General features: G+C 61.1%; 52 protein-coding genes. 19 read left to right on the forward strand and 33 right to left on the reverse strand.

Annotated elements, in window-relative coordinates:
* A partial coding sequence (locus tag NFR19_RS00005; RefSeq protein WP_251211722.1) for a hypothetical protein occupies positions 1 to 642 on the forward strand: 642 nt, incomplete at its 5' end.
* Between the two features lie 113 nt (positions 643 to 755).
* Here NFR19_RS00005 and NFR19_RS00010 read toward each other — a convergent pair.
* Positions 756 to 2,135 (reverse strand): DUF6273 domain-containing protein, encoded by a 1,380-nt coding sequence (locus NFR19_RS00010; RefSeq protein WP_251211723.1) that lies wholly within the window; start codon positions 2,133 to 2,135, stop codon positions 756 to 758.
* Between the two features lie 827 nt (positions 2,136 to 2,962).
* On the opposite strand from NFR19_RS00010, the gene NFR19_RS00015 reads away from it, so the two are divergent.
* The 4 genes from NFR19_RS00015 to NFR19_RS00030 all read left to right on the forward strand — a co-directional run bounded on the left by NFR19_RS00015 (position 2,963) and on the right by NFR19_RS00030 (position 6,776).
* The gene (locus tag NFR19_RS00015) at positions 2,963 to 4,585 is read left to right on the forward strand and encodes a helix-turn-helix domain-containing protein (protein WP_251211724.1); all 1,623 of its coding nucleotides are present in this window, start codon (positions 2,963 to 2,965) and stop codon (positions 4,583 to 4,585) included.
* Between the two features lie 149 nt (positions 4,586 to 4,734).
* The gene (locus tag NFR19_RS00020) at positions 4,735 to 5,817 is read left to right on the forward strand and encodes an alpha/beta hydrolase (protein WP_251211725.1); all 1,083 of its coding nucleotides are present in this window, start codon (positions 4,735 to 4,737) and stop codon (positions 5,815 to 5,817) included.
* 310 nt (positions 5,818 to 6,127) lie between these two features.
* Positions 6,128 to 6,364: a ribbon-helix-helix domain-containing protein gene (locus tag NFR19_RS00025; RefSeq protein ID WP_251211726.1), complete on the forward strand. Its 237-nt coding sequence runs from the start codon at positions 6,128 to 6,130 to the stop codon at positions 6,362 to 6,364.
* Positions 6,365 to 6,368: 4 nt separating this feature from the next.
* Positions 6,369 to 6,776, forward strand: coding sequence for a type II toxin-antitoxin system VapC family toxin (locus NFR19_RS00030; protein WP_251211727.1), 408 nt, complete (start codon positions 6,369 to 6,371; stop codon positions 6,774 to 6,776).
* Between the two features lie 149 nt (positions 6,777 to 6,925).
* Here NFR19_RS00030 and NFR19_RS00035 read toward each other — a convergent pair whose 3' ends face one another.
* The 5 genes from NFR19_RS00035 to NFR19_RS00055 all read right to left on the reverse strand — a co-directional run bounded on the left by NFR19_RS00035 (position 6,926) and on the right by NFR19_RS00055 (position 14,913).
* Complete coding sequence (locus tag NFR19_RS00035; protein ID WP_251211728.1) at positions 6,926 to 8,746, reverse strand: YgiQ family radical SAM protein; 1,821 nt, start codon at positions 8,744 to 8,746, stop codon at positions 6,926 to 6,928.
* A complete protein-coding gene (tig, locus tag NFR19_RS00040) occupies positions 8,727 to 10,118 on the reverse strand; it encodes a trigger factor (protein ID WP_251211729.1) in 1,392 nt (463 codons plus the stop codon). The genes NFR19_RS00035 and tig overlap by 20 nt, the downstream gene beginning before the upstream one ends.
* A 99-nt stretch (positions 10,119 to 10,217) precedes the next feature.
* Positions 10,218 to 10,919 (reverse strand): ABC transporter ATP-binding protein, encoded by a 702-nt coding sequence (locus tag NFR19_RS00045; RefSeq protein WP_251211730.1) that lies wholly within the window; start codon positions 10,917 to 10,919, stop codon positions 10,218 to 10,220.
* Positions 10,920 to 11,066: 147 nt separating this feature from the next.
* Positions 11,067 to 14,423: an FtsX-like permease family protein gene (locus NFR19_RS00050; protein WP_251211731.1), complete on the reverse strand. Its 3,357-nt coding sequence runs from the start codon at positions 14,421 to 14,423 to the stop codon at positions 11,067 to 11,069.
* 7 nt (positions 14,424 to 14,430) lie between these two features.
* Positions 14,431 to 14,913: a hypothetical protein gene (locus NFR19_RS00055; RefSeq protein WP_251211732.1), complete on the reverse strand. Its 483-nt coding sequence runs from the start codon at positions 14,911 to 14,913 to the stop codon at positions 14,431 to 14,433.
* Between the two features lie 145 nt (positions 14,914 to 15,058).
* Here NFR19_RS00055 and NFR19_RS08950 point away from each other — a divergent pair, with 145 nt between their 5' ends.
* On the forward strand, positions 15,059 to 15,505 hold the full coding sequence (locus tag NFR19_RS08950; protein WP_432762709.1) for a helix-turn-helix domain-containing protein: 447 nt from the start codon (positions 15,059 to 15,061) through the stop codon (positions 15,503 to 15,505).
* 274 nt (positions 15,506 to 15,779) lie between these two features.
* Here the strand turns inward: NFR19_RS08950 and rplW are convergent, their stop codons facing one another.
* The 8 genes from rplW to NFR19_RS00095 form a co-directional block, all read right to left on the reverse strand.
* On the reverse strand, positions 15,780 to 16,067 hold the full coding sequence (gene rplW, locus NFR19_RS00060) for a 50S ribosomal protein L23 (RefSeq protein ID WP_251211733.1): 288 nt from the start codon (positions 16,065 to 16,067) through the stop codon (positions 15,780 to 15,782).
* Positions 16,067 to 16,699 carry a 50S ribosomal protein L4 gene (gene rplD / locus NFR19_RS00065; RefSeq protein ID WP_432762706.1) on the reverse strand — a complete coding sequence of 211 codons (633 nt, stop codon included), beginning with the start codon at positions 16,697 to 16,699 and terminating at the stop codon, positions 16,067 to 16,069. The genes rplW and rplD overlap by 1 nt, the downstream gene beginning before the upstream one ends.
* Before the next feature lie 6 nt (positions 16,700 to 16,705).
* Positions 16,706 to 17,344: a 50S ribosomal protein L3 gene (gene rplC / locus NFR19_RS00070; protein ID WP_349665491.1), complete on the reverse strand. Its 639-nt coding sequence runs from the start codon at positions 17,342 to 17,344 to the stop codon at positions 16,706 to 16,708.
* 10 nt (positions 17,345 to 17,354) lie between these two features.
* Positions 17,355 to 17,663: a 30S ribosomal protein S10 gene (gene rpsJ / locus NFR19_RS00075; RefSeq protein WP_251211734.1), complete on the reverse strand. Its 309-nt coding sequence runs from the start codon at positions 17,661 to 17,663 to the stop codon at positions 17,355 to 17,357.
* 23 nt (positions 17,664 to 17,686) lie between these two features.
* Complete coding sequence (gene fusA / locus NFR19_RS00080) at positions 17,687 to 19,804, reverse strand: elongation factor G (protein WP_251211735.1); 2,118 nt, start codon at positions 19,802 to 19,804, stop codon at positions 17,687 to 17,689.
* Between the two features lie 11 nt (positions 19,805 to 19,815).
* Positions 19,816 to 20,286, reverse strand: a complete 471-nt coding sequence (gene rpsG, locus NFR19_RS00085) for a 30S ribosomal protein S7 (protein ID WP_251211736.1) — start codon at positions 20,284 to 20,286, stop codon at positions 19,816 to 19,818.
* An 87-nt stretch (positions 20,287 to 20,373) separates the two neighbouring features.
* Positions 20,374 to 20,745 (reverse strand): 30S ribosomal protein S12, encoded by a 372-nt coding sequence (gene rpsL, locus NFR19_RS00090; RefSeq protein WP_251211737.1) that lies wholly within the window; start codon positions 20,743 to 20,745, stop codon positions 20,374 to 20,376.
* Between the two features lie 451 nt (positions 20,746 to 21,196).
* Positions 21,197 to 22,558 (reverse strand): putative manganese-dependent inorganic diphosphatase, encoded by a 1,362-nt coding sequence (locus NFR19_RS00095; protein ID WP_251211738.1) that lies wholly within the window; start codon positions 22,556 to 22,558, stop codon positions 21,197 to 21,199.
* Positions 22,559 to 23,611: 1,053 nt separating this feature from the next.
* On the opposite strand from NFR19_RS00095, the gene NFR19_RS00100 reads away from it, so the two are divergent.
* Complete coding sequence (locus NFR19_RS00100; RefSeq protein ID WP_251211739.1) at positions 23,612 to 23,848, forward strand: glutathione S-transferase N-terminal domain-containing protein; 237 nt, start codon at positions 23,612 to 23,614, stop codon at positions 23,846 to 23,848.
* Complete coding sequence (locus NFR19_RS00105) at positions 23,845 to 24,744, forward strand: TrmH family RNA methyltransferase (RefSeq protein WP_251211740.1); 900 nt, start codon at positions 23,845 to 23,847, stop codon at positions 24,742 to 24,744. Before NFR19_RS00100 ends, NFR19_RS00105 begins: the two co-directional genes overlap by 4 nt.
* Positions 24,745 to 24,753: 9 nt before the next feature.
* Here the strand turns inward: NFR19_RS00105 and NFR19_RS00110 are convergent, their stop codons facing one another.
* The 9 genes from NFR19_RS00110 to NFR19_RS00150 all read right to left on the reverse strand — a co-directional run bounded on the left by NFR19_RS00110 (position 24,754) and on the right by NFR19_RS00150 (position 37,908).
* Positions 24,754 to 27,246: an ATP-dependent helicase gene (locus NFR19_RS00110; protein WP_251211741.1), complete on the reverse strand. Its 2,493-nt coding sequence runs from the start codon at positions 27,244 to 27,246 to the stop codon at positions 24,754 to 24,756.
* Between the two features lie 46 nt (positions 27,247 to 27,292).
* A complete protein-coding gene (locus NFR19_RS00115) occupies positions 27,293 to 28,165 on the reverse strand; it encodes an NgoMIV family type II restriction endonuclease (protein ID WP_251211742.1) in 873 nt (290 codons plus the stop codon).
* The gene (locus NFR19_RS00120; RefSeq protein WP_251211743.1) at positions 28,158 to 29,111 is read right to left on the reverse strand and encodes a DNA cytosine methyltransferase; all 954 of its coding nucleotides are present in this window, start codon (positions 29,109 to 29,111) and stop codon (positions 28,158 to 28,160) included. The genes NFR19_RS00115 and NFR19_RS00120 overlap by 8 nt, the downstream gene beginning before the upstream one ends.
* A gap of 242 nt (positions 29,112 to 29,353) precedes the next feature.
* Positions 29,354 to 31,636 (reverse strand): DUF3641 domain-containing protein, encoded by a 2,283-nt coding sequence (locus tag NFR19_RS00125; RefSeq protein ID WP_251211744.1) that lies wholly within the window; start codon positions 31,634 to 31,636, stop codon positions 29,354 to 29,356.
* Positions 31,637 to 31,889: 253 nt separating this feature from the next.
* Entirely contained in the window at positions 31,890 to 32,978 is a 1,089-nt protein-coding gene (locus NFR19_RS00130) for a GTP-binding protein (RefSeq protein WP_251211745.1), read from the reverse strand.
* A gap of 76 nt (positions 32,979 to 33,054) precedes the next feature.
* Positions 33,055 to 34,146, reverse strand: coding sequence for a methyltransferase domain-containing protein (locus NFR19_RS00135; RefSeq protein WP_251211746.1), 1,092 nt, complete (start codon positions 34,144 to 34,146; stop codon positions 33,055 to 33,057).
* Positions 34,147 to 34,701: 555 nt separating this feature from the next.
* Positions 34,702 to 35,502 (reverse strand): 3-deoxy-7-phosphoheptulonate synthase, encoded by an 801-nt coding sequence (aroF, locus tag NFR19_RS00140; RefSeq protein WP_251211747.1) that lies wholly within the window; start codon positions 35,500 to 35,502, stop codon positions 34,702 to 34,704.
* Entirely contained in the window at positions 35,499 to 35,780 is a 282-nt protein-coding gene (locus tag NFR19_RS00145) for a chorismate mutase (RefSeq protein WP_251211748.1), read from the reverse strand. Before NFR19_RS00145 ends, aroF begins: the two co-directional genes overlap by 4 nt.
* 1,054 nt (positions 35,781 to 36,834) lie before the next feature.
* Positions 36,835 to 37,908 carry an undecaprenyl-diphosphate phosphatase gene (locus tag NFR19_RS00150; RefSeq protein ID WP_251211818.1) on the reverse strand — a complete coding sequence of 358 codons (1,074 nt, stop codon included), beginning with the start codon at positions 37,906 to 37,908 and terminating at the stop codon, positions 36,835 to 36,837.
* Between the two features lie 198 nt (positions 37,909 to 38,106).
* On the opposite strand from NFR19_RS00150, the gene NFR19_RS00155 reads away from it, so the two are divergent.
* Positions 38,107 to 38,871 carry a TatD family hydrolase gene (locus tag NFR19_RS00155; RefSeq protein ID WP_251211749.1) on the forward strand — a complete coding sequence of 255 codons (765 nt, stop codon included), beginning with the start codon at positions 38,107 to 38,109 and terminating at the stop codon, positions 38,869 to 38,871.
* A gap of 64 nt (positions 38,872 to 38,935) precedes the next feature.
* Here the strand turns inward: NFR19_RS00155 and NFR19_RS00160 are convergent, their stop codons facing one another.
* Both NFR19_RS00160 and NFR19_RS00165 read right to left on the reverse strand, forming a co-directional pair.
* On the reverse strand, positions 38,936 to 39,532 hold the full coding sequence (locus NFR19_RS00160; RefSeq protein ID WP_251211750.1) for a hypothetical protein: 597 nt from the start codon (positions 39,530 to 39,532) through the stop codon (positions 38,936 to 38,938).
* Between the two features lie 59 nt (positions 39,533 to 39,591).
* Entirely contained in the window at positions 39,592 to 41,151 is a 1,560-nt protein-coding gene (locus NFR19_RS00165; RefSeq protein ID WP_251211751.1) for a S1C family serine protease, read from the reverse strand.
* A gap of 240 nt (positions 41,152 to 41,391) precedes the next feature.
* On the opposite strand from NFR19_RS00165, the gene NFR19_RS00170 reads away from it, so the two are divergent.
* From NFR19_RS00170 to NFR19_RS00180, 3 genes are all read left to right on the forward strand, one after another.
* Complete coding sequence (locus tag NFR19_RS00170) at positions 41,392 to 42,258, forward strand: transporter substrate-binding domain-containing protein (RefSeq protein WP_251211752.1); 867 nt, start codon at positions 41,392 to 41,394, stop codon at positions 42,256 to 42,258.
* Between the two features lie 119 nt (positions 42,259 to 42,377).
* Positions 42,378 to 43,031 carry an amino acid ABC transporter permease gene (locus tag NFR19_RS00175; protein WP_251211753.1) on the forward strand — a complete coding sequence of 218 codons (654 nt, stop codon included), beginning with the start codon at positions 42,378 to 42,380 and terminating at the stop codon, positions 43,029 to 43,031.
* 80 nt (positions 43,032 to 43,111) lie between these two features.
* Positions 43,112 to 43,876 carry an amino acid ABC transporter ATP-binding protein gene (locus tag NFR19_RS00180; protein WP_251211754.1) on the forward strand — a complete coding sequence of 255 codons (765 nt, stop codon included), beginning with the start codon at positions 43,112 to 43,114 and terminating at the stop codon, positions 43,874 to 43,876.
* 35 nt (positions 43,877 to 43,911) lie between these two features.
* Here NFR19_RS00180 and NFR19_RS00185 read toward each other — a convergent pair whose 3' ends face one another.
* From NFR19_RS00185 to NFR19_RS00200, 4 genes are all read right to left on the reverse strand, one after another.
* Positions 43,912 to 45,432, reverse strand: coding sequence for a chloride channel protein (locus NFR19_RS00185; RefSeq protein ID WP_251211755.1), 1,521 nt, complete (start codon positions 45,430 to 45,432; stop codon positions 43,912 to 43,914).
* 92 nt (positions 45,433 to 45,524) lie between these two features.
* Positions 45,525 to 46,526: an acyl-CoA dehydratase activase gene (locus NFR19_RS00190; RefSeq protein ID WP_251211756.1), complete on the reverse strand. Its 1,002-nt coding sequence runs from the start codon at positions 46,524 to 46,526 to the stop codon at positions 45,525 to 45,527.
* A complete protein-coding gene (locus NFR19_RS00195; RefSeq protein WP_251211757.1) occupies positions 46,523 to 47,806 on the reverse strand; it encodes a hypothetical protein in 1,284 nt (427 codons plus the stop codon). Before NFR19_RS00195 ends, NFR19_RS00190 begins: the two co-directional genes overlap by 4 nt.
* Positions 47,799 to 48,803, reverse strand: coding sequence for an acyl-CoA dehydratase activase-related protein (locus NFR19_RS00200; protein ID WP_251211758.1), 1,005 nt, complete (start codon positions 48,801 to 48,803; stop codon positions 47,799 to 47,801). The genes NFR19_RS00195 and NFR19_RS00200 overlap by 8 nt, the downstream gene beginning before the upstream one ends.
* Before the next feature lie 151 nt (positions 48,804 to 48,954).
* On the opposite strand from NFR19_RS00200, the gene NFR19_RS00205 reads away from it, so the two are divergent.
* From NFR19_RS00205 to nifU, 4 genes are all read left to right on the forward strand, one after another.
* Positions 48,955 to 49,914, forward strand: a complete 960-nt coding sequence (locus NFR19_RS00205; protein ID WP_251211759.1) for a TIGR04282 family arsenosugar biosynthesis glycosyltransferase — start codon at positions 48,955 to 48,957, stop codon at positions 49,912 to 49,914.
* A gap of 185 nt (positions 49,915 to 50,099) precedes the next feature.
* Positions 50,100 to 50,537 carry an MOSC domain-containing protein gene (locus NFR19_RS00210; RefSeq protein ID WP_251211760.1) on the forward strand — a complete coding sequence of 146 codons (438 nt, stop codon included), beginning with the start codon at positions 50,100 to 50,102 and terminating at the stop codon, positions 50,535 to 50,537.
* Between the two features lie 48 nt (positions 50,538 to 50,585).
* Positions 50,586 to 51,815, forward strand: a complete 1,230-nt coding sequence (gene nifS / locus NFR19_RS00215) for a cysteine desulfurase NifS (RefSeq protein ID WP_251211761.1) — start codon at positions 50,586 to 50,588, stop codon at positions 51,813 to 51,815.
* Positions 51,816 to 51,848: 33 nt separating this feature from the next.
* Positions 51,849 to 52,286 (forward strand): Fe-S cluster assembly scaffold protein NifU, encoded by a 438-nt coding sequence (gene nifU / locus NFR19_RS00220; protein ID WP_432762707.1) that lies wholly within the window; start codon positions 51,849 to 51,851, stop codon positions 52,284 to 52,286.
* A 4-nt stretch (positions 52,287 to 52,290) separates the two neighbouring features.
* Here nifU and NFR19_RS00225 read toward each other — a convergent pair whose 3' ends face one another.
* The 4 genes from NFR19_RS00225 to NFR19_RS00240 are packed head-to-tail and all read right to left on the reverse strand — an operon-like array spanning position 52,291 to position 54,907.
* Complete coding sequence (locus tag NFR19_RS00225) at positions 52,291 to 52,713, reverse strand: peptide deformylase (RefSeq protein ID WP_251211762.1); 423 nt, start codon at positions 52,711 to 52,713, stop codon at positions 52,291 to 52,293.
* A gap of 24 nt (positions 52,714 to 52,737) precedes the next feature.
* Complete coding sequence (locus tag NFR19_RS00230) at positions 52,738 to 53,658, reverse strand: ACP S-malonyltransferase (RefSeq protein ID WP_251211763.1); 921 nt, start codon at positions 53,656 to 53,658, stop codon at positions 52,738 to 52,740.
* Complete coding sequence (locus NFR19_RS00235; RefSeq protein WP_251211820.1) at positions 53,655 to 54,638, reverse strand: nitronate monooxygenase; 984 nt, start codon at positions 54,636 to 54,638, stop codon at positions 53,655 to 53,657. The genes NFR19_RS00230 and NFR19_RS00235 overlap by 4 nt, the downstream gene beginning before the upstream one ends.
* Before the next feature lie 50 nt (positions 54,639 to 54,688).
* Positions 54,689 to 54,907: an acyl carrier protein gene (locus tag NFR19_RS00240; protein WP_251211764.1), complete on the reverse strand. Its 219-nt coding sequence runs from the start codon at positions 54,905 to 54,907 to the stop codon at positions 54,689 to 54,691.
* A gap of 156 nt (positions 54,908 to 55,063) precedes the next feature.
* On the opposite strand from NFR19_RS00240, the gene fabG reads away from it, so the two are divergent.
* Genes fabG through fabZ form a run of 3 tightly spaced genes read left to right on the forward strand, consistent with a single transcriptional unit; the run spans position 55,064 to position 57,578 of the window.
* Positions 55,064 to 55,816 carry a 3-oxoacyl-[acyl-carrier-protein] reductase gene (gene fabG / locus NFR19_RS00245; protein WP_251211765.1) on the forward strand — a complete coding sequence of 251 codons (753 nt, stop codon included), beginning with the start codon at positions 55,064 to 55,066 and terminating at the stop codon, positions 55,814 to 55,816.
* Between the two features lie 2 nt (positions 55,817 to 55,818).
* On the forward strand, positions 55,819 to 57,126 hold the full coding sequence (locus NFR19_RS00250; RefSeq protein WP_251211821.1) for a beta-ketoacyl-[acyl-carrier-protein] synthase family protein: 1,308 nt from the start codon (positions 55,819 to 55,821) through the stop codon (positions 57,124 to 57,126).
* A gap of 2 nt (positions 57,127 to 57,128) precedes the next feature.
* Positions 57,129 to 57,578, forward strand: a complete 450-nt coding sequence (fabZ, locus tag NFR19_RS00255) for a 3-hydroxyacyl-ACP dehydratase FabZ (RefSeq protein WP_251211766.1) — start codon at positions 57,129 to 57,131, stop codon at positions 57,576 to 57,578.
* Positions 57,579 to 57,671: the final 93 nt, after the last annotated feature.

Here is a 57,671-nt window from a genome sequence, read left to right on the forward strand (position 1 = left end):
CCGAAAACTTTATTATGTTTAAACTTTTCGGAATTTTCTGTATTGATTCATCATACCCTAATCAATGCACTTTATCCACTGCGGATCATCGGCCTGAATCAGGACGAGAAGGCCTCTGGCGGCATGGCTGGGCTGACGTTTCTTTTTACGCAACCGATGAAGACAGATACAGTCACCTACTCAGTGGGAGAGGGCCAGCCGACCACTTCCTGGGAGACGTCGAATGCACGCACGTGGCTGAATTCTGGACAGGGCTGGACAGGGCTTCCGGCAGGCGTCCGTGGTGCCATCAAGCAGGTCAAGAAGATCAGCGTTCGTGGAGACATGGGCTGGGGCGACAGATCAACCTGGCAGATCATCAATACCGTCGACAGCGTGTTCTTCCCCTCGTTCAAAGAGCTATCGACCAGGGCCACTGTCGCCAATGAGCCTATAGGTGTCGGAGCGGATAAGACAGAGTGCTATCTTGTCGTTGCCGCTGGCGCAGTGACCAATCCCGAAGGTGACTTTGGAGGCAAGGGTTGGGAACGTGACTACAATTCACAAAATCACTTTACGTATGCGTTCAACAACTCTGTTGGTGCACCTACTTGGGTCCGTGGGAGCAGCCCTCTTTCCTATCGACCTGCCTTCTGCTTCTAGATACAGAAGGTCTATCGATGCAAGCAACCTGCCCTGGGTCTTCGGGCAGGTTGCTTCTTTGTAGCTGTTGGATGTTTGCCTGTGTCGTCTTTGCCTAACGTAAAGGTATCGCCTTACAGGCAGAATGCGGGTGTGATAGACCTAGGCGCCTTGTCTATTTCAAAGGATCCTATGTTTCCATTGGTGTATACGTAGAAACCATACGTGCCGCTATATGTATCTCTCAAAAAGCTATTTGGGTAAAGCCTCTGCCTAAAACTCAGTTCTCCCATTGCGGTCGCAGCCAAATAGATCTGATCCTTATTTGGACCCAGGCCAAGCCTTGCATCCGCCGTATCCGCGTGGGTTTGGCTGATCTCGCCCCTTGCTAATACGAACAGCGAGTCGGTCGTATCCGTATATTTTCCTGCTCCATATTGTTCGGTTACTACACTTCTCTTCTTTACTGGCACGATTGCATTCTTTACGTTTGCTGCAAGATTGTTGATGCCATCCGCTGCGAGATAGCTGCCTACAACAGTTGTAGGCCACGAGCCACCACCGCTCGTCTGCTTAGTGGTCATCGGTGTTGCAAACAAGAAGGTAAGCCCCGCCATGCCGCCTGAGGCCTTCTCGTCTTGGTTCAGACCGATGATTCGCAGCGGATAAAGTGCATTATTCCAACGTACCTTACACTCGTAGTTCGTACCATCTCCGGTGCAGAAATCGTAGTACATGTCATAGAGCCAATTGCCAGCACTGAGGTTTGGGAGTTCCTCTGCATCCGCCTTGACCTCAGCAAGACTATACGTAACCTCATGAGCGAAGCGCTTGTCCGTTAGATAAAAGTCTGCCGCATTCTTGTCTGCAGCCGTCATGGGCCCGGCACCACGCACTCCCTCGTAGACAAAGGTGCACTTCATGAGCTCCTGGTCGGTTCCGGGACTCTTAGCCGCCTCCTTAGCAGCATCCTTAGCAGTGCTCCCTGTCAGATTCAGCACGAAATCAGCATTGGTGGACGCACTCTTCGGCAAGACATACCCAACAGTTGGATCTGCAGAGATGCCCGTTGTATCCGATTTGTAGACTTCTCCGGTAGCATCTGGTTTCCAGCCTTCGCGCAGTTCCTCATTGTAAAGGCTTGTCAGATGCAAGGACGCTTTCGACTGAGGATCAAGGTCGAAGTAGTCTGCCACCTTAGAAGAATCGCATTGTATCTGGCTGATGCGAACGGGATTTGAAGAATTGTTCTTGAACGTAGCGGTTCCCTTAACCTCTGCAGGATTATCGATATTGATGCCTCGGGGATATTCATTTTGCAGAGTGATGGTCACAGGAGAATCTACATTCGTTTGGGGTGCATATGCTCTTGTCTCAGCCGCTACCGATGGCTCATCTGACTCATCTGCAAAAGCGGAGCCCGCCTGAGCGGCTATCGTGAAGGGACTGAGGCTTGCCGCCATCACAACGGCGAGCGCACACGACGCGAGTCGCTTGGAGAAAGTAGCTTTCATTGTCTGAACCAATCCTTCATCATTCGGCTAGAAGCCGACCGTCGGCGAACCGACGCATGGTCACTACATTCCCCATTCAACTTGTGCGAGTTTCACATATTTCCGCGCACGGTCACAAGAACCAATCGATCGATTGCGGATTTTCTCCACAAACCTGCGGTTGTAGAAACTTCTCGCACTAACCGCGACCCAACCGCAATCCTCACCAGAGTAACCGTAATAGGTTGCGCCCGACCTTGAAGAGGTTTGACAAAAGGCAGAAGCCTCTCGTGCTGAGCACATATCTGAGGCTCTTTTGGCAATTGGGATCGTTTTTGGTGTCTAGGGGTGTTTCTGGTGACTAGAGCAGTTCTGACAATTGGGGGCATTTCTGACAATTGGGGGCGTTTCTGGCAACTATGAGCACTTTCAACAATTGGGATCATGGGCACGTTCGACAATTGGAGTCGTTCCTGGCAAAGATTGCCCTTATTGCCACAGGATCGCCAACGAGCATTCCCCACTCACGGCAGGCACAAGCGTCTGAACAGGCATTACTTTCCGAGGAAGAAGTCTAGCATTTGAGAAAGGGAGTCAAGAAGCGGCCTCAAAGTGCCTTGTCGTGGCAATAAGGTCGATTCTTGCCAGAAATGGGTGCTTGAGGGTTCCGTTTACTGACCACAATGCTGAGGCCGTATTGTCGCGCGGGCGATGTGGCCAGCTGCGGCTACCTGGTGCCTCCACTTTATACCGACCTCACTCGATGCCGAGGCCGTATTGCCGCGCGGCCGATGTAGCCAGCTGCGGCCGCCCGGTGCCGCTACAATAGGGAGCACGGGAAGGGAGTGATGGATCTGGCATCGGATCGCCTAAAAGAGCTGTGGTGCGCGCCGTGCGTTCTGACCATCACGGGGCTGGCGCTGTATTGGCCGATGTTTCGCCGCCCGTTCCTCGGAAGCATCTTCACGCAGGTTGCGCCCGAGCTGTACGGAGCCTTGTTCTTCTTCCAAGTCATTGCAGTGGTGGTCGGATTCATGCTGGCCATGGCTCCCGAAGCGCTTGCGCGGCTGGTTGAGCGACCGACGCCGCTGGCTGTTGCGAGCAGCGCCCTGATGTTCGCCAGCGCGCTCTACATTCAGCTTGCGGGCGACCAGTGCGTGGCGGGGCTGCTTGCGGTGAGCACGCTGTTCTTGGTCGTGGGGTTCGCGGGCGTTGGCTTTTTGTGCGCCACGGTCTGCCATCAGCTTGGAAAGGCCGCCCCCTGTGCGCTGGTGCTGTCGTTTTTGGCAAGTTTTCTCGTGGGAATGGTGGAACTGGTGCCGGAAGGCGCCCGCTGGGCCTCGGCGCTGCTGCCCGTGCTCTGCACCGGATGCTTGCTGCTTGCCCGGCGCGGGCTTCGCGCACGCAACGCGGAATGCGCGGCCGACGCAGGCGCAGCGGACGCAGGCGAAACCGACGCAGGCGCGGCCGACGCAAGCGCAGCGGACGACGATTTTCGCGGACGCTGGGTGCGCGTGCTGGGACCCTACACCATTGCGCTCATTCTGGTCACCATGCTCGCGGGGGTCTTCACGCGCAGCAGCTGGCTCTTCCACGCGGTTGGCTATAACCCGAGCCTGCGCGGGCTGCTCACCTACCTGTGCTCGGTGGCGATCGCCACCATCATGGCCGCGCTGTTCCTGCGTGCACGCAATACGCGAACCGCTTTTCTCACCTGTTTGGCGCTGCTGTTGTGCGCCGTTCTCACCGGCGTCATCGCGTGCGCCGTCACCGAGGGGCGCGTCGGCGGGCGCCTGGTCACCTCTGCGTATACTTGCGCGCAGTTCTGCCTGTGGATGTTCTTGGTGCTGCGAGCAGGCTCGGCCACCGAGATGGTTTCGTCGGTAGGGTTTTTCCTGTGCATCGATCAAACGTGCTCGCTGCTGATGAACTATTGCATCCCCGGCATGTTGGGGATCGATACCGAATCGGCCACGGGATATCTGATGCCTCTGGGGCTTGCGGGCACCTCGGCTATCTCTGTTGCCGCCCTGGTGATCGCTGCGGTGGCCTTCGTGCGCCTGTCGAGCACGGGGCGCCTTGTGCAACCCGATATCGCAGAGCGACTGGGAAGCCCGCATGCTGCAGACGCCATGCGAGCAGTGGCGGCAACAGCGGCCGAGGCTGACGGCAACGCACCCCTTGATGGCATGCTGCGTCAAGCCACCTCCACGCACACCTCAACACCTCCGCTCACCTCGTCACCTTTAGCAGCCACGACCAACCCCGATCACCTGGCCGCCCGTTTCGGGCTGACCGCGCGCGAAGCCGAAGTTGCCCTCTGTTTGGCCCGAGGCAACAGCGTGAAGCGCACTGCCGAGAAGCTCTACATTGCACCGAGCACCGTACAAAGCTTCTCGAAATCCATCTATCGAAAGATGGATATTCACTCCAAACAGGAGCTCATTGACGCATTCGCTGAATCCGAATAGCGCACTGCGCGCGAGGTGCGCGAAATGCTGCGCCAAGTATTACCTGTTCAGACGCCTTCTTTCTCGATTCCCCATGTTTCATGGGATGCGCGTGCGCGCTCGGTTGCGTAGCATCCTTCGCATCCTGAGAGAGGACGAAAGGAGAGCAAATGGCTGGAACGATTCTCGATGGAGGCGCCCTGTCGCGCCGCGACATGCTCAAGTTCGCCGGTGCAGCGACGGCGGTAGCGGCAGGTGCCACGTTGCTCGGGTGCTCGCAAGCTGGTGCCGAGCCCGCGAAGGACACGTCTTTAGCTGCGGGTGGCGTAGCTACCACCACGCTGGCCGAGGCAACGAGCCAGAACGTGATGAAAGTGGACACCAGCGTGCCTTCCATCAACCTGACCGAAGGGCTGGTGTACAAGCAGGTTCTGCCCGGTGGCACGCAGCTGCACGTGGATATGCTGGTCCCCGGCGGCAAGAAAGATGAGACCTACCCGCTGATCGTCTACATCAACGGCGGCGGATTCACTGGGTCGCTGCCGTCGCGCAGCATCACGCAGCGCATGGCCTTTGCGCAGGCGGGGTACGTGGTGGCGTCCATCCAGCACCGCGTGGTGCCCACGGCGCGCTTCCCAGAGCCGGTGGAGGACGTGAAGGCAGCCGTGCGGTGGCTGCGCGCGCACGCGGCTGAGTTCAGCATCGACCCGAACCGCGTGGGCACCGTGGGAAGCTCGGCGGGCGGCTACTTCGCCACCATGCTGGGCGTGACCGGAGACGTGAAGGAGTTCGACGTTGGCGAGAACACCAACGAAAGCTCGGCGGTGAGCGCGGTCATCGACCTGTACGGCGTGTCCGACCTGACCATCATCGGTGCCGACCTGCCCGACGGTCTGGAAGAGGGCCACAACTCGCCCGCCACCACCGAGGCCATGCTCGTCAACGGCACGGCGTTCGGCGACAACAAGGGCGCATCGGTGTTCGACACGCCCGAAGCCGCGGCCGAGGCAAGCCCGTTCACCTACATTGACGGCACCGATCCGGCGTTCCTCATCCTGCACGGCGACAAGGACACGCTGGTCTCGCCGGTGGCTTCCATGGAGCTGTACAAGCGGCTGCACGACGCGGGCGTGGAAGTGGAGCGCTACACCATCGAAGGCGCTGGGCACGGCGGCCCCATGTTCGATCAGCCTGCGGTGATCGACCTGATGGTGGAGTTCTTGGACAAGCACGTGAAGAACGCGGGTCAGTAGAGAATCGACAGCGGACCAAGAGCAAGGTCGGTGGCGAACCGCGGCTAGCTGCGCTGTCAGCCGCGACCCGCTCAGACCACCTGCGACCGCGACACCATAGGGAGGACAGGCAGCCCTCGCTCCGGGCGGTCTCTCGAATGAAGCCGATCCTCTCTCTTCTGGGGGCTCGCCCGTGCGGCGGGCCCCTTTTTGACTCTCTAGAGCACCGCCGTGGGCACCTCGCGAACATCACGATCGCGGCTGCGTTCTGCAATTGCCAAACCTCCAGAGTCCATATATACTTGTTCATATACTTGTTAGGAGGAACGGCGTGGCGCAGATCTCTCTGTATATGGATGACACTGCCATGGCCGCACTGCGCGCAGATGCCGAGCAGCGCGGTACCTCAATTTCCTCATACGCGCGCGAAATGCTGGAACGGCGTCATGAGACCGAGCGCAATGGGTGGACCAATGGCTGGCCACCGGGGTATTTCGACCTTTTTGGGAGCATCCCCGATTTCCCCGCGAGCACCGACGCTCCGCCCGAACCGATCGAAGCCTGGTGATCGCATGTACATGCTCGACACCAACATTCTGATCGATTTTCTTCGCGGCACCTCGCGCCTCATCTACGACAAGCTACGCGAAAGCGATGCCCGCCTGTTCGGCGTGTCGAGCATCGTAAAAGCGGAGTTGCTCGTGGGCGCTGAAAAGTGCCAGAATCCTGAGCAGGAGCGCTTGCGGGTGGAAATGCTGCTGCTCCCCTTTGAACTTGTGCCCTTTGATGGAATATGCGCGCAGCACTATGGACGTATCAGAGCTCACCTGGAACAAGCTGGCAAGACCATCGGGGCGAACGACTACTTGATCGCGGCTACCGCCTTAGCACGGGGCGCTGTGCTCATCACGAACAACGCGCGCGAATTCCAGCGCGTTCCCGGGCTTGCCGTGGAAGAATGGGCCGAGATCGCGCTTTAACGTGCGCGAGATGCCGGTATCGAGCATTGTTCGTTGGCATCATTCGGTAGCGCCATTCGATAGTGTCATTCGTCGGCATCATTCGGTAGCGCCATTCGGTAGCGTTACTCGTCCGCCTTTTTCTTCTCACGCTGCGCCGGGACGGTCCTCTACCGCGGCTTTGACGCAGCCGTTTTCTGCGACGCCGGGGCAAGAGAAGCGATGAGATCCTGGCGGCCAACGCGGCGCAGGGCCTCGCGCACCAGCTTGCGGTTCTTCGGATTGCGGTACTGAATGAGCGCGCGCTGCATGGCCTTCTCGTGCGGGTCCTTCGGCACGTAGACGGGCTGCATGGTGCGCGGATCCACGCCGGTGTAATACATGGCCGTAGCCATGCTGCCGGGCGTGGGATAGAAATCCTGCACCTGCTCGGGGTTGTAGCCCATATCGCGGCAGAATTCGGCCAGCTCCACCGCATCGGCCAGCGTGCACCCCGGATGTGACGACATCAAATACGGCACCACGTACTGCTCTTTGCCCGCCCGTGCGCATTCCGCCTGGAACGCCTCCACGAAGCGCATATACACCTGATGCGGCGGCTTGCCCATGCACGCGAGCACCGTATCCGACACGTGCTCCGGCGCCACGCGCAGCTGGCCGCTCACGTGATGCTCCACCAGTTCGCGCAGGAACGTCGGGTCGTCGTCGAGCAGCGCATAATCGAAGCGAATGCCGCTGCGCACGAACACCTTCTTCACGCCGGGCAACGCGCGCAAACGGCGCAGCAACGCCACATAATCGCCGTGGTCAACCTCAAGATTCGGGCAGGGTTCAGGCGCCAGGCATCGACGGTTCGTGCACGCGCCCGCCTTCAGCTGCTTGGCACATGCGGGCTGCCGGAAGTTCGCCGTAGGGCCGCCCACATCGTGAATGTAGCCCTTGAACGTGGGGTCCTCCGTTATGGCGCGCGCTTCTTCCACCAGCGCATCGGCGCTGCGACCCACGACGATGCGCCCTTGATGGAACGTGAGCGCGCAAAACGCACATTCACCGAAGCAGCCGCGACTGCTGGTCAGCGAGAAACGCACCTCAGAGAGCGCAGGCACGCCGCCGACCGCATCGTAGCTTGGGTGCCACGTGCGTGCGAACGGCAAGCGATACACCATGTCCAGCTCTTCTTGGGAAAGCGGCTCGGCAGGCGGGTTCTGCACCACGAACAGCGTATCGGAGTACGGCTCTACCAAGCGCTTGCCCGTGAACGGGTCAGAATTGTCGTATTGCACGGCGAACGAGCGCGCGAAGGCCAGCTTGTCAGCGCGCACCTCATCCCAGCTGGGCAGCAGCTGATAGTCGTAGATATGCTCGAGGGAGCGCACCCGACAGACGGTGCCCGGAATGTAGGTCAGATCGCGAACGGACAGGCCCGCCTCAAGCGCCTCAGCGATATCCACGATGCTGCGCTCCCCCATGCCATACGACACCAGATCGGCGCCAGAATCAAGCAAGATGGAGCGCTTCACCGCATCAGACCAGTAATCGTAGTGCGCCAGGCGACGCAACGACGCCTCGATGCCGCCCAAGATGATGGGCGTGTGCTTGAAGGTACGCCGGATCAGGTTCGCGTACACTACCGCCGCGTAGTCGGGGCGCCTGCCCATCTGGCCGCCCGGGCTATACGCATCGCGGCGACGACGGCGCTTCGCCACCGTGTAATGGTTGACCATGGAATCCATGTTGCCCGCCGACACCAGAAACCCCAGTCGCGGCTCGCCGAACACAGCCATCGAGGCCGCATCGCGCCAGTCGGGTTGCGCGATGATGCCAACGCGGAAGCCCTTCGCCTCCAGCAGGCGGCAGATGATGGCCGCGCCGAAGGACGAATGGTCAACATAGGCATCCCCGCACACATAGACGAAATCGACCTGATCCCATCCACGCGCAGCCGCCTCTTCGGCGGTTATGGGAAGAAAGCTAGTTGTTCGCGGCGGCATCGGCAGAAGCGGCGTTGACAGCATTGGCAGCCGCGGCAATGGCAGCAGGGTCCACCGTGGGCATGGTCGGATCGGCATAGGTGATATCGGCCGTTTCCACCAGCCACTTGTTAGCCTTCAACCGCTCGGCGCTCTCACGCAGCGCAAAGCCGCGCCCCGATTGCTCCATCTGCTCGCGCAGGGCCTTCGGGTTAGCCTGCGGATTCATGGCATAGCACGTCTCAAGGATATCCTCGTCGGTCAGGGTAAGCCTCTCGTGGCGGAAGATGGCATCCAGCGCGAACCCGATGACCAGCATCTGCCGCACCTGCATCATCATCAGCATGCTGAACTGCTGCTCGCCGCCCGCCTCCTGCATGAAGTCTTCCCAGCTGCGACCCTGCTGCTGCACCTGCTGGCGATACTGCGCCATCAGCTGGTCGCGCATGGCCTCATATGCCGCATCGGGAATGCTGCCCTCGAACCGCTCCGCAGCCTGTTCGGCAGCCAGCTGACGCACCTGCGCGTCGTAGTGCTCGCGCCCTTCCGCTTCCAGCTTGCGCGCGATGTCAGCGCGCAGCTGCTCCACAGTGTCGTAGATGGGCATGTGCTGCTTCACCCAAGCATCGTCGATCTGCGGTATCTCTTCGCGCTGAAACTCCAGCACCGTGACCGTTGCGTCCACCTTCTTCGTGATGGGCTTGAAGTCTTCGTCAAAATCGGGGCCATCGAAGCTGAACTCCTTCGTCTCGCCCGCCTTCATGCCCAGCACCTCGGCCTCGAAGCCTTCGGGCATGTACCCTTCGCCTGCCGTGTAGGTGCGGCCCTCGGTGGACAGCTGCTTCATCTCCACGCCGTCCTCGAACGCCTTGATGGCGATCTTGATGTCGTCACCCTTCTGCACCATGCGGTCGGGCGCCGCTTCCGGGTCGGCCACGTAGGCCTTGTAACGCTCGGCCAAATTCGCCACCTCGGCGTCAACGATCTCGTCGGTTATCTGGAACTTCGGCACGGTGATGCTCACCGGCTCATACGAGGTCAGCTCGTAGGCTGGCTTGGGCTCCACCGTCATTTCAAACGAGAACTCCTGCCCGCGCGCCAGCATGCCGGTGGCTTGAGGCTTGGGCGGATACAGCGGGACCAGATTCTTCGCATCGAGCGCCATGGGCACCAGCGCCTCCAGCGCACCCGGCGCCACGATGGCATCCAGGTCCTTCACGCCCATCTGCTCTTCGGCCACCTGCGCTGGTGTCTTGCCGGGCTCGGGCCGCAATCCCATGCTTTGCGCGAATGCGATCTGCGCGGCATCCATGGCCGCATCGATCTCGGCGGGCGTGGCCGTGACCTGCATCAGTATGGTGCCGTCTTGCTGCTTCTTCTCGGTTACTTTCATGTGCATCTCCTGATTTCAGAATAATCATCGTTTGATGCGCATTGTAGCAGCATACCGGCCCGTACAGGCGCACGAACTTCGATCTTGACGCGGTGCGCCCTACCACTCGAGCGTGTCGGCGGAATCGGGATGCGCATTGGTGGTCACCTCGGCCACATGTCCGCCATGAATGCGGATCACCCGATCGGCGATGCACTCGAACGCCTGGTTGTGCGTGATGACCATGACGGTGCGTCCTGTGTCGCGGCACGTCTGCTGCAACAAGAGCAAAATGGCCTTGCCCGTCTCGTAATCGAGCGCGCCGGTAGGCTCGTCGCACAGCAGCAGCTTCGGATTCTTCGCCAGAGCGCGTGCGATGGCCACGCGCTGCTGCTCGCCGCCGGAGAGCTGTCCGGGGAAATTCGCCAGCCGATGCCCCAGCCCTACTGCCTTGAGCGCCTCGGCGGCATCCATGGGGTCCTTGCAGATCTGGCTTGCCAGCTCCACGTTCTCCACCGCGGTCAGGTTGGCCACTAGATTGTAGAACTGGAAGACGAAGCCGATATCATAGCGCCGGTAGAACGTGACCTCTTTGGGCGTGTAGTCGCTGACGCGCACGCCATCCAGCACGATGCTGCCCGATGTGACCGTATCCATGCCGCCGATCATGTTGAGCAGCGTGGTCTTGCCCGAGCCGCTAGGGCCGACCACCACCACGAATTCACCGCGCTCAACGGTAAAGCTCATGTCGCGCACAGCGGACACTTCCACCTCGCCCATGCGGTAGGTCTTGCACAGCTCGCTCACTTCCAGAAATGCCATGGCCTTCTTCTTCCTCCTGCATACGGTCTTGCGCGGTCATGTGCGGCCCAAGCGGTCCCCCGCAGCCCAGGTCGTCTTGTGCGACCCGACCGGTCCCGCGGACTCAGGCGATCTAACGCAACCGGGTCGTACGGCCGCCACACCGCCCTATTCGTTCGATTTCAGGCTCTCCACCATGTTCACCTTATCCAACTTGCGGCGCATGACCAGCATCACCAGCACGGTGAACGCCATGGTCAGCACGAACGCCAACACGAAGCTCAACGCATGAATGTCGCGCCCGAACATGACCTGGTTCACCTCGGCGCTGGTCACCACGAAGTTCTCCAGGAAAATGCCCAGCACCAACCCCACCAGCGCACCCAGCACTGACAAGATGATGGTTTCGCGGAAAATGTAGGTCTGCACCTCGGCGCGCGTGAAACCCAGCACCTTCAAGGTGGCGATCTCGCGCATGCGCTCGGTGATGTTGATGTTGGTCAGGTTGTACAGCACGATGAACGCCAACGCCGCCGCAGCCAAGATCAACACCACGACCACCATGTTCACCGACTTGAGCGCCGTCTTGTAGCTGTCGATGGTCTCGTCGTTGTAGGCCACCGTCTTCACGCCCGCGACCTGCTGCAACGCGGCCGTGAACGCATCGCGCACGCCTTCGTCGTTGCTGATGTCGGCGAAGGTCGTCTCGAAGACGGGCGCATGCCCGAACGCGCGCTCGTAGGCCGCAGGCGAGAGGAACACCCGGTGCCCCACGTAGTTCTCGGCAATGCCTGCTACCGGCACGCTGACCATGGTGCCTGTGGCGTTGCCCATGGCATCCTTCTCGGCGATCACGACCGTATCGCCCACGGCAATGCCGTTCTCGGAAGCCAATTTCTCGGTGATGACGGCGCCCTCGTCAGAAAGCGTCAACGTCTGGCCGCTTTGCCGGTTGCGCAGGATCCACAGCTGCGCGAACGCATCGGGATCCTCCGGCACCACCACGTCAACCGATAAGTCCTCGGTAGCAGGGTTTGCCGCCGTTGCCCCCGGGCCCCCGCCCACGGCAACCATGCTCTCCTGATGCGCGCGTGCGCTCGTGGCGGCGTGGCCCACCTCGCGAATGTCTCGCTGTACCTGCGCGCGATCGGCCTCGGTGGCATCGTCTTCCTCGGTGACCACCACCGTGTACTTCACCAGCGCACCGAAATGCTTGTCGATGATGTCGTTGATGCTGTCTTGCAGCCCGAAACCGGTCAGCAGCAGCGCTGTGCAGCCTGCAATGCCCACCACGGTCATGAACAGGCGCTTCTTGTAGCGGAAGATGTTGCGACACGTCACCTTCCAGAGAAACGACAGCCGCCCCCACAGCGGGCGAATGCGCTCGAGCAGGATGCGCTTGCCCGCCTTGGGCGCGGGCGGCAGCATGAGCGCTGCGGGGCTTTCACGCAGGGTGGACAGACAGGCCGCCGCCGTGGCCAGCAGCGTGATGCCCACCCCAAGACCTGCCGCCGCAAGCGCGATGGGCCAATCGAGCTGCAAGGCCGCCGTTGGCACCACGTACACGATGGCATAGGCCTCCATGATGACCGCCGGTAGCGTGAAGCTGAGCGCCGCGATGCCCGCCACCGACCCAGCCACGCTGGCCGCTCCTGCATAGATGAGGTACTTCGAGGTGATGCGGCTGCGGCTGTACCCGAGCGCCTTGTACGTGCCGATCTGCATGCGCTCTTCGTCCACCATGCGCGTCATGGTGGTCAGCGCCACCAACGCAGCCACTAGGAAGAAGATCAGCGGGAACACCGCAGCGATGTTGCCCACGCGGTCGGCATCCATCTGGAAGCTTTCGGCGCCGTAGTTCTTCGAGCGATCCATGACGAGCCATTCGGGCATCTCGATGGCATCGATGTCGGCTTGCGCCTGCGCCAGGTCGGCTTCGGCCTGGGCGAACTCGGTATCAGCGTCGGCGCGCCCCTGCTCGTATTCAGCCAAGCCCGCAGCGTAATCGGCTCGCCCCGATGCCAGCTGACGCCGCCCGCTCGAAAGCTCGGCGGACGCCGCATCCAGCTTCTGCTGCGCGTCAGCCATCTGCGCGTCGGCGCTGGCGCGCTTCTGGTCCAGCTCGGCTTGCGCCTGCGTCAGCTGTTGCATGCCATCGTCGTAGCGCTTCTTACCCGCGTCGTAGGCCGCCTGGCCCTCGACCAACTTCTCCAGCTGGGTTATCTGCGCTTGCAGTTGCGCGTACTGCGGCAGGCTCTCTGGGATCTGCGCCAGCTGAGCCTTCAGCGACTGCACCGTGGCAGCCGCGTTGTCCTTCGTGACACCCTGCGCCGCCACGTGCGCCCAACCCGCATCCAGCTGAGCCTTCGTGGATTCGAGCGTGGCTGCTGACTGTTGCAGCGTGGCGCGGTTCGCATCTATCTGCCCCTGAGCGTCGGCCATCTGTCCCTGAGCGTCGGCACGCTGCTGATCGAGCTGCGCGGTGCCATTGGCGTGCTCGCGCTGGCCTGAGGCTATCTTGCCCTCGCTCGCCTTGATCTGTGTCTGCGCCTGGTCAAGCTGCCGCTTGGCATCGTCGAGCGTGGCGTTCGCTTCGTCGCGCTCTCGCTCATAGTCTGCGCGCGCCCGATCGAGTTCTTCCTGGGCCTGGTTTTGCAGTTCCTGGCGGCGTTGCTGCGCTTGTTCGGCCGCAATGGCCTCCACCCGATCCATGACCGCCGCCACCGCCGCGTCGTATGCCGCCGACGACCCGTTCAACTCGCGCGCGCCCTCCACCAATATGAACGCCTCGCTGATGGGGTAATCCGGCGAGAAATCGCTTTCGGGGATGTACATGAACTGCTCGATCATGCCGCTGCCCACCGACGTTGACCCCATGTCAGTAGTGGAAGTGTAGTACGGCGAGCTGGCCAAACCCACCACCGTGAACTCCGTGCGCGTCAGCACCTCGGCCAGATCGGTCGTGCCTTCGGTCAGCGTGATGGTGTCGCCCAGCTGCACCGGCTCGTTCATGATGCGGTCGGCTGAGATGACGCATTCGCCCGGCGCCTGGGGCAGCCTGCCCTCCTTCACCATCAGTTGGTTGATAGCGGGTTCGACGGCATCAAACTGCACTGCGTCGTTCGCCGTATCGTCCGTTGCGTCGTTCGACGCACCTTTGGACACAGGCTGGCCCTTCTCGAAGACCATACTCGCAATGGAATGGATGCGGAAGGCGTAGGGTTCGCCGCCCAACATGCCCTCCGCATCGGTCTCGCGATCAGCCTGCACCGCTTCCACGCCCTCAACGAGCGAGAGTGCGCGGACGTTCTGCTCGGAAAGGCCCATGGTTGACACTACGCGGATGTCGTAGAGCTCGGTTTCGTCATAGAAGGCATCAGCTGCCAGCTTCATGTCGGGCGCGGTCATCTGCAGACCCGCATAGAACCCCACGCCCAACGCCACGATGGCGAAGATGGCGATGAAGCGCCCCAGCGAATGGGTGATGGAGCGCCGTATCTCTTTGTTGAAAGCCTTCTGCTTCATCCCCTTATCATAGCGGACGCGGGTACTCCTTGCGACGACGGTTGCGCGTGAGCAGCGCTACGCCCAACCCCGCGCAGGCAGCTGATGCCATCGCAAGCACCCGTGGCGCAGTCCCGTCTCCCGTTCGAGCGAGCATGCCCATGCTGCCGAGCAGGCGCTTAGCGATGCCACCAGGCGTGCCGGTACCCGCCAGCGGCGTGGCAGTGAACGTCACCTTGAGCGTGTGGGTGCTGCCACCCTGCGCCCCCGCGAACACGTATTTGGTGCCCGACCAGCTCTGTATCTGGCCGTCCACCTCAACCGCCGACGCCGCATACCCCGTATCGGGGAGCAAGTTGAATTCAGTGGAAGCTCCGGCCGGGAAGTACTGCGTGGTGACAGGGCTTATGCGCCCGTTCGCATCCACCACCGGTAAGGTCACCGTGTAGGTGCCATCCAAATTACCCTCGGCATCTTTGTTGGCGATCTTCGCGAGGTAACCGCAACCCAACCGCAATCCTCACCAGAGTAACTGCAACGGGTTGCACCTAGTTTTGAAGTCTTTGCCCAGAGCAAAGCCGCGCCCTTCCCCTTATTCTGCTTTTGCCATACCAGCAAGAACGCAAAGAAAGGACACGGCCATGGCAAAAGCATACATGCAGTTGACGCTCTACGAAAGAAGGGTGATCCAAGAATCGCTTGACCGAGGATATTCCCTTAAGAAGATAGCGAAGACATTGGGAAGAAGCCCTTCGACCATCTCTCGGGAAATACGCCACAACAGGACCCCAAGACCTCCCAAAGGCCGCCTGGGCGGATGCGCGGAGCGCTCCATCTGCGTGCGCTCGGGAGTCTGCGGAGACAGCTGCGCGCGGCCTGGGGAGTCATGCGCACATCGCAAGCTCGCTGATTGCAGGATGCGCTGCGCCACCTTCCGGAAGTCAGGCAAACGATGCAACAAGCTCGATGGCTTCCCGCATGTCTGCAACGGATGCCGCTACTTATCGGCTGCACCGTGCGCGATCGCCAGCGCTATGTCGCTTGCGAGGCTGACACGGCAGCAAAGGATCGCAGAAGCGAATCCAGGCGCGGCATCAATATGAGCGTCGCACGTGTCGTAGTCGTGTTGTTACGCCTCAAAACATACCTCACCCCTTGCAAACGATCCCCATCAAACCCCTCTACCATGCGAAAACGCGGCCTCAGGGTTGCGTTTACCCCAGTAGAGATCACATATTCTCAAAGGTCGCATTAACTATGAATATTTTCCATTCCGCAAGCATAAAAAGACCCCAGAAGCATCTGCTCTGGGGTCTTCCGTCGTCGAATGACTGCGCACCAGCCGCACGGCGGCCATCGCAGTTCCGATCGTCAAGCCTAGCTGGCGAAGATGGCTATCTCGTCGCCTTCAGCCAGCGTGACCATAGCCTTCTTCCAGCTGCGGGTCAAGCCCTTCTGGTAGCGCACGCGCTTGGGCTTCGGCTTCACGTTCAGCGTGTTAACCTTCGTGACCTTCACGTCGAAGATAGCCTCGATAGCCTGGCGAATCTCGATCTTGTTGGCGTCCTTAGCCACCTCGAAGGTGTACACGTTGTTCTCCAGCACGTCATAGCTGTGCTCAGAGATGATCGGACGGATGATGATGCTCCTGGGATCGCGGGACATTATGCAAGCACCTCCTCGATGTAGGTCAGGCAGCTGTCAACGATGACCAGCTTCTTGTTGTCCAGAATCTCGTAGGTGTTGATATCGTTCACCGGCAGGATGTCCACCGTGGGGATGTTGCGGAATGACAGGAACGTGTCCACGTCCTCGTTCTCAATGACCAGCGTCACGCGCTCGTTGTCGATGCCCAACGCCTTCAGCGCCGCCACCGCATCCTTCGTGCGCGGCTTCTCGCCCCACGTGAACGGCTTCACCAAAATGATCTCACCGTCGGCCAGCTTCGCGGACAGTGCGCTGCGCATGGCCAGCTTGATCTCCTTGCGGTTCACCTTCTGGTGATAGTCGCGGGAATGCGGCCCGAACACCACGCCGCCACCGCGCCATTGTGGCGCACGGATGGTGCCCTGACGAGCACGACCGGTGCCCTTCTGCCGCCACGGCTTCTTGCCACCGCCGCTCACATGGCGGCGCGTCTTCGTGTTGGCCGTGCCCTGGCGCCAATCAGCCTGCTGAGCCTTCACCGTGCGGTGCATCACATGCATGTTGGGCTCGATGCCGAATACGGCATCGTTGAGGTCAGCCTTGCCAGCCGCCTTGCCCTTTGCGTCCTTTATCTCAAGTGTTGCCATCATCTCTCCTTACAGGTTCAGCGACTTGGCCGCGCGCACGCGCACAACGCCGTTCTTGCCGCCGGGGATCGCGCCCTTCACCAGGATCAGGTTCTGATCCTCGTCGATGCGCATGACGTCCAGGTTGCTCACGGTCACCGTGTCGCAGCCCATGTGGCCGGGAAGGCGCACGCCCTTGAACACGCGGGACGGCGTGGCGCACTGACCCACCGAACCGGGCGCACGATGGAAGTGCGCACCGTGACCGCCCGGGCCGCCGCCGAAACCGTAGCGCTTGATGACGCCCGCGAAGCCCTTGCCTTTGCTGGTGCCGGTCACGTCCACTTTCGGTACCTCAGCGAACGCCGCCACCGTCTGCTCGTCGCCCACCTTGTAGTCGGCGGCGTTCTCCACGCGGATCTCGCGCAGATACTTCTTCGGCTCGGTGCCCTGCTTATCGAAGTGACCCCGCATGGGCTTGTTCACCTTCTGGGGCTTGATGTGCCCGAAGCCCACCTGCACAGCCTCGTAGCCGTCGGTGTCGGTGGTTTTCACCTGACACACCGTGTTGGGCTCGGCCTGGATGACGGTAACCGCCACCAATGTGTCGTCCTCGGTGAAGAGCTGAGTCATGCCCAGCTTCTTGCCGTATATCTCATTCATTGCCATTGCGCGCCTCCTACAGCTTGATCTCGATGTCGACGCCAGCCGGCAGATCGAGGCGCATCAGGGAGTCCACGGTGTTGGGCGTGGGCTCCAGGATGTCGATCAGGCGCTTGTGGGTGCGCATCTCGAACTGCTCGCGGGAATCCTTGTTCACGTGCGGCGAGCGGATGACGCAATACATGTTGCGCTCGGTCGGCAGCGGAATGGGTCCGGAAATCTTGGCACCAGTCTTTTGGGCCGTGTCCACGATCAGCTTCGTGGACTGGTCCACGATCTCGTGATCATAGCCCTTCAGGCGGATGCGGATCTTTTGATTAGCCACTTGGTATTCTCCTTCCAGCTGCCTTAGGCGTTGCCGCCGGCCTTGCTGATAATCTCGGTTGCCACGTTCTTCGGGACCGGCTCGTAACTATCGAACTGCATGGTGTACACGGCGCGTCCCTGGGTGCCGGAACGGAGGTCGGTCGCATAGCCGAACATCTGGCTCAGCGGCACCTTCGCGCTGATGACCGTGGCGTTGCCGCGCTGCTCCTGGCCTTGGATGACGCCGCGACGGCTGGGGATGTCGCCCATCACGAAGCCGGTGTACTCTTCGGGCGTTTCCACTTCCACAGCCATGACCGGCTCCAAGATGACCGGGTCGGACTTCTTCAGCGCGTCCTTGATGGCCATGGATCCCGCCACCTTGAACGCCGCCTCCGACGAGTCCACTTCGTGGAAGCTGCCGTCAATGAGCTCCACCTTGATGTCCTCGACCGGGTATCCTGCCAAAACGCCGCTGTTCAGCGCCTCTTGGATGCCCTTGTCCACCGCGGGGATGAACTCCTTGGGAATGACGCCGCCGACGATCTTGTTGTCGAACTCATAGCCAGCGCCAGCTTCCTGCGGGTACATGTTGATGACCGCATGGCCGTACTGACCGTGGCCGCCAGACTGACGCACGAACTTGCCCTCAGCGTTCATGACCTCGTGGCCTGGACGCTCGCGATAAGCAACCTGCGGCTTGCCCACGTTCGCCTCAACCTTGAACTCGCGCAGCAGGCGGTCGATGATGATCTCCAGGTGCAACTCGCCCATGCCAGCGATGATGGTCTGGCCGGTCTCATGGTTGGTGGACACGCGGAACGTCGGGTCCTCTTCGGCCAGCTTCTGCAGCGCGATGGCCATCTTGTCCTGCTCGGCCTTCGTCTTCGGCTCGACCGCGATGTCGATGACCGGGTCGGCGAACTGCATGCTCTCCAGAATGATGGGCGCGTCCTCGGCGCACAGCGTATCGCCTGTGGAGGTGTCCTTCAAACCCACCACAGCCACGATGTCGCCAGCGCTGCACTTGTCAACGTCGATCTGCTGGTTGGAGTGCATCTGGAGCAAACGCCCGATGCGCTCCTTCTTGCCCTTGACAGCGTTGAGCACGTAGCTGCCCTTGTCCAGGCTACCCGAGTAGCAACGCAGGTAGGTCAGCTTGCCCACATACGGGTCGGTCATGATCTTGAACGCCAGCGAGCTGAACGGCGCCTTCGGGTCGGCCGGGCGGTCTTCCTCAGCGTCGGTCTTGGGGTTCACGCCCGTGATCGGCGGGATGTCCACCGGGCTGGGCAGATAGTCGACCACCGCGTCGAGCATTTCCTGCACGCCCTTGTTCTTGTAGGCGCTGCCCACGAACACGGGGTTCAACTTGCACGCGATGACGCCCTTGCGGATGGCGGCCTTGAACTCTTCGACCGTCACCTCTTCCTCCATCAGGACCTTCTCCATCAGGTCGTCGTCGCAGTCGGCGGCAGCCTCCAGCAGCTCCTGGCGGTACAGCTCGGCGTCGGCGGCGAATTCCTCGGGGATGGCGTCCATGGGTTCGGGGTAGGTCATGCCCTTGTCGTCGGCCTTGAAGTCCCACGCGGTCATAGTGACCAGGTCGACCACGCCCCAGAACTGGTCCTCAGCGCCCATGGGCAGCTGAGCGGCGAATGCCGGCGCGTCCAGGCGGTCGCGCATGGTCTGGATGGCGTGGAAGTAGTCGGCGCCCACGCGGTCGTACTTGTTGATGAAGGCGATGCGGGGCACGCCGTAGCGCTCGGCCTGGCGCCACACCGTCTCGGACTGCGGCTGCACGCCAGCCACCGCGTCGAACACCGCCACGGTGCCGTCCAGCACGCGCAGCGAGCGCTCCACCTCAGCGGTGAAGTCAACGTGGCCGGGCGTGTCGATGATCTGGAAGCGATATTCCTTGCCATCTTCCTCGCCGCGGGGGTACTTCCAATAGCACGTGGTTGCAGCCGAAGTGATGGTCACGCCGCGCTCCTGCTCCTGGACCATCCAGTCCATGGTGGCAGCGCCATCGTGCACTTCGCCGATCTTGTGGGTCTTGCCCGTGTAATACAGGATGCGCTCGGTCGTGGTGGTCTTGCCCGCATCGATGTGGGCCATGATCCCGAAGTTACGCGTATCTTTCAGTTCCAGTTTTGCCATGTTTTCCTGCCTTAGAAGCGGTAGTGCGAGAAGGCGCGGTTCGCCTCGGCCATCTTGTACATATCTTCGCGCTTCTTCACGGCTGCGCCGGTGTTGTTGGAAGCGTCGATGATCTCATTCGCCAGGCGCTCCTTCATGGTGTGCTCCTTGCGGCTGCGGCTGTAGTCCACGATCCAGCGGATGGCCAGCGTGGTTGCGCGGCGGCTGTTCACTTCCATGGGCACCTGGTAGGTGGCGCCGCCCACGCGCTTAGGCTTGCACTCAAGGGTGGGACGGACGTTGTCCATGGCCTTCTTGAAGACGGACAGCGGATCTTCGCCGGTCTTCTCTTCCACGATGTCGAAGGCACCATAGACGATGCGCTCGGCAAGGGATTTCTTGCCGTCGAGCATGATCTTGTTGGTCAGCTGGGTGACCAGGCGGTTGTTGAATTTCGGATCCGGCTGAATCTCGCGCCGGGATGCTGCTGCACGACGTGGCATGCGTTTCTCCTTATCTTTTGCGCGCTTCGGGCGGGCGTCCTATCCCGCCATTAGACCGCGATGGCGCAGCCCGCGCGGCTTATCGACTTATTTGGGGCGCTTGGCGCCGTAGCGGCTGCGGGCTTGCATGCGGTTGTCCACCGGCGCGCAGTCGAGCGCGGCGCGGATGACCTTATAGCGCACGCCGGGCAGGTCCTTCACACGGCCGCCGCGGATGAGCACCATGGAGTGCTCCTGCAGGTTGTGGCCGATGCCCGGGATGTAGGCCGTGACCTCCATGCCGTTGACCAGGCGCACACGGCAAACCTTGCGCAGTGCCGAGTTCGGCTTCTTCGGGGTGGTGGTGTACACGCGGGTGCACACGCCGCGCTTTTGCGGGTTGCCCTTGAGAGCCGGGGTCTTCTTCTTGTCGACCTGCTTCTTGCGGCCCTTGCGGACCAGCTGATTGATTGTAGGCAAAGCGTTTCTCCTTCTTGTCTAGGCTCTTCAGGCCGCTCTCTGCCTTTCAGAGAAGAACCTTCCGTGGTCGCGCGCGGGTTGTGCGCGGCGGAAGAGCCTTCTTTTCAAGGCATCGAGGCTGGGGTGAGAAGCCTTGATCCTCCGTACTTTTCGGGAGCGCATGGCAGATGCGCGCACGAAAAATATGCGCCTGGTGCAGGCGCGACGTTGCATATTAGTGGGAGTTTCCCAGCGTGTCAAACGCCACGCACCCGGGCGTATCCATATGTTCTTCGAGCGGCTGTGCGGCGGCTATGCACGTGCAGCTGACAAGGATCATGTACGTGCTGTCGACGAGACTCGTGTGCGCTCTCGGCGGATCGCATGCACGTGTGGCTGATGGTGGTCGCGCACGCGCTGATGACAGACGGTCATGGGGCCGCCAACCCCTGCACTGGCGACCGCGCACGCGCTAATTCAAGATGCGCGCCGCCACTTGCTTCTTGCGCGACAGCACGCCGGGCATCCAGTTGCCGCCCTCTGGCTGCACTTCGATGCCAAAGGCCTTCTCGGCGATGCGCGTGTTGCCTTCGATGATGAATTGGCTGCCTTCCGCCATGATGTCGGTCACCATCAGCAGCACCATCGCGTAGCCACGATCGGCGATCAGCTTGCGCAGGTGCGCGCGTATTTCGGCTTCGCGCTCCATCACGCCTGCCAGGTCAACCGTTTCGCGCTGCGCGATCAGCAATGTATCGTCGCCCGAATGGAACTCCTTGGAGTCCGCTTCCACGAGGTCCTTCGCGCTCATGTTGTTTTCGCCACCGCGCGTCTTGAACACTTCCAGGCCAAACTCCGTAACGTCGCGCCCGATGATGGCACCGAGGTATTCCGCCTGTTCGCGGTCAATGTCAGTCGCGGTGGGCGACTTCAGAATAACGGTGTCGGTCATGATGGCTGACAGCAGCACCGCGGCGATGGGCGGCGGGATCTCAATGCTGTGGCGGCGAAACTCCAGGGTGATGATGGTGGCCGTGCTTCCCAAGGGCAGGTTCAAAAACTGGATAGGGTTGGCGGTGGACACATCGGCGATGCGATGATGGTCGATGATCTCAACCACGTCTGCATCTTCGATGCCCGGGGCCGCTTGCAGGGTTTCGTTATGATCGACCAGGATCACTTGACGCTTAGGGTAGGTGGTCACGTCCGAGCGTGTGACGATGCCGATGGCGCGGCCGTCGTCGTCCAGCACGATGCCTTCGCGCAGTTCGCTGGCAATGAGGTCCTCCACTGAATCCTTCACCAGATCCTCTTCGTCAAGCACGAACACGTTGGTTGCCATCAGTTCGCTTACTTTCTGGTTCAGCGAGTCTATGAGCGACGACGCCACGGCCATACTGGAAGCCGGGTCGCCCTCTTCCAGTGCGTCGGTGGCCGAGATGTAGCGCTCGGCGATGGCGCGCGTGGAGATCAGCCCGAGGAAACGGCCATCCGCATCCTCCACCGCCAGCGAGCGCACATTGTGCTTCTTGAGCAGGCGACCAGCCTGCAGCATGGTGTCGTCAGCGCTGATGGAGACAGGGTCGGGCGTCATCACGTCGCGCACGCGCACATGCACATGCTTGATCACGCGCGGGGCCGCGATGCCGTTCTGCTCTAGTATCCATGCGCTTTCCGGCGGCATCTTCCCAAGGCGCGCCGGGACGTATTCCACCTCATGTGCGCGCCCTTCGCGAGCCACCATCTGCGTCTTTAGGTACGCATAGCCGACCGCGGAGCTGATCGAGTCGTTGTCGGGATTCTTGTGCCCTACCACAAGGATCGTTTTTGCCATACTGCTTCTGCCTCCAGGTTTGGCAGGCCGCCTTTCGGCCCGGACCGCGTCTCATTATATAAAGTGCGGCGTGCAACACGCGCAGGTAGCCGCCGAGCGGCAAACACCCTGGCGGCATCCCTGGCAGCATCCCATAGCCCCACGTGCATTTTGGCCTTACGATTCTAGCCCTGCGTGCATTCCTCAACCTTGCATGTATTCCGAACTTACGCGTATTCTAGCCCTGCGTGCATTCGGTCTTACGTGCGTCGCCATCAACATGCATCTTTTGTTCGTTCCACAAATTACTCCCTCGTTCCATGGGTTGCCTTTTCACTTTTTTGGGACTTTTTGCTCTTTTATGGGAATTTCAACCGCTAATGCGAGTCGTAATACGTTGGTTTTGCCATACATTTTTTGGTGTTGTTGAATTATCCCTGTTCAGGCGCTTGAGAATTTTCCAGCATACGCTCCGCCATGTCGAAAGCGGATCGTTTGACTCGCATTAGCGGCTAAACTTCCCAAAATCAAGCCGAAAATAGCCTTGAATCTTCAAATCAATTGCGACGAGGTCGGGAGTGGGCCTCGTAGGGCATTCTGCAGCCTCGGCGCTTGCGCGATCTTCGGTTGAGCTTATCGCAGACCGCCTGGACCTCTTTGGCGGCAACGTCGCCTAAAGAGCACCCTTCGGGAAGTGCTTTTGGAGAAGCCCGTCGGTGTTTTCGCTGATGCCGCACTACCAAAGGTGATGCGGCAGGGCGAAGGAGAACTCCGCGCCGCACGCCGCGGTTGCAGAGGCATGGCACGCGAACTTCTTGCCGCGACCCAGTGTCATCAGCCAGATCCGTGTCAGATTTTCAGGCGCTCTTGCGTAGCGCTGTTCGTGGCTGTAGGCGACTCGGTCGATCGTATATGATTTTATGAGAATACAAGCTGACGGTGCACAAGGTGCGAATCGGCCGTCCGCAAGGTATGGGCTGATCGTATGCAATGCACGATTAGTCGCACGTAAGGTATAGACTGATCGTGCGCAAGGCACAGTTCGCGGACCGAACACTCTTGATCGGAGGACCTATGGAAACACCGATACTGTATTACTGGGCACCCTGCGAAACCTGCTCGGTGACAACGCAATTTGCGAACGAGCACGGCATCGCACTCGATCTGCGCGACGTAGAGCAAGAGGGCCCCTACCAAGAGCTGCTCGCGCTGGGCGGTGACGCGAACCTGATCCCCTACCTGAGCGCGAACGGACAGCTCATTCAGGGCAACGACGACGTGATCGCGTACCTCACGGAGCACTACCTTTGAACGCCGCCAGCGTAGAATCCATTTTGAGCGCCGCCAGCATAGAAACCATCACCACGGTCGAGGACCCGCGGCTGGATGCGTACGCACGGCTCACTGACGTGCAACTGCGCAGCAAGCTTGAACCAGAACGCGGCATGCTCATCGCCGAATCGGCAAAGGTGATCGGCCGTGCAATGAACGCGGGCTTACCGGCGCTCTCGCTCTTGGTCGGCGAAGACCAGTTGGCGAAGGAAGCCGCGCTCATCGCACGCTTCCACGAGCGCTACCCCGACGCGCCCGTGTTGACCGCACCGAACCGCGAACTTGAACACCTCACAGGATTCGCGCTCACCCGCGGAGCGCTGGCGACGTTCCGGCGCCCGCCACTACCAGATGCGCGCACCTTGCTCGCGCAGGCGCGGCGCGTGGCGGTCTTGGAGGACATCACCAACCACACCAACGTAGGCGCCATCTTCCGTAACGCCGCTGGCCTTGGGATGGACGCCGTCTTCGTGACCCCTGGCTGCTATGACCCGTTCTACCGGCGTGCCGTGCGCGTTTCCATGGGAACGGTGTTTCAGGTGCCGTGGACACGCATCGGCTGCGACGTCGAAGGGCGTGCAGCGCACGGTAATGTGGCGCGAACCGGCGGCTGGACGCACACCGGCATTCCGCTTCTGCGCGAAGCTGGGTTCAGTGTGGCCGCCCTGGCGCTCGCCAACGACTCGATTCCCCTTGATGATCCGGTTTTGCGAACCGAAGAGCGGCTGGCCATGGTGCTGGGCACCGAAGGCGAAGGCCTAAGCCCTGCCACCATTGCCGCCGCCGACTACACCGTGCGCATTCCCATGAGCAACGGCGTTGATTCCCTCAACGTTGCCGCTGCCAGCGCCGTCGCCTTCTGGCAGCTGCGATAGCCGCCAGCGCTACCCGATCTTCACGATGGGCGCGTAATCCTTCAATAGCTTCTTCGTCTGACCGGTCTTGGCGAACTTCACATGCAGCGTGTCACCATCAACCTTGGTCACGACACCACGGCCGAACGTCTTGTGATCGACCGCGTCTCCCTTGGCGAAGGTCATCTTCGCAGCCGCCTTCTTCCCGGCGTTGGGATTCGCCCCGCCACCGAACGCGCGGCTTCGGCCGCCGGCGCCCGAAGCGCTGGACTGCCCGAACACGCGCCCTTCGCCCGCCTCGGCCCCGCTGCCGGAGATGCCGCGCCTGCTACCGCGCTTCTCCCAGCCGGTGCCGCTGAAACCTGCCGACCCTAGGCCAGTGGTGTGCCGCAACTCCGAGGGTATCTCGTGGATGAAGCGCGACGTAGGGTTGGCGTTCGTCTGGCCGAACAGCTGTCGGCTCTGCGCGCACGTGAGCCACAAACGCTTCCGCGCCCGCGTGATGGCCACATACGCCAAGCGCCGCTCTTCCTCCACCGCCACCGGATCGCCCATGGAGTTCATATGCGGGAAGATGGATTCCTCCATGCCCGCCACGAACACGCAGTCGAACTCAAGGCCCTTAGCTGAATGCACCGTCATCAGCGTAACCGCGCGCCCATCTTCGCTCACGGTATCCAAGTCAGTGCGCAGACGCACCCATTCGATGAAATCTGCCAGCGAATCGCCGCGCAACTCGCGCGCAGGCTCTTCTTGCTCATGCTGGTTCGGCACCGCCGCCGAAGAATCCTCCGCAACATCAGATGCGCCCGAAACGCCGACAGTGCGCATTTCAGCCTGCGAAGAGAGGTTAGACGACGAAGGTGACGCAGCGGACGCCATCGTAGCGCCAACAGCTTCCAAAGCGCCCGTAGACGAAAGAGCCGCAACCGTGGGCGCCGCGAACTCCGCATCGTCATCACCATGCGTCTCGCTGAACTCCTGCACCACGCCCATGAACTCCTGGATGTTCTCGATGCGGCCCTGCGCCTCGTCAGTATCCTCTGCTTGGAGCGCCTGGATCAACCCCGCGCGGTCGATGATGGCCTCCACCACTCTGCGCAGATCGCCCGCGTACAGCTGCGCGTCCTTGATCGTTTGGATGAACTCACCGAGCGCCGTGCGCGTAGACGCCCGCACCTCATCATCGAGCAACAGCATCTCAGCAGCGGTCAGCATAGGCGCATCGAGCTGGCGCGCATGCTCGCGAATGCGATCGAGCGAGGTCTTCCCCACGCCACGCTTCGGCACGTTCACCACGCGCTCGAACGCCATGTCGTCGGCCGGGTTCACCACCAGCGTCAGATACGCCATCACGTCGCGTATCTCTTTGCGATCGAAGAACTTCGTGCCACCCACGATGCGATACGGAACGCCCGCCCGCAACAGCATGTCCTCCAACACGCGGCTCTGCGCGTTCGTGCGGTAGAACACGGCCATTTGGTCGTACCCCACGCCATCGGCGCGCAGCTTCTCTATCTCGCCGGCGATCCAGCGCCCCTCATCGCGCTCGTCGGCAGCCATGTACACGCCCAGCTTCTCGCCTGCGCCCGCATCGGTGAACAGGCGCTTAGCCTTGCGCGTCTGATTGTTCGCGATGACCGCGTTGGCCGCATCCAAGATGTTGCCCATGCTGCGGTAGTTCTGCTCCAGCTTCACCACGGTGGCATTGGGATAGTCCTGCTCGAAATCAAGGATGTTGCTGATGTCGGCGCCGCGCCAGCTGTAGATGCTCTGGTCGTCGTCGCCCACTACCATGATGTTCTTATGCGCGGCGGCCAGCAGCTTGGTGATGGCGTACTGCGCGTGGTTCGTATCCTGGTACTCGTCCACCATGAGGTAACGGAAACGATCCTGATACGCCGCCAGCACGTTCTCGTGATGCTTCAACAGCAGATAGGCGTACAGAAGCAGATCGTCGAAATCCATGGAGTTGGCGGCCTTCAGGCGCCGCTGGTATTCCTCGTAGACGCGGGCAGCCACCTTCGAGATGGGATCGACCGCCTCATCAGCCATGGTGCCCGGCACCTTGAGCTCGTTCTTCGCCTGGGACACGCGCCCCATCAGCGTGTTCACCGGGAAACGCCGCGGGTCGATATCCTGCTCCATCATGATGGCCTTGAACAGGCGCTTTTGATCGTCGGAGTCATAGATGGTGAAATTCTTCCCGAAGCCGAGCAGGTCGGCATCGGCCCGCAGGATGCGCACGCACATGCTGTGGAACGTGGACACCCACATGCCGCGCGCCGCGCCGCCGACCAGGTCGCCCAAGCGCTCGCGCATCTCAGCCGCCGCCTTGTTGGTGAACGTGATAGCCAGCACCTGCCACGGTGCCACGCCGCAATCCTCTAACAAGTGCGCGATGCGATAGGTGAGCACGCGCGTCTTGCCCGAGCCCGCGCCTGCGAGCACCAGCAGCGGCCCTTCGGTGCACAGCACCGCCTGTGCCTGGGGTTCGTTCAGTGTGTCTATGTCTAGCGGCATACGCAGCCCCTCGTTCTTCTCATCCTTGAGCCAAGTTTGCAAAAAATCAGACAGCGAGATCAAGAGGAAGATCAGATATATCCTTTAAGCGCTTCCCCTCGATAAGCGTCATGAGCATATCCAGCGCCTCAGAGCTACCATGTTCTTCTACAGACCTCATCAGTTCGTACAAGGCAAAATGATACGTGCAATCAATGTCTCCTGTTCCCAGCGCGATAGATGCTAACCGAGATGGCAACGGTTCCCCCGTCACAACCACAATGTGCGGCAGTCTGCCCTTGCGATTCCGTATGAGGTTCAAAGCTTCGGTTCTGCTGTTCTGCGCCCTATCGGATCGCATTGTCCATTTTGCAGATATGGACGCGTGCAGGATGGGCCTATTCTCCTGCTCGCTCTTTCGCAGATCCGCCAACGTTGCCACATCCTGGCTTACGATCTCGATTGGCGTGTTCAGATCATCATCAGAATAGAGATCCCGGTACACAACGATATCGGGAGCAACCATGTAATCATTGCCGATCATGGCCGATAAACGCTTATTCTCGCGTGTCAGTTCGTCAAGATACGACAAATGCTCGTACTGAGCAAAAGAAGAAGCCTTCTTCGCGCTACGATTGCCCAGTTTGATTATGGTCCACATACCAGGCCGAAGGTGATCCAAAAGAGGAAAGGTCCGGGTCACAAAATCAGCAACCATCGTCTCGAAGTTCGCCCCGCTCGTCTGACCCGCGGCACGCTCGTGAACCTCGGCAACCAGCTGCTCCGCTATACCGGCCGCTATCCTTACCGATGCCATATTTGCCGAATCGGCGTTGGTAGGTATTCCCCTGTCACTGATGGCTAAGACGCCCTTCTCGATGAGCGCCTTATGGAAGTTCTTGCGCTGCACGAAGAGAAGCGAAGTATCGTTGTCAGCCATGCGCGATGCACTCCTTGATCTTCGTGCCGACCGCTTTTGCCACAGGGGGCGGGAAGGCGTTTCCTATCATGCGACAAGTCGTCGTCTTGCGAGTCGTAAAACTCCATTCATCCGGAAAACCCTGCAAGCGCGCCATCATCCGCGGTGTGAGCCTCGGCATGTCCTGATACCCCTTTTCCGGGGCCGCATCAGCGATGCTCTTACCATTCACTCCCAGCGCAGCCCACGCTTTTTTCGCACGTGTGGGCCCAAGATCGGGCCCCCCGTGCTTTTTCGAGCCGCCGACCAGCGTGGGCGCTATACGATCAGCATTGCGCTTCCATTCTTCGGCACCTTCCCACCCGTTCTCGGCCATAAGATCAAAAAGCGCATCGCCCACCGTGGGCGCTTCACCTTCGTTCGACTCTGGAAAAGCAAATTGCGCGCCCTCTGTTTTCGCGATTCCCACTATCACCGTACGAGGCCGAAGCTGAGGGACTCCATGATCGGACGCTTTCACGAGCTTGATATACGTGTCATAGCCCAATTCGTCTAATTGATCGAGAATCCGCTGCCGATATTCATCGAATACCGAATCGAGGAATCCTCGGACATTCTCCAGCAAAATGGCACGCGGCTCGATCTCTTCAATCAAGCGCAATGCCACGGGAAAAAGATCTCTTTCGTCTTCCTCTCCCAATTGTTTGCCAGCCTTGCTAAAAGGCGGGCACGGAACCCCTCCTGCAAACAGATCTACCTGCCCGAAATCGGTTCCCGTAATGCTTCCAGCATCAGCGCAGATAACGTTCCATTCCGGCCTGTTCTCCTTGAGGATCTGGCAATATTGGGGCTCGATCTCAATCAGGGCAATATGCTCAAAGCCCGCCTGCTCAAGGCCAAGCGCTTGGCCGCCAGCACCCGCACATATCTCGACGCAGGTTAAACGCTGTTTTTGCCCTTCGTTCATATCGCGCAATCCAATCTTGGTACCCTTTTCTACGCCTCGCTCCAACATCCGTCTATGATAATCTGACGAACGATAACTTGCTTCTCGAACGGTGCATCTTTTGAAATACCTTATTTTATCGCGCCTGCATCATACTTGTGTCCCATAGCAAGGACACAGCATGACCAATTTCGTGCAAAACGCTTCGCCGACAAATGGGCGCGTTAGAGACCAACTCCCCACGCGTTCCTGCACGCAGATATCTATGCCAGCGAGGCCACCAGCGACCCGCCGCAACTTGAGCCGAACCCAGCGGCGCAGCTGTAGCACACCGGATGCGTGCGGATGCTACGCTCGCCCAGCGTACCGGCGATCAGGTCGGCTAGCGTCGCATCGCGCGTCGCGCCACCGTCACCCACCTGGATGGGCAGCCCCAGCACGTGGTTGACCTCGCAATCGTAGAGACGTCCATCCACATCCACGTTGATCTGGTCGCGGCACATCATACGCTGCACCGCAAGCGCGTTGAAGTTGTCCACCAATAGCTTCAGGTACTCATCGAACATGTTGGCGTCCAGCAGATCCTGCCCGAACCGGCCAATAGGATAGTTATTGAACGCGAAGAGTCCGTCGAAGCTGATGCTTTCGCGCCGCGCTAGCTCATCATGGTACAGGTCGGCCAGCATATCCTGCGGCGGGGGCAGAAATGGGCCGGATACGTTATAGACCAGGTCAAGCTCTAAGCACGCGGGGCGGGAAGCATCGGTCGTATTCGCCGTATCCACTCTGGCTCGTACCGATGCTGCGGCCTCTGCAGCCACCGTGGCATCCACGTCTGTCGCATCCGCCGCAGCCTTCCCCTTCGCGCCCTCACCATCTGCCCGCAGAGCCGCCACGCCGTAACCCAGCCGATTCAGCGCGCGAATGGCACTCATCGCAGCCTCGAATGTGCCACGCCCGCGCTGCGCATCCATCGTTTCCGGATCGAAGTATGGAATGGACGCCGTCACGTGTGCCCGTGCATCGGCGAACTCCTGCATGAGGTGCGCGTATTCCGGCCGTTCGAGCAGCGTCAGATTACTGCGCACGATCACGTAGCCACCCGCCTCCTTCGCTGTTTTCGCCCCTTCGCGCAAAAACCAGCTGAAATCAGGATGCATCTCCGGACTGCCCCCGGTGATGTCGAGCACGTGGAAACCGCCAGCGCGAAACGCATCCAACACCAGGTGCAGATCTTCTCGGCTCATCATCTCCTGCGAGCGCGGCGAGCACTCCAAATAGCAGTGCCGACACGCCAGATTGCACGCGTACGTGATGTTCACCTGCAACGTCGCAAGCTCGACGGGCGCAGGCGCGCACAGCACCTGCGGCGCGTCCACTCGCGCGGCAAATGACGGCTCCCCTATGCGCGCGAGCGCCTTCTCAAGGAAGGCCAGGTCAACCGCCTTGCGTCCGCGTCGCGCCGCCACCGCATCCTGCGCCCGCTCGAAATCGAACGCGCCCCGATGCCGCCCGCGCGGGCGTATCTCGAAATGTTCCCCATAGCGCGACTGCGCCAGCATCTCGGCCATGTTCCCGCTTATGGGCACATCGCGACCCTTGATCAAGCGCACCTGATCGGTTAGATCGAAATAGCGCGGCATCTCGGGAATCGTGCCCCGATATCGCGCTGTCTGGCCGAAGTCCTCGTGCGCGTCCTCCAAACCTGTTGCCTTGATCGCCCGCACCGTGCGCGAAGTGAACCCGGTGAAGCCCACCTTCGTCTCCATAGCCAGGTCGCTGATATGTATCTCATCCATCGCGGTGAACAGAAAGCACGGCCACCCGACCCGCTGCATGAGACGGCGAAAGTCATCCAAATAGAGCGCGCCGCCCAGACATTCGCCACGCAGCACCGGGTCGTCGCGCAGCTCATCGGGCATGCGCCGGTCGCAGAACACATCGCTGAAATACAGCTCCCCGCCGGGCTTCAACACGCGGAACACCTCGCGCAGCACCTGCTCCTTGAACGGCGTGAGATTGATCACGCAATTCGAGATGACCAGATCGACCGACTCATTCTCAATGCCCAATTCAGCCAAATCTTCAATATAGCCGCAGCGGAACTCCACGTTCGGCGCATCGTAGCCGAAGCGCTCCGTATGCTCGTCCACGTATGCCCGCGCCACGGCCAACTGCGCCTCGGTCATGTCCACACCGATCACGCGACCGGTCGGCCCCACCAACTTCGAGAGCGCATACACATCGCGGCCGCTCCCGCAGCCCAAATCGACCACCGTGCACCCCTCAAGCGCTGGCGGAATAGGGCTTCCGCACCCATAGAACTGCGCGATCACCTCATCGGAAACCTGCGCCAGCGCATCGAGCACATAACGCGGGGGCGCCGACTCAGTACAACACGTCGCGTTCGTCTTCAAGTCATCAGACCCCGCCAGAATGCGCCCGTAATACGCGCGTATCTGATCGTGAACGGACAGCTCCGCATCGGGCCTCTGCGACGCATCCAAAGAAGGTTGCAACCGCGCCCGCGCCTCATCGCCCTTCATTTCGCTCCTCCTTTTCCATAAAGGTCAGCCGCCCTCGCTTCCCACACAGAGCGGCACTTGTTGTCAGCCTGGGGTATCGCAAAGCGAGTTCCGCAGGTGCGCAGCACCGAGGACTGCCGAGCGACCGATCCCCAGGCTGCCTTCCCATAGTTGCCTCTTGTTGTCAGCCTGGGGTATCGCAAAGCGAGTTCCGCAGGTGCGCAGCACCGAGGACTGCCGAGCGACCGATCCTCAGGCTGCCAGCGAAGCGCGGCTACCTTCCCTCGTCCGCCATCCCGAAGCACTCCGTGAAGAACACCTGACAATCGAGCCCATACCGCTCGCACACCACATCAACCGCATCATCCACGATGCGCGCCATCGGACGACTCTCGCACACGGCGCGCGCATTCACGATCATGCGCATATTCTTGTGCGGTCGCAAAAACTGCCGCTCGTATTCCACCTCGTAATCCACGCCGATCAACGATGCCTTGTTAAAGTCGCCGTTGCCCGAGGTAGCGAACGTCTTCAAGTGCGGCACATTGCGCTTGCGCTCGATCAGCCCCATGCGGATCTCTTCGATCACATCTTCCACCACGGCGTTCATGTCGATCTTCTCGCCACCCAGCGTCTTGAAGAACATGCGGCGGTTGTACCAGGTCAACTTCGCTTCGGCTTGCTCGAATTCATGGTTGTCGCGCACGCTGAAATTCTTCAGCTGCGTGGTATGGGCGGTCACGAAGTCGGCCAACTCTGCGATGCCGGTGCGCTCGCGCGCCGAGATGCACAGCACCGGGATGTCGGGCACCGCCGTCTTCAAGAAGTCAACGTAGCGCCGAACATCAGCCTCGTCCAACAGATCGCACTTGTTCAGCACCACCAGATCGGCCTCTTCGAGCTGCAGTTGCAACAGATACACCAGTTCTTCGGGCAAGTTGATGTCGGCCTTCTCGGGCATGATCATACGCAGGCGCTCCGGGTCCACGATCACCGTGAAGGGTGACAGCGTGAACTCGTCAGCATGCGCGGCGGCCAGCGTGTGATACACGTGATCGAGCGCGCCCACGCCGCACCCAGGAATGTCGCTCATCACGAAGACCGCGCCCGCCTTGTCGCGCAACCGCCGCAGCTGGTCCACCACATTGTCCATCTGATAGCAGATGCACCCGTTGGCGATCTCAGCCACCACGCACCCGCTCGTCTGCGTCAGGCTCGTGTCAACCAAGTTCGCGCCCAGGTCGTTCGCGATGATAGCCGTCTCGCCGTAGTGTTCTTTCATCCATTCGCCCAGCGCGATCATTGTCGTCGTCTTACCGGCGCCCAAAAAACCGCTGACCACCATGAAACGTATCGGGTCCATGTCTGCCTTTCTGCTCGCTCTCTTCAATACGCGCCGGGAAGGCCAGCCAGCGCCCGCCTTCCCTCCTTCGCCTCAGCTAACAGCACGACGCCTGGATCGGCTGATCGTCTTCGTCGCGCACGCCTTCGAAATCGGGCGCTGTTTTGATGATGTGGTCACCGTGAATGTCGCCGAAATGACGGCTGCGGTCGCCCGTCACGGATATCACCTGGTCGTAGCGCGTGCCCAGCCCCAGCACCGACACGTTATCGCACACATGCATCTGCTGACCGGAGGGGAACTTGATGTCCTTGTCGAACAGGAAGAAGTCAGGGTAATCCGGCAGCGAACCATCGTAGACGATCTCTTCACCATAATCCTCGCAGTGATCGCTCGTCAGTTCGGAGTTGATCAAACGGCTCGTGATGGTGGCGAAAGCGATATTGGGGTAGTTTGCGGCCTCAGCCTCGCTCAGCGGCGTCTGCCAGGTCATCAGATAGCGCGGGTCGTGGAAACCGGCCGCTTGCGCCATGCGGCGGAAATCCTCGATGAACACAGCACCGCCCAAGCGCTCGGCCACGCGCTCGATCTGGTCGGAAGCCTCCTGCGGCACGCGGCGGTCGCAGAACACGTCGGTGAAGTACCACTCGCCGCCCTCTTTCAGGACGCGCTTCACCTCGGCGAGGTAGGCCTCCTTGTCGGGCGACAGATTGAAGGTGCAGTTGCTGATGACCACATCCACCGAATCGTCGGACACCGCGCTCAGATCCTCCGGCACGCCCTGGATGAGCGTCACGTTGCAGCGATCATAGCCGAACTGCGCCATTTCCTTGTCCAGGTACTTCTGCGCGATGGCCAGACGCGCAGCGTTCGGCTCCACGCCGATGACCGTACCCTCAGGCCCCACGAGCTGCGCTGCCAGATACGTATCGCGCCCGCTGCCACAACAAAGATCGAGCACCGTGCAGCCTTCGAGCAGCGGCGGCATGGGCGAGCCTAGCTCGTGGAACATGTTCTTGATCTCGGCCGATACGTTGAACAGCTTATCGCGCGCCTGTCCGGGGATGGTACCCTCGGCATCGCGCGTGCGCGCCGTGGCCTGCGGGTCTGCGCCCTGCGCTGCCGCGAGCGCATCATAATACGCCTGATAGTTGCCATTGCCCTTGCGATAGTATGCTCCGTAATCCATCGTGCATCCTTTCTTCCCTGAGGCGAACCTTGTGCGAAGTATAGGACTTTATCATCTATTTGTTTGACTATATCTAATACTAAGATAGGACTAATAGCATGATGAAAGAGTTGAACGGTTAGAGTTACTGAAATCATGCGGCACCTTGGCCGCGTCTACGACCCTGCTTACAAAGCGGCGCGCCCACCCTTCGAATGTCGCGTGATGTTCTGCGAGCATTGAGGCATCTACTATCGCGCCAACGAGGAAGCGCGCCTCATGCTGATTTTTTGCCATCGAAGATCAGCGCCGCAACCCAACCGAGCGCTTCGAGCACCACGTAGTCAGTTTGGATTCTGAATAACCATGCAGGTTGACCGTAGGGGTTCGTGCGAACGAACCCGTCGGAAGAACAGCGATGCGACCACAATGGATGGAAGATCGCCAATGGAGATACATGCAAGGCACGAATAGAGGGACGCCATATAAGAAGCACCTTGTCCGTGGTTGAAGGGCGCGTTCGCACGCGCCCTACGAAAACCGACTTGCAGGTTGGCCCGAGGAAGCCGCCGGAACCTACACGATCTTCTTGCCCATGGCCTCGGCCACTACGCGCAGCTCGGCCACCAGCTGCTCGAACTGAACGGGCGTCAGCTGCTGCGGGCCGTCGCTCAGAGCCTCGGGTGGATTGGGGTGCACCTCGATCATGAGGCTGTCCGCGCCCGCCGCCACCGCGGCCAGCGCCAGCGCCGGCACCAGGTCGCGCTGCCCAGCCGGGTGCGACACGTCGATACACACCGGATACAGGCTCTGCTTGTGAATGACCGGCACCGCGGCGATATCCAGCGTGAAGCGCGTGGCGGTCTCGAACGTGCGGATGCCGCGCTCACACAGCACCACGTTGGTGTTACCCTTGTCGGTGATGTAGTCGGTGGCCGCCAGCCACTCGGCGATGCTGCCCGCGAAGCCACGCTTGTACAGCACCATCTGATGCGTATCCGCCGTCACCTCGCCGATCTTCTTCAGCAAGCTGAAATTCTGAAAGTTGCGCGCACCTACCTGCAGACCGTCCACGTAGTCGGCCACCAGCTGGCAATGCGCGCTATCCATCACCTCAGTGAGCGTAAGCAGGCCGTACTTCTCGCCAGCCGCCTTCATGATCTTGAGCGCCTCTTCGCCAAGACCTTGGAAGCTGTGCGGATTGGTGCGCGGCTTGAACGCACCGCCGCGGATCCACTTCAGCCCCAGCCCTTTGATGCACGCCGCCACTTCATCGAACTGTTCGGTCGACTCCACCGAACACGGCCCAGCGAAAATGGTTATCTCGTCCGTACGTTGGCCCAGATACGGGATGCCTTCTATCTTCGAATCTCTCATAGCGACGGCGTCTCCTTGCTCACCTTCAAGATGGTGGCATAGATTTCGCGCAAGTACTCGTTGTACAGCGGCCCTTCGTTATAGCTGGCCACCTTCTCGAAGATCTCTTCCTCACGCTTCGCATCGTAGAGCCCCATCTGCGCATCCGGCTTCAACCCACGGATGACCAGCGAATGGCCAGCGCGCTTGTTCAGCAGCGCCACCAGCTCGCGGTCGATCTCGTCAATCTGATCGCGGTGCTTCTGGATCTCAGCGAAGGCTGCGTTATCCTCAGTCACTTCTCTATCCTTTCATGCATCTATAACGGGGAAGTTGCCCGTGTGCAAGCGATTATAAGGCAAAAGAATACCGGTCGCACAAACAAAACCGCATGCTGTACCGGGCTCGAGCAGCCGCGCAACAATCGGCCGAACAGTAAGAGACTTTGACCCTATCGGGCCACGTGGGTCACGTGACGGCATGCAGAACGGGCAGCGATCGACACCGACCGCGTAAAGAGCACCAACGAACGCAGCCACCGGGATACGCAGACAGGCAACGACCGATGCTGATCGAACAAAAACATCAATGAGCACAGTCATCGAGGTATGTAGAACCGACGATGACCGGTCACACCACGAGCACTTTGGTCTCGCGATGAGCATTCGACGCGTTGTTTTCGCTTCTTCGCACCTTTTTTGGGAATTTCAGCCGCTAATGCGAGTCGCAATTAAGCTTTTTTGCGACATACGATTTGGTGCCATCGCATTCTCCCTGTTCAGGCGCTTGCGACTTTTTTCGACATGCTGAGAGAGGATCGTTTGACTCGCATTAGCGGCTGAAATTCCCAAAAAAGGCCGACAAAGGGGCGACGTTCGAGTAGTTCTCTCTGCTTCTCGATGGCCACATAAAGCTCCACACTGAAGAGAGGATCAAAGAGTTGCTGATAGATGAGCCCCAACGAATACTGTAGGATCCTGGGCCTGAAGATTCTTAAACAATCGTCCAAGATATCTTACCCACTCCATGAACAATCTTAAATAAAAGTCCAATTTACCCTTCTCACTCCAAACGCTGACAGCCTAGGCATGTCAAGAAAACGTCCACGCCCCCTGCAATTGATGTGAAGATTCAAGGGCAAAAAGGGCCTTGAGACGACAGAATGCGAAAACTTCCCGCACCTCAAGAGCTCTCAAATATGCGCTTGATAATCGGGCAGCGCGCCCCGATAGCGCTCAGTATCGCCAGCATACAGAGCTCACATGCTCAATGCTGCCGGTGCATAAAACGTATATGCTCGGTATCACCAGCGCACAAGATGTATATGCTTGATGCTGCCAGCGCGACACGCTCTCATATAAGAAACAGCTTTACACCGAAGTACGCCAGCACCAGCACACCCACGATGATGCGGTAGACGCCGAACGCGGTGAAGTCGTTCTTCTTGATGTAGCCCATCAGGAACTTGATGGAGATGATGGAGACCACGAACGCCGAAACGATGCCCACTATCAGAACGGCAATCTCGGTCTGACTCATCACAAGGCCCTCGGCCATGAACTTGACCGCTTTCACCAAGCCCCAGCCGAACATGATGGGAATAGCGAGGAAGAACGTGAATTCAGCCGCCGCGGTGCGCGAACAGCCGCACAGCATGCCCCCGATGATGGTGGCGCCGCTGCGCGAGGTACCGGGCACGATGGCGAGCACCTGGAAGAAGCCGATCTTAAGCGCCGTCTTCCAGTCGATCTGATCCACCGTATGCACGCGGAAGAGCGCCTGCTCGGCATCGTCGCCGTCGTCGCGCGCGCGGCCGCCCCCCTGCGCGGACTGATGCGCGCTGCGCACGTTCAACGCCCGTTCAGGCTGGCGCGCATGCTTGCCGCGCACGGGCTCGACGGCGGCCTCCGCACGCGCAGAATCACGACGACGCCCGCGCCCATCGGCACTGCGCCCGGCCTGTTGGTTGATGCGCGCAAGCGTCTCCTGGTCGACCAGATACGCGGCTTCGCGCTTGCGATTGCGCCGCTCGAGCACGATGAAGATCACCCCGTACAGGATCAGCATCGCAGCTACCACGCCCGGGTTGAACAGGTGCTCTTCCACCCAATCGTCCAGCAGCAACCCGAACACAGCCGCAGGCAAACACCCGACGACCACCATGCCCCACAGATGCCACGTGCCGCGGCGCTCTTCGTACGTTTTGCGCCCACTAAACGGGTTCAGCTTGTGGAAATACAGGATGATAACGGCCATGATGGCACCAATCTGTATGACTACCAGAAACAAGCTGAGGAAGTCCGCGCTGACGTTCAACTTCACGAATTCGTCCACCAGGATCATATGACCGGTCGACGAGATGGGCAGCCATTCAGTGATGCCCTCGACGATGCCAATCAGCAACGCCTTCAACGATTCAATGAAAATATCCATGCGAGCATTATACATATCACAAACGGCTGCCCCGAAAAGCCCCCAGAAGCGACACGGTGCTGGTACCGTAGCGGCATGCGCTCGGGCGCGAGACGTGAGATGACCGACCATGCAGCGTGAGGCGGCCATCGAAAGACGTGAGACATGCACCGAGGCGCAAAACACAGCAGGACCAACGGATCGGAGATGTCTATGACACGACTGTATGATATGCACTGCCACTTGGATTTCGCCGACAATGCCGCCGAAGTAGCGGCGGCAGCACATGAAGCAGACCTGGTGGCATTGTGCTCGACCGTGGTGCCCAGCAGCTTCGTGGCTGCGCGCGAGGAATTCAGCCCGTACCCGAACATCCACGTGGCGCTCGGCGTTCATCCGTGGTGGGTGGCGCAGGAACGCGTCAGCGAAGTGGACCTCGCCCGCTTCGAGGCCCTGGCGGCCGCAACGCCCTTCATCGGCGAAGTGGGGCTTGACTTCCACAGCAAGCGAAACGCTACGCGGCAACGTCAGGAAGAGGTGCTCTATCGCTTGCTGAGCTGCCTTGACCAAGTCGGCCCGGGCAAGCTGATCTTCCTGCACGCCGTACATGCCGCCGACGCCGTGCTCGACATGCTCGAACGCTGCAACACCACCGCCGCGCACACCTGCGTCTTTCATTGGTTCCAAGGCACGCCAGACGATTTCGGGCGCGCGCTGGCCCACGACTGTTGGTTCTCGGTGGGTATGCGCATGCTGGCCACCGATGCCGGGCGGCTCTTCGCGAAGGCCGTGCCCGACGACCGCCTGCTGGTGGAAACGGACAACCCGCCGCACGAGGGCATGCCCTACACGCTGGATATGTGGACCGAGGAACTGCGTAATACGGTAGAGGACCTGGCGGAACTGCGCGAAACCAACACCGAGACGCTCTCGGCTCTGTTGGCCTCCAATAGCGCGAAGCTGCTCGATCGCGCGTAGCTTCGCGCATGGCTGCCGCGCACAGCGCCATGGTGCAGCGAGGATTGCGCCGCAAAAGCTCGAACTACGGGGTCAGCAAGAAAAACAAAATGATTCCCAGAACGATGATGACGGGAATGGCGATCTTCACGAACAGCGGAATGCCCGATGCCGACCCCCGTGCGGCCGCGAAATCGCGCTTTCTGCCCATCGCGCCACCCTGCAGACCGATCTGCGTGGGGCGCCGACCACCAGCCTGCTGCGGCCCCGAGATACGTTGATGGCTCACGCTGAGCCCATCTTGGCTGCGCCACCGTGAGCGCGACTCCAGCGCATCCACCATAGGATCGTGCCGATCGCGGTCATCGATGGTGTAACCCACGATCTCGCGTCGCTCGTTGAACGCCCGCGAGTCGATGCTGCCGCGACCATCGATCAACTGCCGATTGCCGCTGCGGCCCCGCTGGCGCACATCGCGCGCCTCCCGCCGCGCCTCCCATTCGCGCGCCTGGCCATCGTTTTGCGGCTCAACGCCAGGATGGATCCCCTCCTGCATGCGGCGCCGAGCCGCTCGCGCGCGCTCCGCATCTTTCGTGGCATAGTTGCGCCTGATGCGGTTCACGGATTCATTGCCCGAATCCATGTTGCGGAATTCGGGGAAGTCTTGAGTGAACGTGGGCATGATCGCCTTCTTCCGCCATCGACAACTTCCCCGATTCTATCAGAGTTACCGCAGGTTCCTTACCGCATGCTCCGCCCGTTGAGGGTGCCACCGCGCTGCTGGGACGAATCGGCGCTGCTGCTCGACGAACTGGAGCTCGCCGCCGCGCTGCTGCTCTGACCCAGCGTCACCTCGATATCCATCACCTCGCCGTCGCGGTCCACTTTCAGCGTCACCTTGTCGCCAGGATTCTTCGTGCGCACATCCAGCATCAAATCGCTGGCGCTGCTCACCACCTGACCATCGAATCCCACGATGATGTCGCCCACCTCGATGCCGGCAGCTTCCGCGCCGCTCTCGGGGCTGACGCCGGACACGTAGGCGCCCTCATCCACCGAGAAACCGTAGCGCTCGGCGATGGCCTTGTTGACGGTGGTCAGATTCACGCCCAGCTGCGCATGCGTGGGCTCTTTCCCTTCGATGATGTCTTGCGCCAGCTGCACCGCGTAATTGACGGGAATAGCGAAACCCACGCCCGAATAGTTACCGCTATAGCTAGTGATCAGCGTGTTGACGCCCACCAGCTTGCCCTGCGCGTCCACCAGCGCGCCGCCCGAATTGCCCGGGTTGATGGCCGCATCGGTCTGGATCATGTTGGGATAGATGGTGACCTCGCCGGTGCTCTGGCCCAGCATATCGGTGCTGGAATCCATGATCTGACTGCGACTGGTCGCAGACACGATGCCCGTTGCCACCGACTGCTCCAGGCCGAACGGGCTGCCGATGCTCATGACCCACTCACCAATGGTAATGTTGTCGCTATCGCCCAGCTCGACCGGCGTGAAATCAGCGCCGTCCAGCTTCAATACCGCCACGTCGCTCGAGGCATCCTCGCCGATCAGCTCGGCATCGTAGGTCTCGCCTTCGATGGTCACCTCATACTTGCTGCCGCCCTCGACCACGTGGTAATTCGTGATGGCATACCCGTCTTCGGACAGCATGACGCATGAACCCATGCCGCTTTGGTTGAGCGTTCCATCATCTTGTTCGTAGCCGTATCCGTAGAGCAAGTCATAGATGCCGTTACCGGATGTTTGCGGTTGGTTGGAATACACCATGACCGACCCCACTGAGGGCAAACACTTCGATGCTACCGCCTCAGCCAGTGACGCCTCTTCGCTGACCGCCTCAATGGAGGTAGAGGTAGCGGCGCCCAACGTTGGGCGTGAGCCGAAGTTGCCGGTAGCAACGGCAATGCCAAACACCAGCGCGCACGCTAGAAGCGCACCGAAGAAGCCGAGGATGAACGTCTTGCCACCTGAGGACTTCTTGGCTGGCGCAGCTCCTGCTGGCTGCGCGGGGCCCGGTTGATTCGGCAGCGGAGCGGTATAGGCGCTGTGCTGAGCCGTGGTGCCCGCTTGCACCTGATCGCCCGGCACTGCGTGCGCGCCGGACGTGGGTGCTGCCTGAGTCTGAACCTGAGCTTGAGCTTGGGTCTGGGCCTGCCCCGAAGCAGAGGGGTTGTGCCCGTATGCCGCTTGGTAGGCGTGATGCGGGGCGTCAGGGGCCTGCCCGGAGGGCACCTGTCCGTGCGGAGCATGGCCCTGGGGCATCTGCTGGTCGTGGTCGTTGTATGTCATGTCAAACCTCCTTGTCGATGCCCGCAATCTACCACGACCTCATGCGTCTCAACCGTGGCGTTAAGGCTCGTTCGCCCATTCGTCACCTAAATACACCATCTGATGTACACCACGCGCATGACGCCACCATCAACGCAGCCCGGGCAGCGCGCACAGCACGCCATGGTATACTTTGAGCGCTTTATTACAGTAGAGTGGTAGCGTGAACGCGCTGCCGCGACCCATGGAAGGGAACATGACATGAAGAAGAGGATCATCGCGACGGCAGCGGCATGCGCCCTGGCCCTGAGCGTATTCGCTTTGGCCGGCTGCACCGGCGGCACCAGCAGCGCCAGCTCGAGCAGCAGTGCCGCCAGCGACGCCACCGAAGCCAGCACTGACGGCCTAGAGCTGATCGTAGGCTTCGACAATAGCTATCCGCCGTACGGATATATCGGCGAGGACGGCCAGTACACCGGGCTCGACCTTGATCTGGCGCAGGCCGTGGCCGACATGAACGGCTGGACCATGACCCCGTATCCCATCGACTGGGATGCTAAGGACGCGCTGCTCAACGAGGGCACCATCAACTGCATCTGGAACGGCTTCACCATGGAAGGCCGTGAGGGCGACTACACGTTCAGCGACCCCTACATGCTCAATGAGCAGGTTGTGGTCGTACGCGCCGACAGCGACGTCAACAGCCTGGAGGATCTGGCCGACAAGGTGGTCATCACCCAGATAGACTCCGCCGCCTACGATGTGCTGGCAGGTGACGAGGCTGCGCAAGCCGACCTGTGCGCCAGCTTCAAGCAGCTCGACACCATCAGCGACTACAACAACGCCTTCATGCAGCTGCAAGCGGGCACCGTTGATGCCGTCGCATGCGACCTGAGCATCGCTGCCTATCAGATGGCCGCCAACCCCGAGCTGTACAAGCAGCTTGACGAGGCGCTGTCCAGCGAGCACTACGCCGTCGGATTCGCCAAAACCGAGCAGGGCGAAGCCATCGCCGAGAAGGTGAACGAGGCGCTGGCAGCGCTGGTGGCCAACGGTCAGGCCAAGGAGATCTGCGACAAGTATGCCTCCAATGGCGTTGACTACGAGGCCAACTGGGTCTTGAAATAACGGCACGCTAGCAAGATTCCACCGCGTTCGCGCGGTGGAGTTGAGGTCTCGCCTCACCGGAAGAACCGCGGTTCGGTTCGCACGGATCGCGGTTCGCGAGACCCACGAAGGGAGAAGATGTGGAATTCAGTGTGATGTTCGGCTTGCTGCTGGACGGCCTCGCGCTTACCGCGCAGATATTCATTGTCACGCTGATCGGGGCGCTGCCGCTTGGCGTAGTGGTGGCGCTCGCTCGCATGAGCCGCTTCCGCGTGGTGGCAGCCATCGCGCGGTTCTACATCTCCATTCTGCGCGGCACGCCGCTGATGTTGCAGCTGATGGCCATCATGTTCGGGCCGTACTACCTCTTCGGATTGCAGATGGGGCCCGACTGGAAGTTCTGGGCGTGCGACATCGGCTTCATCCTCAACTACGCCGCGTACTTCGGCGAGATCTATCGCAGCGGCATCCAATCCATTCCGCGCGGCCAATACGAAGCCGCAAGCGTGCTCGGGTACTCGCGGGCGCAAACGTTCATGAAGATCGTGCTCCCGCAAGTGGTCAAACGCATCCTGCCCGCCATGGGCAATGAGATCATCACGCTGGTGAAGGACACCTCGCTCGCATTCGTGCTGGGCATCGCCGAAATGTTCAGCCAGGCGAAAGCGCTCGCGGCGCGCGAGGTCTCCATGGTGCCCTATGCGCTGGCAGCGCTGATCTATTGGGTGTTCTGCCTGCTCATCGAGTTCATTCTGAATCGTGTTGAGAAGCGGCTCGATTACTACCATAACTAGAAGAACGGACCGCCTCATTGAATATGCGACCTGTTTTGGCACGAAGCATGCTCAGTTTTCGAGAAAAAGGAATGTGAACCATGCATGTCGTCGATCTGCAAGACGCGAAGAAGAGCTTTGGCAAGACCGAGGTGCTCAAGGGCATCTCGCTTGAAGTCGATAAGGGCGACGTGCTCGCCATCATCGGACCGTCAGGCGGCGGCAAGAGCACGCTTCTGCGCTGTCTGACCATGCTGGAAACGCTCGATGGCGGACGGCTCGCATACGGCGACCTCGTGGTGGCGGAAAACGGCCCCGACGGACACGCCACCTACGCGCCGAAGAAAGTGCTCGCCGAAGCCAAGACGCGCTACGGCCTGGTATTCCAGAACTTCAACCTTTTTCCGCACTACACGGTGCTCAAGAATGTAATCGATCCCCTGATCTGCGTGCAGAAGATGCCGCGAGAAGCGGCCGAAACGCGCGGGCGCGGGCTGCTGGAGAAGATGGGGCTGACCGGCAAAGAGCACATGGTGCCCTGCGAGCTTTCGGGCGGCCAACAGCAGCGCGTGGCGATCGCGCGGGCACTGGCGATGAACCCTGATGTGCTCTACTTCGACGAACCCACGAGCGCGCTTGACCCAGAACTGACGCGCGAGGTGCTGCGGGTCATCCGCGAGCTGGCGCTTGAGCACATGACCATGGTCATCGTCACGCACGAGATGTCGTTCGCGCGCGACGTGGCCGACAAGCTGATCTTCATGGATGGCGGCACTGTAGTGGAGCGCGGGCGCGCCACCGATGTCATCAACGATCCGCAGCATGAGCGCACGCGCCTGTTCCTGGCGAACTATCAGCAGCATTGATCGTGAAGCACGTCCAGCGCGCACCCGAGTCCCGATCAATGCATTCGAGCCTCACCCGACGAAGGCTTTGTCGCAGCAGCGCTCATCACCTGAGAATTCTCGTGGTCTGAAACCGCCTTCAATCCGAGCCTGCCCTGAGAGTCTGCGCCATCATCCGGTGCGGGCTGGGTCGTCTCGCTGCCCTCAGGCGGCATGGCCGTCGACGGGTCCTTCAGCGCACCCTTCGTGGCGCGCAGCGCGTCCTCCGCAGTCACCACCATGCCGAGCGCCGGTGCATCGCTGGCCTCTTCGTCCCGCATGCGCGCACGCATCGTCTTCCAAAGGCGACGCCCCCACCGCGTGCGGATCAGGCGGTCAACCCCGTCACCATACATGCCAACGGGGCTACCGAACATGTACGCCACGAAGATGGCAATGGCCAGATACGGCGCGCACAGCCAGCCGAATATCTCGCACCCCATCAGAAACGCCGCCAGCGGGCAGCGGCTGAACGCGGCGAAGAACCCCATGACGCCCACCGCCGCACCGAATGCCGGGTCGCCCCCGGTCAGGAAGCTGCATGACGCGCCCAGCAGGCCACCGATGCAAAACGACGGCATGATCTCGCCGCCTTTGAACCAAAATCCCAAGCAGACCAGCGTCAGCAGCGCCTTCACGGCGAAGTCCCACGGACCGAACTGTCCGCGCAGCGCATCACCTAATATGTTACCGCCGCTGCCGGTGAAGCGATCCCATCCGCACAGCGTGACCAGCCCGGCGAACAGCACGCCGCCCACGATCACCCATACGAGATAATTGCGGCTGATACGCCAGGTCAGATCGTGCACCCAATGGATGCCGCTGTCGAACAGCGTGCCCACCAGCGCCGCCGCAACCCCGATGACCACGCACTGCCCCACCACGGTCCACGCAGGTGCGGGCACGGCAATCTTGTCGATCACATCTCCGATACCGAAGATGCTGGCGATGCCCCACGCCACGAAGCACGCCACCAAGATGGTGACCACGTGCCGGTTGATGGTCTTGCGGAAGCGCGTCAGCTCCAACACGAACATGCACGACCCCAGCGGAGCGAAGAACAACGCGCTGAACGTAGCCGCCATACCCGTAGCCGCGGCATACCCGTTCATGGATTCATCCGCATTCCGCCGATACACGCTGCGCAACTTGAATGGTCGCGCCGCCAGCGTGCCCAGGCTGGCGCCGATCTGGAGCGCACCGGCCTCTTTGCCGACCGAACCGCCGCCCAGCATAGACAGGCACGTGCCCAGCAAGATGCCCGGCGCCAAGAACGGACTGATGGCTTTGTCCTTGCGCATATCCTGAATAACGCGATGGGTGGTCAGATCGAGCCGCAGGTGCCACCATCGGTAGAGCAGCAACGACACCACGCCGAACACCGGCAGCAGCCACACGAGCCACGTGGCAGCGCTGAACAATGCGTAGGACCCTTCCACCATAAGGCACAGTACGATGCTGGCGAAGGCGCTGATCACGCCTACCACCACCGCAAACAAGCCATGCTTGCCAGCCTCTTTGATGTCGAAGCGGTCCATGTGCGCCTCCTTCGTGAGGACGCTTCCCTTTGAACCACAGTAGCGAAGATGCGCATGAACGATCAGCAGGTGCGCACATTGTTGATTGAACGCTACGCCACCTTCACCTCGCCGCGCTCGCAGCGGTTGCCCCATGCGTCGATGAGGTCGCGGTCGCGATACACGCAGATGATCTCGCAGTGATTGGCGCACTTCTGACACTCCACCTCGCGCGTGGTGAACGTGAAATCCTCCGCGGCCTCAAAATCAAGCTGACCGCTCGCGAACGGACCGGTCGCCGCAGGCGCCCCCGGCGCGCCTTCCACGCTGACCGGGCCCGCATCGGCCGCCAAGAGCGCAGCACCGAACGCCCCCATCAGGTGCCCATCCGGGTCCACCGCCACCGGCATGTCCAACAGGCGCTCGAACGCATCGACCACGCCCACGTTCTTCGACACACCACCCTGAAACACCACCGGGGCCTGTATCTTCTTGCCCTTGCCCACATTGTTCAGGTAGTTGCTGGCCACCGCCTGGCACAGCCCCGCGATGATATCCTCGCGCGCATAGCCCACTTGGATCTTGTGCACCAAGTCGCTCTCGGCGAACACCGTGCACCGCGCGGCGATGTTGGCTGGCTTCTTCGAGGTCAGCGCAATGGGACCGAACTCTTCCACCTCCACGCCCAACCGATGCGCCTGGCTGGACAGGAACGAACCCGTACCCGCCGCGCACAGCGTGTTCATGGCGTAGTCGACCGCAATGCCGCCGTCCACGCAGATGATCTTGGAATCCTGGCCGCCGATCTCAAGGATGGTGCGCACATCAGGATGCAGGTACGTGGTGCCCACCGCATGCGCTGTGATCTCGTTCTTCACCACGCTCGCGCCGATCATAGCGCCCACCAGGCGCCGCGCGCTGCCCGTAGTGCCCGCGCCCACCACGCGCACGTCCGCTGGCAACTGCTCGGCCAGCTCGGCCATCACGCGCTTGGCGGCCTGCGCCGGATTGCCCTCGGTCCACAAATACGACCGCGCGACGATGCTGCGGTCCACGTCGATGACCACGCCCTTCGTGGAGATGGACCCGATATCTATGCCCAGATACTTGCTCATTTCGCTTCCTTCTTCATGGCTAGCATGTCATAAAACGCTTCCAACCGGGTCATCAGGCCCGTATCGCTCGTCTCGGTATCGTACGTCAGATACAGCACCGGCATGTGGAAATCCTCCGAGATGCGCTGCAGCACGGGGATGCAGTCGATCTCGGGCGTGCACCCGGCGCACTTCGCGTGCACGAGGCCGTCGAAACCAAGCTGCGCATACTTCTTCGCGGCGGCCAGCGTCATGGTGGACGTCGGCCCCATGTCGTATTCAGCGTACTCGGCGATGGTGCGCCGCATGTTCTCTTCGTGATAGTGCGTGTAACGGTTCGAGAAGTTCAGCGTGCGCGCCACTTCCACGCCCATGTCCATCAGCTTCTCGTCGAGTCCCAGATTCGAGTTCTCGTCGATGGCCGTGTACAACTCGCCCACGATGCCGATGCGCACCGGATCGGCTGGCTTGTTGAGGGGGATCTCCCGCATACGCTCCATGCCGCGCGTGAACGCCGCATCTATCTCGGCCTTCGTGGTGGTCGCGCGCATCTCGTCCATGAGCGCCTCCCAAGCGCGCCGGTAGACGCCCCGCTCGCGCTCGAAGCCGCCGTTGGCTAGGTAGAAGTCGCGCGCTTGATCCAGCAGCGTCAGCATGTGGCCGCACGCCAGCAGCTGCTTCACGCCGTGCGGGATGGCGATGTCGGGATTCACCGTGCGCAGCACTTCCTTGCCCCAGCCCACATAGCCCTGCTCGATGCCGTGGCTGAAATTCAACATGGTGAAGTCATAGCCCATATCGCGCAGGATCTGCTCCTGCATCTCGCCGTAGTACCCCAGTCGGCACGGGCCGCCCACCTGCACGAGAATGTCCGCGCCCAGCTCAAGCGCCTCGATCCAGTCGCCCATCATATGCTTGAACGGCGTGCATACGTAATCGCTGGAATTCTGGATGCCCAGCTCCATGGTGCGCTTGGTGGCCTTCGGCAGTTGCAGGTAATCGCAATCGAGCACCTGCTCCACGAAGAACTTGAACGCCGGATCGTAGTAGGCGTAACGGAACACCGACACCTTCGTGCGCTTATGGCGGTCGCGCTTCACCTTCTTCTTGAGGCGCGGGAACGGGATGGCGCGGCGCGGCTCGTCGCGCTGGAAGACCACCTGCGTGCGCGCGTCGTCGCTGATGGGCACGCCCACGGTGGCATCTTCGGCGCGCGCGCATGCCATGCCAGATGCTGAATCGGGCGTCGTGCCTTGCGCGGCATCCTGCGTCAGGTTGGCTTTCTGTGCGTCGTCAGTCATGCAGATAGCTCCCCTTTCCCTGGAAGCGCAATATGTCTATGAAGCTCTCCAAGCGCGTTTCAGTGCCCGCGCTGCCGCTTTGCGCGTCGATCATCAGATTCAGGATGGGCACGCCCTGCACGTTGCGCATGATGGCATCGTCGAACATGCTGTCGGGCCCACAGGGAAACGCCGAGAGCAGCACGATGCCGTCCACCTGCTCGTGCAGCTGGAGCACCGCGCCCGCCAGATGGCGGTTGATCATCCACGGCAGCGTTTCCGAGAACTCGAAGCTGCGCTTGAGCGCGGGTGTCCGATCGGCTTCGTCCGCGAAGAGGACGGTAGCGCCCAATCGCTCGATGGCGGCCACGATATCGCCCGCGATATACGGGTCGTGCGCGATATAAGGGTGCGCCACCAGCAGGATCGCGAGCGGCGGCTGCTCGGTTCCCGTGCGATCGCTCGCCACCACCTTGCGGTACTTCGCCAGCAACGCCAGCGTCTCCTGCTGCGCCTTCGCGCGTGCCGCATCGCTCGCTTCTTGCGCATGGAGCGCCCGCTTGTAGGCGCGTGACGCTTGGCGCGGATTCGCACCCAGCCGCCGCGCCAGCTCTAGGTAATCCGCCCGCATGCGCTTCTTGTCGCTCGCCTTCTGCACGCGCATGGTGACCAGCTGCGGACGCATCTGCGGGAAGGTGGCGCGCACCAGATCGGGCAGCGCCTGATACTTCGTGCAAAACCCCACCCGGATATCGCTGTTGTCGAAGGACGGCACGAACAGGGCATCGCACTGGTCGCCCTCCGCGAGCGCCGCCACGTGCCCCATGAACGTCTTCGAGGCCAAGCACACCTCGTCCACGCTGGCCGCCTCGCCCCGCTCGAAGATAGCGCGGTCAGTCGGCGGACTGACCACCACCTGAAAGCCCAGTTCCTCGAAGAACCGCTGCCACAGCACACCGTACTCATAAAAGAGTAGGCTGCGCGGAATGCCTATCGTTCGTACTGCGTTATCGCTCAAACCGGCTCCGATTCCATTGCTTGGATATGCATCCAATCCCCTTGCTCTGCTCCTGATTATAGTAGCGCACACGGCAGGGGTTGATGCTAGAATGCCAAGACCAGCAAGTCCGAAGCGCGGGTGGTCATCGGAGAAAGACGAAGGCAAGAAGATGCGGAAGAACGTTTTGTTGCTGTTCAGCAAAGTACCCGAAGCGGGGCTGGTGAAGACGCGCCTGACCACGCTGAAAGACGGCGTGTTCGCGCCGGAGGTGGCCAGCGCCCTGTACCACTGCATGCTCTTCGATGTGGCCGAGATCTGCATGGCGGCATTCGATTTGTTGGAGGGGGGCGGGGCAGCTGCGTCTCGACACTCCGCTCGGTCGAGCCAAGGTCTCTCCGTCGCTCCGTTTGACCTCGGCTCCGCTACCCCGCCCCCCTCCAGCAGCACCGATGCAGCGGCCCCGACGCCTTCCACGCTCGACACCTACGAGCTGGTGATATCGACGCCTGTGGGCAGCGCTGACGCCATGCGCGCGCTGTTCGCCGATGCGGGCACTTGGCCGCAGCCCATCGCCGTCGTCGAAGATGCGGGCGCCACCTTCGACGAACACTACAACGACGCCTTCCAGCAGTGCTGGGACGCGGGCGCGGACTGCATCCTCTCCATGGGAGCGGATATGCCCGCGCTCACGGTGAACGACGTGACCGCCGGGTTCGACGCGCTGCACCAGCTGGCCGATGCTGACACACCGGGCATCGTGCTGGCGCCCGACCAAGAGATGGGCGTGTCGGTGATCGGATGGACGCGCCAGACCGCCGATGCGCCCCACGCCTTCAACCACACGGGTGTGTTCTACAACGCCGATGGCCTGACCGTGCTGCCCGCCTACATTCAGAAGGCGCGCGCGGCCAACCTAGCGGCCCGCTACCTGCCGCCCATCCCCGATGTGGATACCATGGCCGACCTCATGCATGCCATCACCCTGGTAGAGGCGCTCAACTACTGCGCACCTTTCGATGGCAACACGCCGCCGTGGCGCACTGCGCAGGCGCTGCGCGAGATGGGCTGGGACGAAGTGCGCGTGCCGCCGAACGACCTGCACGATCCACGCGAGCATATCGACTCTTAAAGCCGCACCGCTGCGCGTTCCGCTATCGTCGTACCTCTTCAATCTTTTTTGAGTATAATAGGGCTACGCTGAATTACCTGCCTTGCCGGACGTCGTGCAGCGGCGGCAAGCCTCATGTCTATTGTTGCACCGGGTGTATCGAAAGTGGCGTACGGTACATCGCCTCATGCGAAGGAGCGTGCAACATGGGCACCATCAAAGCCATTTGCACCAGTGACGTCAAAGGCATCCAGAAAACAGAGACCACCTCAGTGGAACTGCGCCCCAATTGGGGCATTGAAGACGATGCCCATGCGGGCAACTGGCACCGTCAGGTGAGCCTTCTCGGTTACGAGAAGATCGAAGAGTTCAAGGCGCGCGGCGCCAATGTTGCGAACGGATCGTTCGGCGAGAACCTCATCGTTGAGGGTTTCGATTTGAAGAGTCTTCCCATCGGGACGCGCTTGCGAGCAGGCGATGCGGAGCTGGAGCTCACCCAGATCGGCAAGGAGTGTCACGCTCGTTGCGCCATCTACCATAAGATGGGCGATTGCATCATGCCGCGCGAAGGCGTGTTCTGCAAGGTCATCCAGGGTGGCCGCATCACTTTGGGCGATCGGATCGACCTGATAGAACCCCGATAGGCACCGCTCAAACGACTTCGCTCCCCTTCAACAGAGAAAGTAAGGATCATGATGAAGCAAATCTACTTGGATCATGCCTCTACGACGCCGGTACGACCGGAAGTTCTGGAAGCCATGCTGCCATATTTCACCGAGGAATTCGGCAACCCGTCCTCCATCTATTCGCTGGGACAAACCGCATCCGATGCGATAACCACGGCAAGAGAAACGCTCGCCACCACCATTGGCGCGACGGCAACGGAGATCTTCTTCACCAGCGGTGGTACCGAGGCTGATAATTGGGCTATCAAAGGCTTCGCGCATGCGAATGCCGCAAAGGGCAAGCATCTCATCACCAGCTCCATCGAGCATCATGCGGTGCTGCATGCCTGCGAAGCGCTTGAACGCGAGGGCTTCGAGGTAACATATCTGCCCGTTGACGAGCATGGTCTCCTTCGCCCCGAGGACCTGAAGGCCGCGCTGCGCCCCGATACCATTCTGGTGTCTCTCATGTTCGCCAACAATGAGATCGGTACCATCCAGCCCATTGGCGATCTGGCCGCCATCGCGCACGAGGGCGGCGCCGTATTCCACACCGATGCGGTGCAGGCGTTCTGCCATGAACCCATCAAGGTGAACGAGCTGGGCATCGACCTGCTGTCCGCATCAGCTCATAAGATATACGGGCCGAAAGGCGTGGGTATGCTCTACGTGCGTACGGGCGTGAAACTGCGAAACCTGCTGAATGGCGGACAACAAGAGCGCGGCAAGCGCGCCACCACAGAGAACGTGCCCGGCATCGTAGGGTTCGCGAAGGCCGCCGCGTTGGCCGCAGCTGACGCAACGCTCGAGCATGACCGCCAACAGACCCTGCGCGACCACGCCATCAGACGCGTGCTCGCTGAGATTCCACACGCAAAACTGAACGGCAGCTGGAAAAACCGCCTTGCCAACAACGTCAACTTCTCATTCGAGTTCATCGAAGGCGAGGGCATGCTCTTGCAGCTGGCGGCGCGCGGCATCTGCGTTTCGTCGGGCAGCGCATGCACGTCAGGATCGCTCGATCCCAGTCATGTGCTGCTGGCCATCGGGCTGCCGCACGAGATCGCGCACGGATCGCTCCGTCTCACCATCGGGCGATCCACCACGCTCGAAGAGGTGGACTTCGCCATCGATTCACTGGAGACCACCTTGGAGAACCTGCGCATGATGAGCCCCCTCTACGAAGACTTCCAACAGGGAAAGGTTGATTCGGTCATCAAGCAGTACGCAGCCGACGGCTTCCCCTACACCAACTGACACTGACCCGACACCCCAACGAGAAAGCGAACCATGATCATGGCCATGAATTACTCAGAGAACGTAATGGACCACTTCACGAACCCGCGCAATGTGGGCGAAATAGAAGGCGCGAGCGGTTGCGGCACGGTGGGCAACGCTGTCTGCGGCGACATCATGCGCATGTATCTCGATATCGACGACGATGGCATCATTCAAGATGCGAAATTCAAGACGTTCGGCTGCGGCGCAGCTATTGCAACCAGCTCTATGGCTACCGTGCTGGTGAAAGGCAAAACCGTCCAAGAAGCGCTGAACGTCACCAACAAAGCCGTTATGGAAGCGCTCGATGGGCTGCCGCCTGTAAAGGTGCACTGCTCGCTTTTGGCCGAGGAAGCCATCCATGCAGCGCTGTGGGATTATGCCGAGAAGAACGGCATCACGATAGAGGGTCTCGAGAAGCCGGTCGCTGATATCAGCGACCATCATTGAGACGCTACACCAGCTTGCCGTTAGTGTGATCGATGCCGTGCTGGATGATCTGAGCGGTCCAATCGCGGAACTCGCGCTTGCGCGGCACCAGTTCGCCATCCACCAGCTCGTCGTATTCCACCATCATGCGCTGGAAGCGCGTCACCTTGTGCGGTTCGTCCACGCTAAAGCACTCTTCCACGGCCTTGAACGGGGCTAAGGCGCGCTTCATGACGGGGTTGAACATCACATGGGGCTGGTCATCATCATCCAGGTAGCAGAACGCGCGCTTGGTCACGCCAATCTGATTAGCAGCGATGCAGGCGGCATCTTCGGTGGCCGCCACCGTATCGATCAGATCCTGCGCGAGCTGCGCGTCCTCAGCGGTGCAATCCTCGCACGCCTGGGTCAGGATCTTCTCGTCCTTGATGATCTTCTTCGCTGCCATTGCCGCTCCTATCGTATGGGCGCCCTACGCGCCGTGCTCTGCCATATACGCGTCCAGCTGTTCGCGCGTGCCCAGCGCCGCGCGCGTGGTGCCGCGATCGATGCGCTTCACCAGGTTCACCAGCACGCCACCGAAACCCACTTCCACGAAATCGGTCTCGCCCTGGGCTATCAGCGCTTCCACGCTCTGCTGGAACATGACGCCACTGCACACCTGAGCGCCCAGCCGGGCCGCTGCCTCTGCCGCCACAAACGGGCGCGCATCGGTGTTGCACAGCAGTGTAACCTGCGGTTCGGCGAAATCAAGCGAAGCACAGAACGTCTCCACTTCCTGAGCCGCATCAGCCATCAGCGGCGAATGGAACGCGCCAGCCGTGGCCAGCTTCACGGCCTTCTTGCCCGCATCCTTCCAAGCCGCGCTCGCACGATCAAGGGCATCGGGCGTACCCGAAATGACCACCTGACCGGGGCAGTTCATGTTCGCTGGCACCAGTACGCCGCCCTGCGCCTGCGCCTCGCACAGCGCACGCGCTTCCTCGACGGAGGCGCCCATCAGCGCCACCATGCCGCCCGGGTTCTTCTGGCAGGCAGCATCCATGGCGGTGGCGCGCACCTTCAGCAGGCGAGCCGCATCCTCAAGCGACAGCACGCCAGCCAGCACGAGCGCCGATATCTGCCCGAGCGAAAAGCCGATGATGGCATCGGGCCGAATACCCGCATCCTGCAGCACGCGACCCACGCCCACCGAGACCGCCATGGTCAGCGCTTGCGCCGCCACCGCCCCGTTCACCTCTTCAGGCGTGCCGTCCTTGGCGAGCAGCGCCACATCGATGCCCAGCTCTTTTGAGAGCACGGTGAATGTGTCCGCCACCTGTGGCAGATCGAGCAGGTCAGTGCCCATGCCGGGCTTTTGCGCCCCCTGACCGCTGCACATCCACACGCTCATGCGCGGCTCCACCCGCGCGTGGCGTTGGCATCGGCCATCTGCTGCAAGTCCAATGCGCCCCAGCGTTCAGCCTCGGCGAACAGATCGTCGATGATCTGCCGTGCTGGCTTGCGGTCGTGCACCAGCGCGGCCACCTGACCGGACATGACCGAGCCCGTCTTCACATCGCCCTGCACGGCGCGGCGCAGACTGCCAGCTAGCATCTCTTCGAGCTTGGCGCGGTCGGTGGCGTTGCCCTCAGCGGTGGTCTCCAGCTTCTTCGCCTCACGCGCGAACGCATTCTTCAGCTGGCGCACCGGCGCGCCGGACGCACGGCCGGTCACGATGGTGTCCGCATCGCCCGCATCGATGATCTTCTGCTTGTACGCATCGGCCACCGTGCATTCATCGGCGGTCAAGAAGCGCGTTCCCACCTGCACGCCTTCCGCACCCAGCGCGAAGGCAGCCGCCACGCCACGCCCGTCGGCCACGCCACCTGCGGTGATGACCGGAATGCTGATGGCATCGCAGACCGCAGGCGTCAGCGCCATGGTGGTCAGCTCGCCAATGTGGCCGCCCGCTTCTTGCCCTTCGGCGACGATGGCGTCAGCGCCTGCGCGCTCCATCTTCTTCGCTTGCGCGGACGAAGCCACCACCGGCACCACCTTCATGCCAGCCGCTTTCCACATCTCGATGTAGGGACCAGGGGAACCGGCACCTGTGGTGACCACGTCCACCCGCAGATCGGCCAGAAGCTTCGCCAGTTCGGGCGCCTCCGGGTTCATCAGCATGATGTTCGCGCCGATGGGCTTGCTCGTCTTGGCGCGCGCTTCGGCCACCTGCTGCTCGACCCACGACAGCGGCGCCGAGCCACACGCGATGATGCCCAGACCACCTGCCTCGCTCACCGCAGCGGCAAGCGACGCATCGGCGATCCATGCCATAGCGCCCTGAATGATAGGCTTCTCGATGCCCAACAGCTCGGTCACACGGGTCTTCACCAGTGCCACTCCCCTCTCAAACGAAATGCGTGTTGCGTACGTGCTGAGCCTTACAGCGAATCAATATACGCGACCAGATCGCCCACGGTGCTCAGGCCCTCGGGCTCGCCGAAGTCGATGTCCATCTCTTCTTCCAGCGTGCAGGTCAGCTCAGCCATATCCAGGCTGTCAATGCCCAGGCTGTCGAACGTGGCGTCAGCAACCACCTGGTCCTCGGCGATATCAAGGTTCTCGTTGAGGATCTTTGCGATCGTATCGATAGTAGCCATATGGGTTCCCCTTTCTTTTCGGCTTTGCACATTCTAGCCTATTTCGCTGCTCGCGCAGGGAATCTGTGCGCGCATCCTCGGGTTGCGCACCGCGTGAATAGGTATAATTCTCCATCATATCTATGCAGCGCCTTCGGGCGCCGAGCGGAGGAGACTATGAACGAAGAACAGCGCACTGCGCTCGTAACGGGAGCCAGTCGCGGAATCGGCGCCGCCTGCGCGCGCAGGCTGGCACGCGACGGATTCAACGTAGCCATCAACTACCGCAGCGATTCCAGCCGTCAAGCCGCTGAAGAGCTGCGCGAAGAACTGGAACGCGACTGCGGTGTGCGTGCGGTGTGCGTGCGGGGCGATGTGGCCGGATTCGAGAGCGCGAAGGATATGGTGGCAGCCGCCGTTGAACAGCTGGGTCGCTTGGACGTGCTGGTGAACAACGCTGGCATCACCCAGGACGGCCTGCTCATGCGCATGAGCGAAGAGCAGTTCGAGCGCGTGGTGGACACCAACTTGGGGGGTACCTTCAATTGCATGCGCCACGCGGTGCCCATCATGTGCAAGCAGCGCTACGGGCGCATCGTGAACATCAGCAGCGTCGTGGGCGAGCGCGGCAACGCCGGTCAGGCGAACTACGCCGCCAGCAAAGCGGGCATCATCGGGCTGACGCTGGCGACCGCGAAGGAGATCGGCGGGCGCGGCGTAACGGTCAATGCGGTGGCGCCGGGGTTCATCGAAACGGACATGACCGCCGCGCTCGATGAGAAGGCGGTAGCGGCGCTCACCGGCCATATCTCGCTCAAGCGGCTGGGCGCGGTGGACGACGTTGCGGCTGCGGTGGCGTTTCTGGCAAGCGACGATGCAAGCTATATAACCGGGCAGGTGCTCGGCGTGGACGGAGGGATATCACTGTGAGCATGAACGAAGGTTGCGAAGGCGCCGTGATCCCGCGCCGTGTGGTCATCACCGGCATGGGGGCCATCTCACCGGCTGGCATGGGGGCCGACACGCTCTTCGATGCGGCCGTTGCGGGCACGACGGCCATCAGCAAGCTGGAAGGCGATGTGGCCGAGTCGGTCAACGTGAACGTGGCCGGTCTGATCCACGATTTCGAGCCCACCGAACATCGCATGACCAAGAAGCAGGCCCGTCGGTGGGAGCGCTTCGTGCAATACGCGGTGGTGGCAGCCGACGAGGCCATGCAGCAGGCGGGCTTGGTACGCGAGAGCGACGAGCGCGACGATACGCCCTTCGCCTTGGCCGATGGCATTGACCCGCACACGTTCGCCGTGGTCTACGGCAGCGGCATCGGCGGCATGGACATCTTCCAGGCCGAAGCGGTGAAGCTGCACGAGAAGGGCGGCAAGCGCGTCAGTCCGCTGTTCATTCCCACCATGATCAGCAACATAGCGGCGGGCGAACTGGCCATTCGCTATGGGCTGCAAGGCGAATGCACCAACTGCGTGGTGGCCTGCGCCACCGGCACGCAGTGCATCGGCGATGCGTACCGGCTCATCCGCTTCGGGCTGGCCGATCGGGTGCTGGCCGGGGGCTCGGAAGAGAGCATCAGCGACGTGTCCATCGCCGGGTTCGCCAATTTGGGCGCCCTGACTCACGAAGCGGACCCGCAACGCGCCAGCCGCCCGTTCGACGCGAACCGGTCGGGTTTCGTGGCGGGCGAAGGCGCCGGAGCGCTGGTGCTCGAGAGCCTGGATGCGGCGCTCGAGCGCGGGGCGACCATTCTGGCGGAGGTCGTGGGCTTCGGTGCCACGGGCGACGCCCACCATATCACCGCGCCCGATCCCTCGGGTGAGGGCGTGGCGCGCGCGATGAGGCAAGCGCTCGCCGACGGGGGTTTCACGCCGGACGAGGTGGGCCATCTGAACGCGCACGGCACGTCCACCGGCCTCAACGATGCTACCGAAGCCACCGCGCTCGCGCTGCTGATGGGCACCGATGCGCCGCAAACGCCGGTAACCAGCACCAAGGGCATCACCGGCCACATGCTGGGCGCGGCAGGCGCCATCGAGGCCATCGTGTGCGCAAAATCGGTGGCGAACGACCTCGTGCCGCCCACAGCCGGTTTTGAAGAGGCCGACCCCGCGTGCCCGGTGGTGGTGCTCACGGAGGCGCGACGCGACTACCCGCAGAAGGTGGCGCTGTCCAACAGCATCGGCTTTGGCGGCCACAACACCACGCTGGCGCTGGCCCCCTACAAGGAGTGAACATGGCGAAGAGAGATTTCCCCTGTGACCGCGAGGGCGTGATGCAGCTGCTGCCGCACCGCGACCCCTTCCTCTGGGTCGACCGCATTCTGGAATGCGAACCGGGCGAGCGCATCGTGGCCGAGCTTGACGTACGGGCTGACCTGCCTCTGTTCGCAGGGCATTTCCCCTCGCGGCCCGTGTTTCCCGGTGTGTTGATCATGGAGGCGCTCGCGCAGGCGGCGTGCTGCTGCCTGATGGCCGCCCAAGATGAGACCGTGAACCTGGGGTATTTGGCTGGCATCGACAAGGCTCGCTTCCGCGAAACCGTGCTGCCAGGCGATACCATCCAGCTTGAAGCGCATATCGTGCAGGCTAGCAGCAAGTTCTGCAAAGCCGAGGTGCGCGCGCGCAAGGGCGAGAAGCTGGTAGCCGAAGCGGTGCAACGCTATTTCTTCGCGCCTGCGCAATGATGCTTTCGGCGTACACGCCCGCCGATGTGGCCGCGTACGCCAACACCCGCCGACGTTCGCGCTTCACGTAAGACATCCCGAGCATGAAAGAGA

This window comes from Adlercreutzia murintestinalis, assembly GCF_943192905.1.
Lineage (GTDB): Bacteria > Actinomycetota > Coriobacteriia > Coriobacteriales > Eggerthellaceae > Adlercreutzia_A > Adlercreutzia_A murintestinalis.

Coding starts and splice junctions, on each gene's coding strand:
- nifS (WP_251211761.1), top strand. CDS start 50,586: ATGATGAAGCAAATCTACTTGGATCATGCCTCTACGACGCCGGTACGA.
- nifU (WP_432762707.1), top strand. CDS start 51,849: ATGATCATGGCCATGAATTACTCAGAGAACGTAATGGACCACTTCACG.
- fusA (WP_251211735.1), bottom strand. CDS start 19,804: ATGGCAAAACTGGAACTGAAAGATACGCGTAACTTCGGGATCATGGCC.
- NFR19_RS00195 (WP_251211757.1), bottom strand. CDS start 47,806: ATGACTGACGACGCACAGAAAGCCAACCTGACGCAGGATGCCGCGCAA.
- NFR19_RS00110 (WP_251211741.1), bottom strand. CDS start 27,246: ATGCCGCTAGACATAGACACACTGAACGAACCCCAGGCACAGGCGGTG.
- NFR19_RS00230 (WP_251211763.1), bottom strand. CDS start 53,658: ATGAGCGTGTGGATGTGCAGCGGTCAGGGGGCGCAAAAGCCCGGCATG.
- aroF (WP_251211747.1), bottom strand. CDS start 35,502: ATGAGAGATTCGAAGATAGAAGGCATCCCGTATCTGGGCCAACGTACG.
- NFR19_RS00135 (WP_251211746.1), bottom strand. CDS start 34,146: ATGGATTACGGAGCATACTATCGCAAGGGCAATGGCAACTATCAGGCG.
- NFR19_RS00170 (WP_251211752.1), top strand. CDS start 41,392: ATGAAGAAGAGGATCATCGCGACGGCAGCGGCATGCGCCCTGGCCCTG.
- NFR19_RS00010 (WP_251211723.1), bottom strand. CDS start 2,135: ATGAAAGCTACTTTCTCCAAGCGACTCGCGTCGTGTGCGCTCGCCGTT.
- NFR19_RS00020 (WP_251211725.1), top strand. CDS start 4,735: ATGGCTGGAACGATTCTCGATGGAGGCGCCCTGTCGCGCCGCGACATG.
- NFR19_RS00120 (WP_251211743.1), bottom strand. CDS start 29,111: ATGAACGAAGGGCAAAAACAGCGTTTAACCTGCGTCGAGATATGTGCG.
- tig (WP_251211729.1), bottom strand. CDS start 10,118: ATGAAAGTAACCGAGAAGAAGCAGCAAGACGGCACCATACTGATGCAG.
- NFR19_RS00125 (WP_251211744.1), bottom strand. CDS start 31,636: ATGAAGGGCGATGAGGCGCGGGCGCGGTTGCAACCTTCTTTGGATGCG.
- rplD (WP_432762706.1), bottom strand. CDS start 16,699: ATGATGGCAACACTTGAGATAAAGGACGCAAAGGGCAAGGCGGCTGGC.
- NFR19_RS00050 (WP_251211731.1), bottom strand. CDS start 14,423: ATGAAGCAGAAGGCTTTCAACAAAGAGATACGGCGCTCCATCACCCAT.
- NFR19_RS00205 (WP_251211759.1), top strand. CDS start 48,955: ATGCGGAAGAACGTTTTGTTGCTGTTCAGCAAAGTACCCGAAGCGGGG.
- rplW (WP_251211733.1), bottom strand. CDS start 16,067: ATGTCCCGCGATCCCAGGAGCATCATCATCCGTCCGATCATCTCTGAG.
- NFR19_RS00035 (WP_251211728.1), bottom strand. CDS start 8,746: ATGCCGCCGCGAACAACTAGCTTTCTTCCCATAACCGCCGAAGAGGCG.
- NFR19_RS00225 (WP_251211762.1), bottom strand. CDS start 52,713: ATGGCAGCGAAGAAGATCATCAAGGACGAGAAGATCCTGACCCAGGCG.
- NFR19_RS00180 (WP_251211754.1), top strand. CDS start 43,112: ATGCATGTCGTCGATCTGCAAGACGCGAAGAAGAGCTTTGGCAAGACC.
- NFR19_RS00165 (WP_251211751.1), bottom strand. CDS start 41,151: ATGACATACAACGACCACGACCAGCAGATGCCCCAGGGCCATGCTCCG.
- rplC (WP_349665491.1), bottom strand. CDS start 17,344: ATGGCAATGAATGAGATATACGGCAAGAAGCTGGGCATGACTCAGCTC.
- fabG (WP_251211765.1), top strand. CDS start 55,064: ATGAACGAAGAACAGCGCACTGCGCTCGTAACGGGAGCCAGTCGCGGA.
- fabZ (WP_251211766.1), top strand. CDS start 57,129: ATGGCGAAGAGAGATTTCCCCTGTGACCGCGAGGGCGTGATGCAGCTG.
- NFR19_RS00045 (WP_251211730.1), bottom strand. CDS start 10,919: ATGGCATTTCTGGAAGTGAGCGAGCTGTGCAAGACCTACCGCATGGGC.
- NFR19_RS00185 (WP_251211755.1), bottom strand. CDS start 45,432: ATGGACCGCTTCGACATCAAAGAGGCTGGCAAGCATGGCTTGTTTGCG.
- NFR19_RS00250 (WP_251211821.1), top strand. CDS start 55,819: ATGAACGAAGGTTGCGAAGGCGCCGTGATCCCGCGCCGTGTGGTCATC.
- NFR19_RS00015 (WP_251211724.1), top strand. CDS start 2,963: ATGGATCTGGCATCGGATCGCCTAAAAGAGCTGTGGTGCGCGCCGTGC.
- NFR19_RS00115 (WP_251211742.1), bottom strand. CDS start 28,165: ATGGCTGACAACGATACTTCGCTTCTCTTCGTGCAGCGCAAGAACTTC.
- NFR19_RS00130 (WP_251211745.1), bottom strand. CDS start 32,978: ATGGACCCGATACGTTTCATGGTGGTCAGCGGTTTTTTGGGCGCCGGT.
- rpsG (WP_251211736.1), bottom strand. CDS start 20,286: ATGCCACGTCGTGCAGCAGCATCCCGGCGCGAGATTCAGCCGGATCCG.
- NFR19_RS08950 (WP_432762709.1), top strand. CDS start 15,059: ATGCAGTTGACGCTCTACGAAAGAAGGGTGATCCAAGAATCGCTTGAC.
- NFR19_RS00160 (WP_251211750.1), bottom strand. CDS start 39,532: ATGCCCACGTTCACTCAAGACTTCCCCGAATTCCGCAACATGGATTCG.
- NFR19_RS00210 (WP_251211760.1), top strand. CDS start 50,100: ATGGGCACCATCAAAGCCATTTGCACCAGTGACGTCAAAGGCATCCAG.
- NFR19_RS00100 (WP_251211739.1), top strand. CDS start 23,612: ATGGAAACACCGATACTGTATTACTGGGCACCCTGCGAAACCTGCTCG.
- NFR19_RS00095 (WP_251211738.1), bottom strand. CDS start 22,558: ATGGCAAAAACGATCCTTGTGGTAGGGCACAAGAATCCCGACAACGAC.
- NFR19_RS00190 (WP_251211756.1), bottom strand. CDS start 46,526: ATGAGCAAGTATCTGGGCATAGATATCGGGTCCATCTCCACGAAGGGC.
- NFR19_RS00240 (WP_251211764.1), bottom strand. CDS start 54,907: ATGGCTACTATCGATACGATCGCAAAGATCCTCAACGAGAACCTTGAT.
- NFR19_RS00030 (WP_251211727.1), top strand. CDS start 6,369: ATGTACATGCTCGACACCAACATTCTGATCGATTTTCTTCGCGGCACC.
- NFR19_RS00155 (WP_251211749.1), top strand. CDS start 38,107: ATGACACGACTGTATGATATGCACTGCCACTTGGATTTCGCCGACAAT.